This is a genomic window from Streptomyces sp. YS415 (assembly GCF_023544665.1).
In the GTDB taxonomy this organism is placed as follows: Bacteria; Actinomycetota; Actinomycetes; order Streptomycetales; family Streptomycetaceae; genus Streptomyces.
Map to the genome: position 1 here is coordinate 113,490 of NZ_JAMJFL010000011.1, position 56,990 is coordinate 170,479.

Genomic DNA, 56,990 nt, shown 5'->3' on the forward strand with positions numbered 1-56,990 from the left:
GCCGGCCTGCGTCCCGACGGCTCCGGGCGGGTGGCGTGCCCCTTCGGCTACGCCGATGTCGACAGCGCCGTACGCGGACTGCTGTCGACCGGGCTGTTCGACGCGGCGATCGCCGCGACGGACCGGGCACAGGTGGACAAGGAACTGACGGAGGCCCTCCATCCGCACCGGCGGACGGACGGCACCGTGTGGATGCCGAACGTGTTCCGGTACCTCATCGCCCGGGTGCCCTGAACGCCCCGCGCGGGCGGGCGAGTTCCTGGAAGTGCACGTGTGAATGGTGTGAAGGATGCGAAGCAAGAACCTTCTCGCTTCGCTGAACTGCGCGCCTTCCCTCTAGCCTGACGAATCGCTCGGGGGAATTACACATCCGCATACAGGAGCTGTTGTGCTGTACCGCAAGACCGCGCTGCGTCTGGCCGCGCCCGTCGCCGTCCTCGCCCTGGCGCTCACCGCCTGCTCGGGCGGGGACGACGAGGCCGACGCGAAGAGCCCGGCCACCTCGCAGGCGAAGGCCTCGCCCGCCGCCCCCGAGCCCTCCTCCGGCGGCGCGCTGAAGCCCGGCCGGAGCGCCACGGGGGTGTACGAGGAGGACCCCGGCAAGGTCACGTACGAGATCCTCGCGGAGCGGGTCGACGTGGGCACCGAGGCCGAGGCCGCGCAGGCGGTGGCCGACCCCGAGGACGCCAAGGGGCTCGTCCCGGCCGTCGCCCATGTGACGTTCACGCACAAGGGCGGCCCGGCGCTGACCGGCTCCCCCCAGGTCGGCGACGGGACCACCGTCTGGGCCGACGGACAGCGCGGCTCCATCCTCATCGGCGCCGCCGAGGACGCGGCCGGCTGCGAGGACCCCTACGACATCGAGGGCTGGAAGCAGGGCGAGAGCCACACCTTCTGCGAGACCTACCTGGTGCCCGCCGGCGCGAAGAACGTCGAGGTGCACTGGCAGGAGGCCGAGGCAGAGCCGTACACCTGGACCTTCCCGAACGGCTAGCGGGGCTCCGGCCCCGGCACGCGAGGAGGGCGCCCCCGGTGGCCGGGGGCGCCCTCCTCGTCGTACCCGGATCCGGGTGTCAGCCCATGAACTTCTTGAATTCGTCCGGCAGTTCGAAGTCCTGCGGAGCCTGCTGGCCGGGCACGCCGAAGGCGCCGCCGGCCTGGGCGGCGGCCGCGCGCCGGGCGGCCTCCTCCTGCTCCTGCTGCTTGCGCTTCATCGGGTTGCCGGAGCGCTGCTTGCCCTTGGCCTTCTTGGGCTGCTTCTTCGTCCGGCCGGGGCCGCCGCCCATGCCCGGCATCCCGGGCATCCCCGGCATGCCGCCGCCCTGGGCCATGCGGGACATCATCTTGCGGGCCTCGAAGAACCGCTCGACCAGGTTCTTCACCGCACTGACGTCGACACCGGAGCCCTTGGCGATGCGGGCGCGGCGCGAGCCGTTGATGATCGTCGGTTCCTGGCGCTCGGCCGGGGTCATCGACTTGATGATCGCGGCGGTGCGGTCGACGTCCCGCTCGTCCAGGTTGTTGATCTGGTCCTTGATCTGCCCCATGCCGGGCAGCATGCCGAGCAGCTTGGAGATCGAGCCCATCTTCCTGACCTGTTCCATCTGGGACAGGAAGTCGTCGAGGGTGAAGTCCTGGCCCTTCTTGGAGGCCAGCTTCTCCGCCATCTTCTGGGCTTCGGCCTGGTCGAAGGTCTTCTCCGCCTGCTCGATCAGGGTGAGCAGGTCACCCATGTCGAGGATGCGGGAGGCCATCCGGTCCGGGTGGAAGGCGTCGAAGTCGCCGAGCTTCTCGCCGTTCGACGCGAACATGATCGGCTTGCCGGTGATCTGCCGGATCGACAGGGCGGCACCACCGCGGGCGTCACCGTCGAGCTTGGAGAGCACCACGCCGTCGAAGCCGACGCCGTCGCGGAACGACTCGGCGGTGTTGACCGCGTCCTGGCCGATCATGGCGTCGACGACGAAGAGGATCTCGTCGGGGCTGACCGCGTCCCGGATGTCCGCGGCCTGCTGCATCATCTCCTGGTCGATGCCCAGGCGGCCGGCGGTGTCGACGATCACGATGTCGTGGACCCGGGACTTCGCGAACTCGATGGAGTCCTTGGCGACCTTGACCGGGTCACCGACGCCGTTGCCCGGCTCCGGGGCGAACACCGCGACGCCGGCGCGCTCGGCGACGACGCTGAGCTGGTTCACGGCGTTCGGCCGCTGGAGGTCACAGGCGACCAGCAGCGGGGAGTGGCCCTGCTCCTTGAGCCAGTGGCCGAGCTTGCCCGCGAGGGTGGTCTTACCGGCACCCTGCAGACCCGCCAGCATGATCACGGTGGGCGGCTGCTTGGCGAAGCGGAGACGGCGCGTCTCGCCGCCCAGGATGGTGACCAGTTCGTCGTTGACGACCTTGAGGACCTGCTGGGCGGGGTTCAGCGCCTTGGAGACCTCGGCCCCGAGCGCGCGCTCCTTGACGTTCTTGATGAACGTGCGGACGACGGGGAGGGCGACATCCGCTTCGAGGAGCGCGATGCGGATCTCGCGCGCCGTGGCGTCGATGTCCGCTTCGCTCAAGCGCCCCTTGCCGCGCAAGTTCTTGAAGGTCGCTGAAAGGCGATCGGAGAGAGTATCGAACACGGCGGCGTCGGTCCTCGGGGTCGGTGGCAGCTGGGAATCGCCCTCCAGGGTATCCCGGCGGCAGGAGTCGCCGGGATCCCCGTTCAGCCACGCAACGTCTCCTCCAGTTTCCGGGCCACCGAAGCGGCCTCCTCGCGGGGCAGCGGGGCCCCCTCGGAACCGGTGACATAGAACGCGTCGACGGCGTTCGCGCCGAGCGTGCTGACGTGCGCGCTGCGCATCCGCACCCGCGCGTCCTCCAGGGCCCGGCCGATCCGGAACAGCAGTCCCGGCGCGTCCTGGGCCCGGACCTCGATCACCGTGGCCAGCCGCGAGGCGGCCGGGTGGACGGTGACCCTCGGGGGCGGCGCCAGGACGCCCCGGCGGCGGGGGTAGGCCGCGTCCCGCTCGGCCAGGCGGCCCGCGATGTCGAGGGAGCCGTCCAGGGCCCGCACCAGGTCGGCGCGGAGCCGGGCGGCCTGGGGCAGCGAGCCGTACTCCGCGGCGACCCGCCAGTTCAGCAGCAGGACCGACCCCTCGACGCCGTCGGGGAGGTCCAGCGCGCGCAGTTCCGCCGTGCGGACGGTGAGCCGGTGCATCGCCAGGACGCCCGCCACGGCGGGCAGCACGCCCGGCTGGTCCGGTACGGCGATCAGCAGCTCCACGCCGAGCGGTTCCGGATCCCCCGTCGGCTGCTCGTCCGCCGGGGGCTCGGTCTGGGCGCGCAGGGCCAGCACCGGGCTGCCGGTGGCGACGGCCTCGATGGCCAGCCGCTCCTGCTCGGCGGTGGGCGCGGCGGCCTCCGGTTCCTCGGAGGCGTCCCCCGCGAGCACCGCGGAGACGCGTTTCACCAGGTCGGTGACGAGGGAGCCGCGCCACGACGACCAGGCGGCGGGGCCGGTGGCCAGCGCGTCCGCCTCGGTCAGCGCGTGCAGCAGCTCCAGCGTGGACTGGCTGCCGACCGCATCGGCGACCGAGCGGACCGTGGCCGGATCCTCCAGGTCACGCCGGGTGGCGGTGTCGACGAGCAGCAGGTGGTGCCGTACGAGGGTGGCGAGTACGGCGACCTCCTCGCGGTCGAAGCCGATCCGGGCGGCCACGTCACGCGCGATGATCTCGCCGGCCACGGAGTGGTCCCCGGGCCAGCCCTTGCCGATGTCGTGCAGCAGCGCGGCGACCAGGAGCAGGTCGGGGCGGTGGACGCGGCGGGTGAACTCGGAGGCGCGGACGGCGGTCTCGATGAGGTGCCGGTCCACGGTCCAGATGTGCACGGCGTTGCGCTGGGGGCGGCAGCGCACCCGCTCCCAGTCGGGCAGCAGCCGGGTGATCAGGCCCTCGGCCTCCAGCGCCTCCCAGACCTCGATGGTGGGGCGCCCGGAGCCGAGCAGGGTCACGAGCTGTTCGCGGGCCTCGGCGGGCCAGGGCGTGGGCAGCGGGCGGGTGGTGGCGGCCAGCCGCCGTACGGCGTGCAGGGAGAGCGGGAGTCCGGCCTGCGCGGCGGCGGCCGCGGCGCGCAAGGGGAGCACGGGGTCGCGTTCGGGGCGCGCGGCACGGGCGAGCACCACCTCGCCGTCCTGTTCCACGACACCCTCGGCCAGCGGCGAGCGTTCCGTCACCGGCTTGCCGCCGCCCAGCATGGCGCGCAGCCGGGGCCGCACCGCGCGGGACCGCAGGACGCGCCCCACTTCACGCCAGGTGACATCACTGGCGTACGCGATGACCCGCGCCGCCTCGTACACCTGCCGCAGCAGGGTGTCGGCGTCCAGCAGGCCCAGCTCGGCCGCGACCTGGTCCTGTTCCTGCAGTGCCAGCCGGTCGGTCGCGCGCCCGGTGGCCAGGTGGAGTGCGTCGCGTACGTCGAGCAGCCGGCGCCGGGCGTCGTCGAGGCCCTCGCGGGGGGCGTCGGCCAGCCAGGAGGCGGCGACGGCCCGCAGGATGGTGGCGTCGCGGAGGCCGCCCCGGGCCTCCTTGAGGTCGGGTTCCAGGAGGTACTGCAGCTCGCCCTGGCGCTCGGCGCGCTCGGCGGTCAGTTCCTGCAGTTCGGGCAGGCGCTTGGGGGCCTGGTTGCGCCAGTCGGCGAGGACGGCCGTGCGCAGTCCGGCGGTCAGGCCGAGGTCGCCGGCGATGTGCCGGGCGTCGAGCAGGCCCAGCTGGACCTTGAGGTCCTCCGCGGCGGTCTTGCGGGCCTCGGCGGGCGTCCGCACCGAGTGGTCCAGGGCGAGACCGAGGTCCCACACCGGGTACCAGATCCGGTCCGCAAGCGCGGCGACGGCGTCGTTGTCGCCGCCGTCGTGCAGGAGCAGCAGGTCGAGATCGCTGCGTGGGGACAGCTCGCCGCGGCCGTAGCCGCCGACCGCCACCAGGGAGACCCCGCGCAGGGACCCGGCGCCGGCGGCGAACAGGCCGGTGAGCCAGTCGTCGGTGAGTTCCGCGAGGGCTGTACGGCGCGGCGGCCCGGACCGCGCCCCCTCGGTGAGGAGGCGCAGCCGGGCCGCCGCGTAGCCGCTGGGTCCCGAGTCTTCTGCTTCCGTCGGCATGTCCGTACTCGTCACCCAGCGACTCCTGTCCGTCTTCTTCTGTTAGAGCGCGTCCGGTCCGCGCTCGCCGGTGCGGACCCGTACGGCCGTCTCGACCGGCAGGGACCAGACCTTGCCGTCACCGATCTTGCCGGTACGGGCGGCCTTGACGATGACGTCGATCAGCTGCTCGGCGTCGTCGTCCTCGGCGAGGACCTCGATGCGGATCTTCGGGACCAGGTCCACGGTGTACTCGGCACCGCGGTAGACCTCGGTGTGGCCCCGCTGACGACCGTAGCCGCTGGCCTCGGTGACCGTCAGGCCGTGCACGCCGAAGGCCTGGAGGGCTTCCTTGATCTCGTCGAGCCGGTGGGGCTTGACGACTGCGGTGATGAGCTTCATGCGTCCACCTTCTTGCTCGCGGTGTCGGCGGCCGGGGCCGGGACAGCGGTCGTACGGGCGGCGCCGCCGCCGGCCCCGCTGAAGTCGTATGCGGTCTCGGCGTGCTCGGCCTGGTCGATGCCGGCGACTTCCTCGTCCTCGGTGACCCGCATGCCCATGGTCTTGTCGAGGAGGAAGGCGAGGATCGCGGAGACCACCAGGGAGTAGGCGAGGACCGCGAAGACACCGGCGCACTGCTTCCAGAACTGGTCCAGGCCGCCGCCGTAGAAGAGGCCCTCGACGTCGGACTGGCCCTTGCCGGTGGCGAGGAAGCCGACCAGCAGCGAGCCGACGATGCCGCCGACCAGGTGAACGCCGACGACGTCGAGCGAGTCGTCGTAGCCGAGCTTGTACTTCAGGCCTACGGCCATGGCGCAGAGCAGACCGGCGACGGCACCGACGGCGATGGCACCGAGCGGGGAGACCGCGCCGCCGGCCGGGGTGATGGCGACCAGACCGGCGACTGCGCCGGAGGCGGCGCCCAGGGTGGTGAACGCGCCGTGGCGGATCTTCTCGTAGAGGAGCCAGGCCAGCATGGCGGCGGCGGTGGCGACCTGCGTGTTGACGAACATCAGCGCGCCGACGCCGTCGTCGTTGCCGAGCCACGAGCCGGCGTTGAAGCCGAACCAGCCGAACCACAGCAGGCCCGCGCCGAGCATGACCAGCGGGAGGCTGTGCGGGCGCATCGGGTCGCGCTTGAAGCCGACGCGCTTGCCGATGACGAGGATGACGCCGAGCGCCGCGGCACCGGCGTTGATGTGGACGGCCGTACCACCGGCGAAGTCGATCACACCGAGTTCGAAGGCCCAGCCGCCGGCGCCCCAGACCCAGTGCGCGACCGGGAAGTAGACGATCGTGGCCCACAGGGCGACGAACAGCGCCCAGGCGCCGAACTTCACCCGGTCGGCCAGGGCACCGCTGATCAGGGCGGGCGTGATGATCGCGAACATCAGCTGGAAGACCAGGAAGACGAAGACCGGGATCGTGTAGCCGTCCCACAGCTCCGTCAGGCCGATGTCACTGAGGCCGACCCAGTCCGAGTTCCAGCCGATGATGCTGCCGGAGTCCGTGCCGAACGCCATGGAGAAGCCGTACAGCACCCACAGGATGGTGACGATCCCCAGGCTGATGAAGCTCATCATCAGCATGTTCAGGGTGCTTTTGACACGGACCATGCCTCCGTAGAAGAAGGCCAGACCCGGTGTCATGAGCATCACCAGGGCGGAGCAGATGAGCATGAAGCCTGTGTTGGCGGCAGAGAGCTCCGTCTCTGCGGCAAGCGTGATGGCTGGTGCCATCGGCGTCTCCTCGTCGTTGGTACGGCCCCGTGCGGGCGAAGCCTGAGCGGATTGAGGGGTGGGCCGGTTATGCGCCATGAGATTGACGCAGCGCGGTTTCGGTGGAAGCCCCTCGTTGTTTCGCCGCCGTGACGAAGGCGCTGTGGGTGTTACGCGTCGGTGAACTGCCGGATGGCGGGCACCGCGATCGTTATCGTGGCGCAACCTTCGCAGGAAGGTACGGGCCGGCCGCGGACGGCCTTCCGATGACCTGGCATGGGGGAGCCGAGTCGGGCAGTTCGGGAGGGCCGGCCGCGGCCGGGGCTTGGGCGGTGGTGCGGGTGCCTCAGACCGCCTCGGCGGTCTCGGGCAGCTCCACGGCGAGCCGTTCGGTGAGGTCCACGACCTCGCGCAGATCACCGAAATCGCGTACGGCCGTGTCCACCGTTTTTCGGATACGCGTGTTGACGCGCTCGGAGCGCACCTTCTTGGCGATCGTCATGGCGTCCGTGGCGTACTGCGCGCTCCGCTCGGGCTCGCGCTGGAGCAGGTGCACGGTGGCCATGCCGATGAGATTGAGCGCGTAGGACCGCTGGTGCTCGGAGTCCGCGGCGAACAGGTTCACGGCCCGCTGCATCAGCGGCTCGGCGAGTGACGCGTAGGTCGGGCTGCGGCCGGCGACATAGGCGAGGTCGCGGTAGGAGTGGGAGTTCTCGCCGTAGAGCTCGGCCTCGGAGAAGAAGCGGATCCAGTCGGGGTCGGGCTCGTCCCATTCCTCGGCCTCGCCGAAGGTGTCCTCGGCCATCCGCACCGCCCGCTTGCACTTGCCGGGCTGGCCCATGTTGGCGTAGGCGCGGGCCTCCATCGCATACAGCATGGACTGGGTGCGCGGGCTCGCGCAGTCGCGGCTGCCGTACTGGGCGAGGTGGACCAGTTCCAGGGCGTCGTCGGGCCTGCCGAGGTGGATCATCTGACGGCTCATGCTGGAGAGGATGTACGAGCCGAGCGGCCGGTCGCCGGCCTCCTTGGCGGCGTGCAGGGCGAGCACGAAGTACTTCTGCGCGGTGGGCTGCAGCCCGACGTCGTACGACATCCAGCCGGCCAGCTCGGCGAGTTCGGCGGCGACCTTGAAGAGCTTGCGGGTGGTGGAGTCCGGCTGGGGTTCCTGGAGGAGGTCGGTCACCTCGTGCAGTTGTCCTACGACCGCCTTGCGGCGCAGGCCGCCGCCGCACTGGGCGTCCCACTGCCGGAACATCACGGTGGTGGACTCCAGCAGTTCCAGCTCGGGCCTGGAGAGCCGGCCGCGGCGGGCCTGGGCGGGGGGCTCCGGTTCGCTGCGCGGGGCGGCCGGGCCGGGGACGAGCCAGCGCTGCATGGGCTCGATGAGGGACGGGCCCGCGGACAGGGCCAGCGAGGTCCCGAGGAAGCCGCGCCGCGCCAGCATCAGGTCGCTGCGCGAGAACTCACTGAGCAGGGCGACGGTCTGCGGGCCAGTCCAGGGCAGGTCGACTCCGGAGACCGAGGGTGCCTGGCGGGCGGCGCGCAGACCGAGGTCCTCGACGGAGACGACACAGCCGAACCGCTCGGAGAACAGCTCGGACAGGATCCTCGGGATCGGTTCGCGCGGGTTCTCGCCGTCCAGCCAGCGGCGCACCCGGGAGGTGTCGGTGGAGATGTGGTTTGCGCCCAACTGGCGGGCCCGCCGGTTGACTTGGCGGGCGAGCTCGCCCTTCGACCAGCCGCTGCGCACGAACCAGGACGTGAGCAGCTCGTTCGGGCGCTTGTCAGCGTGCGTCGCGCTTCCGGCGCTCGTGTCGCTTCCGCTGTTGCCGCTCACTGGAACGCCCCCATCCCTTGGACCACTTGTCACCGAGTGCGCCAAGCCCTATCAGAATGCCGGTAAATACGGCTGCCCGTCCGGTAGTTCTCACCCTTCGAACGAGAGGCCGAGTTGCCTCCGGCATACCCGCAAGTGCATGTGCCCCCAGGACTCGTGCACTCAAAGTAATCCTACGATCACCCGTCCAGCCACGGCGATCCCGGAAACGCCACCATTCGCCACCCCTTCGAATGAACTCCCGGTCGGCTCCACACGATTCACTTGACAGAGGACGACCGGCAGTGGGCGGAGCGATGCACTCAGGGGCGCGCACCACCGGGTGCACGACCCAGGACGCTTCAAAGCGCCGCTTCGGGTGTGTGGAGCCGGGCCGGAGAAGGCACAAGGTGAATACAGAGGGTCACGTTCCGCATCCGCGTCGTAACCAGAGGCGCGCCGGACCCGTTGGAGGGGGCATGGGCTTCACGATCGCCGGCATCCGCGAGATCCGCTCCGGCACGCGCCGACGCGGCCGTTCGTCGGAGTGCACCGCCGTCGCCGAGTTCACCGGTCTGTGGGGATGGGACGTGGTGCCGGGCGCCCGTGCGGCGGCGGGCGACTGCTCCTGCGGCCGCGCCGACTGCCGTGAACCGGGCGCCCACCCGCTGCACTTCGCGCCCCGGGTCCCGGCCGGCGCCACGCTCGACGAGGTGTCCCGCATCTGGTCCGAGTGCCCGGGCGCCGCGGTGATGCTGGCCGTCGGCCGGGCATTCGACGTGATCGAGGTGGCCGAGCCCGCCGGGCGCCGCGCCCTGGCCCGCCTGGAGCGGATGGGGCTGCCCCTCGGCCCGGTCACCGCCACCCCCGACGGCCGCGCCCACTTCTTCGTCGCCCCCGGCTCCGCCGCCGAACTCCCCGCGCTCCTCTACCGCATGGGCTGGGACGACCCGGCCTCCCTCGACCTGCGCGGCCTCGGCCCCGGTACGTACATCACGGCCCCGCCCTCCGACCGCGGCGGCCTCGGCCCGGTGCGCTGGCTGCGCTCCCCCGCGCTGGACTCGGCCACCAAGCCCCCGGCGGCACGCCTGCTGCTCGGCACCCTGGCATACGTGGCACACCGCTCCCGGGCATAGCCGACGCGGGTCAGTCACGGACCGCGGGCGCGACGGCTCGCGTCACCAACGGGCCATGGACGCAATGGCTCGCGTCACCCACGAGCCCCGGGCTCAACGGCTGGCATCACGTACCGGCCCCAGACACCCTCGGGTCACCTCGCCACCGGCCCCAGACACGACCGGCTGGCGTCACCCACCAGCCTCGGGCACAACCGGCCCGACTCCACCACCGGCTTCAGGCACCCTCGGCTCGCCTCACCCACCGGCTCCAGACCCCCTCGACAGCCTCACCCACAAGCCCCGGCCCCACCCCCGCCCCCGCCCCCGCCAAAACAGAGCGCCCGCCTCCCGGAGTGACCTCCGAGGGCGGGCGCTTCTTCGGACTCGGCGGAATCACTCGCCGATAAGGGCGTCAACGAACGCCTCCGGCTCGAACGGCGCCAGATCGTCCGCGCCCTCGCCCAGACCGATCAGCTTGACCGGCACGCCCAGCTCCCGCTGAACGGCGATCACGATGCCGCCCTTGGCCGTCCCGTCCAGCTTGGTCAGGACGATGCCGGTGATGGCGACGACCTCGGCGAAGACGCGGGCCTGCACGAGGCCGTTCTGCCCGGTGGTCGCGTCCAGCACGAGCAGCACCTCGTCGAGCGGCGCGTGCTTCTCCACGACCCGCTTGACCTTGCCGAGCTCGTCCATGAGGCCGGTCTTGGTGTGCAGCCGGCCCGCGGTGTCGATGAGGACGACGTCGGAGCCCAGCTCCTTGCCCTCCTTGACCGCGTCGAAGGCAACGGAAGCGGGGTCGCCGCCCTCCGGCCCGCGCACGGTGTGGGCGCCGACCCGCTCGCCCCAGGTCTGGAGCTGATCCGCGGCGGCGGCCCGGAAGGTGTCGGCGGCACCGAGGACCACGGTGTTGCCGTCCGCGACCAGGACCCGGGCGAGCTTGCCGGTGGTCGTGGTCTTGCCGGTGCCGTTGACCCCGACGACCATCACGATGCCGGGCTTGCGGCCCTCCGGCTCCGTCTTCACGGTCCGGTCCAGATCGGTGCCGACCAGCTTCAGCAGCTCCTCGCGCAGCAGGCCGCGCAGCTCCTGGGGGGTCCGGGTGCCGAGCACCCTGACCCGCTCGCGCAGGCTTTCGACCAGCTCCTGGGTGGGCTGCACGCCGACGTCGGCGGTGATCAGGATGTCCTCGATCTCCTCCCAGGTGTCGTCGTCCAGGTGCTCGCGCGAGAGCAGCGTGAGCAGGCCCTTGCCGAGTGCGTTCTGGGAGCGGGACAGACGGGCGCGCAGCCGCACGAGGCGACCCGCGGTGGGCTCCGGGACCTCGATGACGGTCGGCGGGAGCTCTTCGATTACGGGCGGTTCCTCGACGGCGGTGGCCGGTCCGCCGGGGAGATCCACCTCCTCTATGGTCCGGCGCGGTTCGTCGCGCGGCGTCTCGGCCTCGTCGCCGACGTGCGGCTCGGCCGGAGGGGCGGTGATGTCGGGCGCTGCGGGGGGCGGCGGGGGCAGCTGCTTCTTGCGCCGGCTGCCGACCACGAGCCCGCCGAGCGTGCCGAGCAGGACCACGGCGATGACTACAGCAAGGATGACGATGTCCATAACCCGACCAGTATCAGTCATGGAGGGGGGAGACACCCCTCTGGATGTCTGACACACCGTCAGCTAACGTCCGCCTTCACAGCCGCCCGGCGAAGGGGGACCCGCATGCCCGTCACGGTCGTACGCTTCAACCTCGTCGAGCCCGACGCCACCCCCGCCTCGCTCGCCGCCCGCTACGCGGCGGCCCTGGACATGGCCCGGTACGCCGACGAGCACGGCGTCACCACGGTGCAGACCGAGGAGCACCACGGCGCCGCGAACAACTGGCTGCCCTCCCCCTTCACCTTCGCCGGCGCGGTGTTCGGCGCGACCCGGCGGATCGCCGTGACGGTCTCGGCGGTGATCGGCCCGCTGCACGAACCGCTGCGGCTCGCCGAGGACATCGCCGTACTGGACCTGATCAGCGGCGGCCGTCTGGTGACGGTCGCGGGGATCGGGTACCGGCCCGAGGAGTACGCGCTGTTCGACGTGGACTGGCAGCGGCGCGGCCGGCTCCAGGACGAGCTGCTGGAGACGCTGCTGAAGGCCTGGACCGGCGAGGAGTTCGTGTACCGGGGGCGTCCGGTACGGGTCACCCCGCGCCCCTTCACCGAGCCGCATCCCCTGCTGCTGGTCGGCGGTTCCTCGAAGGCCGCCGCGCGCCGGGCCGCCCGCCTCGGCCTGCCGTTCTTCCCCAGCGCGCACCTGCCGGAGCTGGAGGCGTACTACAAGGAGCGGCTCATCGAGTACGGCACCGAGGGCTGGACCATGATGCCGGCCGCCGAGACGCCGCTGCTGCATCTCGCCGAGGACCCGGACCGGGTCTGGGAGCGGTACGGCCGGCACTTCCTGCACGAAGCACGGACGTACGCCTCCTGGCAGTCCGGCGGCATCCGCTCGGCCGTGCGGTCGGCGGCCACGACGGTGGACGAGCTGCGCGCGGAGGGCGTGTACCGGGTGCTCACCCCCGAGCAGTGCGTGACGCAGGGCCTGGACAGCCTCGTCCTGCATCCGCTGTGCGGCGGGATGCCGCCGGAGGAGGGCCTGCGCAGTCTGCGGCTGCTGTGCGAAGACGTGCTGCCCCGGCTCAAGGACTGAGCCGGGGCAGCACGTCTTTCACGAGACGAGGAGAGGGGCAGCGGGGACTTGGCCCTTCTCCCCGGGTCCGGGGGCCGGTGTCAGCCCATGTCCTCGAGCTTCTTGCCCTTGGTCTCGGGCACGAACTTGAGGATGAAGGGGATGGAGAGGAAGGCGAACACCGCGTACATCACGTAGGTGAGCGACAGGTTCCACTCCGACAGGTCCGGGAAGGTGATCGTGATGACCCAGTTGGCGATCCACTGGGCCGAGGCGGCCACACCGAGCGCGGCGGCGCGGATCTTGTTCGGGAAGACCTCACCGAGCATGACCCACACCACGACGCCCCAGGACATGGCGAAGAAGAGCACGAACGCATTGGCGGCGATCAGCGCCACGGCACCCTGCGCGGTGGGCAGCGGGTCGTTGCCGTTCTGGTAGGAGAAGGCCCAGGCGGCCAGCGCCAGCGAGAGGCCCATGCCGACGGAGCCGATCAGGGCGAGCGGCTTGCGGCCGATCCGGTCGACGAAGATCATCGCGATGACCGTACCGATGATGTTGATGATCGAGGTCTCGAAGGAGTAGAAGAACGAGCTCGACGGGTCGACGCCGACGGACTGCCACAGCAGGTTCGAGTAGTAGAAGATGACGTTGATGCCGACCAGCTGCTGGAAGACGGACAGGCCGATGCCGATCCAGACGATCGGCAGCAGGCCGTACGTGCCGCCCAGCAGGTCCCGGAAGGTCGACTTGTGGTCGCTGCGCATGGCGTCGTCGATCTCGGTGACCCGGGCGTCGAGGTCGATGTCCCCCTCGACGTCGGAGAGCACCTTCTTGGCCTCGTCGATGCGGCCGACGCTGATCAGGAAGCGCGGGGACTCGGGGATGGCGAAGGAGAGCAGGCCGTATACGAGGGCCGGCACGAGCATCACGCCGAGCATCCACTGCCAGGACTCCAGGCCCGCGATCGTGCCGCGCTCCTCGCCGTCGGCCATGTTCAGGATGGCCCAGTTGACGAGCTGGGAGACGGCGATGCCGATCACGATGGCGGCCTGCTGGAACGAGGCGAGCCTGCCGCGGTAGGCCGGCGGGGCGACCTCGGCGATGTAGGCGGGGCCGATGACCGAGGCCATGCCGATGGCGATACCGCCGAGGACACGCCAGGCGGCGAGGTCCCACGCGGCGAAGGGAAGGCCGGAGCCGACGGCGGACACGGCGAACAGCACCGCCGCGATCTGCATGACGCGGATACGGCCGATACGGTCCGCGATCCGGCCGGCGATGGCCGCGCCGACCGCGCTGCCGAGCAGGGCGCAGGCGGCGACCGTTCCGGTGGCACCCGAGCTCAGGTCGAACCTGTCCTGGATGCCGCCGTTGGCGCCGTTGATGACAGAGCTGTCGTAGCCGAACAGGAAACCGCCCATGGCGGCTGCGGCCGTGATGAAGACGACGTGCCCGAGATGTTCGGGGTGGCTCGCCTTCGCACCCGACTGGGGTGCCTGCGCTGTGCTGGTCACGTGTAACTCCTCGGACACCGGCAACGCTGCCGGGTGGGTCAGCTCCTCCAAGTCGAGATACCTGAAGGTAAAAGCAACGTTGCCGACCCTATGCCTTCATGTATCGAAGTCAAGAGGCAATTGATGTGACCTTTGAGGGCACATTTGCAGGGTTTGTGTTCATCTCTTGAACGAAGTGAGTGGAGTCAGCGCAACCGCTGGCTGATGACCTTCGACACACCGTCGCCCTGCATGGAGACGCCGTACAGCGCGTCGGCGACCTCCATCGTCCGCTTCTGGTGCGTGATCACAATGAGCTGCGAGGCTTCCTGGAGCTCCTGCATGATGCGGATCAGCCGCTGCAGGTTGGTGTCGTCGAGGGCGGCCTCGACCTCGTCCATGACGTAGAACGGGCTGGGCCGGGCCTTGAAGATCGACACCAGCAGGGCCACGGCGGTCAGCGAGCGCTCGCCGCCCGACAGCAGCGACAGCCGCTTGACCTTCTTGCCCGGCGGACGCGCCTCGACGTCCACGCCCGTGGTCAGCATGTTCTCGGGGTCGGTCAGGATCAGCCGCCCCTCGCCGCCCGGGAACAGCCGGCTGAAGACGCCCTCGAACTCCCGGGCGGTGTCCCGGTAGGCCTCGGTGAAGACCTGCTCCACCCGCTCGTCGACCTCCTTGACGACCTGGAGCAGATCGGCGCGGGTCTTCTTCAGGTCCTCCAGCTGCTCGCTGAGGAACTGGTGGCGCTCCTCCAGCGCGGCGAACTCCTCCAGGGCGAGCGGATTGACCTTGCCGAGCTGCTGGTACGCCCGCTCGGCCGCCTTCAGCCGCTTCTCCTGCTCCCCGCGCACGAAGGGCCTCGGCCGGTTGCGCGGGTGGTCGGGATCCTCCGGCAGCTCCTCGCCCTCGGCGGGCGGCGAGGGCGGTACGGGCTGATGGGGGCCGTACTCCTCGACGAGCCCGGCGGGCTCCACGCCGAGCTCTTCCAGCGCCTTGGTCTCCAGCTGCTCGATCCGCAGCCGCTTCTCGGCGCCGAGCACCTCACCGCGGTGCACGGAGTCGGTCAGCTTGTCGAGCTCCGCCTTGAGGTCGCGGCCCGTGGTCCGGGCGGCGGTCAGTTCCTGCTCCCGCATGGCCTTGGCGGCCTCGGCCGCGGCCCGCTCCCGCTCGGCCCTGCCGAGGGAGACCTCGACATGCGCCAGCAGCTGCCGGGCACCGGAGGCGACGGCCCCGGCGACGGCGGCCTCGTGCCTGAGCCGCGCCCGCCGCTGCTCGGCACGCGCGCGTGCGTCGCGTTCCGCCCGGGCGGCCCGGTCCAGGGAGTCGGCCCGGCCGGCCAGCCCTTTGACGCGTTCCTCGTGCGTACGGACCTGGAGGCGGGCCTCCATCTCGGTCTGGCGCGCGTTGGCCCCGTCGGCGGCGAGCCGGTCCCGTACCGAGGTGTCCGGCTCTTCCTCGACCGGCATCTCCTCGGCGACGGCGAGCCGTTCCGCGAGTTCCTCGACCTCGGCGAGGGCCTTCTCCAGCGCGTCCTGCGCGCGCGCCGCGGCGGCCGTGGACCGCTCGGCCTCCCCCGCCGCACCCCGCGCCTGCCCGGCGAGCCGGCCGAGCTGCTGGGCCACGGCCGACTTCTCCCGGTCGGCGGCCCGGCGGCGCTCCCCCAGCTCCTCCACGAGGGCCGCGCACTCCGTGCGCCGCGCGCTCGCCGCGTGCTGTGCCCCGGTCAGTTCCTCGCAGCGGACGGCCAGCTCCGCCAGCTCGGCGGCCGCCTCGTCCACGGACGCCTGTACTTCGAGGAGGCTGGGCGCGCCCGCGGAGCCGCCGTGGGCGAAGTGGGCGCCCAGGAGGTCGCCTTCGGCGGTCACGGCGGTGAGGTGGGGGTGGGTGTAGATCAGGTCCTCGGCGTCCTCGAGGGTGCTGACCACGACGATGTCGCGCAGGAGGCGGTGGACGGCGGGCATCAGCTCGGACGGGCCGCGGACCAGGTTCGCCGCCCGGGGCTGCCGGGCGCCCGCGGGTTCCTCGCGGGCCGGTGCCTCCGGCGCGCCCGTCACCAGCAGGGACGCCCGTCCCCCGTCCTGCTTGCGCAGCAGCCGGATCGCGTCGGCAGCCGCGGCCGGTGAGGACACCGCCAGCGCGTCCGCCGCCGCCCCGAGCGCCGCCGCCAGGGCCACCTCGTGGCCCGGGGTGATCGTGAGGAACTCCGCGGCCGGGCCGAGCAGTCCCGTGAGCCGGTCCTTCGCCTCCAGCAGCGCACCCGTGCCGTCCTTGCGGCGCAGGCCCAGCGCCAGCGCCTCGTGGCGGGCGCGGGTGGCGGCGCGCCTGCGTTCCGCCGCCGTGGCCGCCTCCCGGGCCGCCGTCAGTGTGGCCTCCGCCTCCGCCAGGGCCGCCTTCGCCGCGTCGTGCCGGTCCGCCAGTTCCGCGTCGCCGGCGTCGAGGCCGTCGACCTCGGCCTGCAGGGCCTCGTACTCCTCCTGTGCGGCGAACGCCCGCTCCTGCGCCTCGTCGCGGGCTGCGGCGAGGCGGTCGATCTCGGCCTGCGCCGAGGCGGCACGCGAACGGGCCGCGTTGACCTGGCCGTTCAGCCGGGCCAGGCCCTCGCGCCGGTCGGCGATGGCGCGGGCGACGTCCTTCAGGCGCCGTTCCTCCAGGGCGAGCTCGCGCTCCAGGTCGGCGCGGTGCGCGACGGTGTCCTCCAGGGCGCGCTCGGCCGCCTCCAGGGCCGCCTCCAGCTCGGCCTCCTGCTCACGGATCCGGGCGGCCTCGCGCTCCATGTCCTCGGGGTCCCGGCCGCGCCGCTCCTCAAGGGGAGCGGAGGTGGCGCTCTTCACGCGCGCGTCGGCGAGCGAGACGGTGCCGCGGACCCGCTCGGCGAGCTGGGAGAGCTCGTACCAGGTCTGCTGGGCGCGCTGCAGGCGCGGGGTGAGCTGCCGTACCTCGTCCTCCAGGAGCGCCTCGCGCTGGAGCGCCTTCTTCAGCTCCAGTTCGGCGGCGTCCTTGCGTTCCTTCAGGGCGGCTTCGTCGGCGACCTCGGCGTTGAGGGCCTCGCGCAGCCGTACGAGGTCGTCGGCGAGGAGTCGGAGGCGGGCGTCGCGGAGGTCGGCCTGGATGACGGCGGCTCTGCGGGCGACGGCGGCCTGGCGGCCGAGGGGCTTGAGCTGGCGGCGCAGTTCGTCGGTCAGGTCCTGCACCCGCGCGAGGTTGGCCTTCATCGCGTCGAGCTTCCTGAGCGCCTTCTCCTTGCGCTTGCGGTGCTTCAGCACGCCCGCGGCCTCTTCGATGAAGGCCCTGCGCCCCATGGGGTCGGCGTGCAGGACCGAGTCCAGCTGGCCCTGGCCGACGATCACATGCATCTCGCGGCCGATGCCGGAGTCGGAGAGCAGCTCCTGGATGTCGAGCAGCCGGCAGGTGTCGCCGTTGATCTGGTACTCGCTGCCGCCGTTGCGGAACATGATCCGCGTGATGGTGACCTCGGCGTACTCGATGGGCAGCGCCCCGTCGGAGTTGTCGATGGTCAGCGACACCTCGGCGCGGCCGAGCGGCGGGCGCCCGGTGGTGCCGGCGAAGATGACGTCCTCCATCTTGCCGCCGCGCAGCGACTTGGCACCCTGCTCGCCCATGACCCAGCTGAGCGCGTCCACGACATTGGACTTGCCCGAGCCGTTCGGTCCGACGACGCACGTGATGCCGGGCTCGAACCGGAGCGTGGTCGCCGAGGCGAAGGACTTGAAGCCTCGGAGGGTCAGGGCCTTGAGGTGCACGCCGCCGGACTCTACCTTCCAGGGCTGTCTCACTCCATGAACCCGCGGTTTCACCCCTGTACGCGCAGGGCACACCAGACGTTGAAGAGGGTGAAAGGATGCACGGGGGCAAGAAAGAAGGGACGCCGAAGCGTCCCTTGCAATTTCTGACACAACTCAGCGGTGGATACTGGCCTGCCGACCACTGCGTTCGCCGTTGTGGAGCGGTGCAGTGATCAGGTGAGCGCAGGCTCCGCCTGGTGTGCGTCGATGCTCTCCATGATCCTGTCGTGAGAAGCGGCAGCCGCCAACGCGTCCTTCTCCGCCTGGATCCGTACGAGCTCGGATTCCAGGTCCTGTACGCGCTGCTGGAGCCGTCGCATCTCGGCGAGGAGTCGAGGGTCGGAGCCGCCGACGTAACCGAGAAGCGCCTTTGCCATGATGGATGGTCCTCCACAATGAGTGACCGACCGAAGCGGTGTGGGTCGTGAGGGATTCGCACCCGCGGTGCTTGACACTCTTGAGTTCTTGCTGCCGTTCTTACATGCCAAACAGCTAAGGTGCGCGGGGCTTTCAGCGTCTCACCAAAAAGTTTGACGGTCAACACGATCACGCCCCGTATTGGCGGGCATCCCGGGGGCGCGCGGCCGAAACGGCGGCGCTGCGACTCCTGCGGGCCCGGAGGGCGTGGCGATCATCCTGGCGCGCGGAGCGGACCGGCGCAAGCGTTTCTCGGCAACTACCTGCTCCTTTCCCCTCGGGGCGGCTTCCGGGGGCCCGGTCCTGCGGTTCCGGGGGAAGGGTCCTCGTCCGCTGATCACCGGATGGCGAAGCCGTCATACCCCCCGCGAGGTGTGTCCCAGATCTCGGTGACGCCCTCCACGCGGCCGGGCGTGTCGTCCCCCTGGAGCCAGTCGAGGAGCCCTTGACAGCCGGGGCGCGGGCCTTCTGCGACCACCTGGACGCGTCCGTCGTCCAGATTGAGAGCAAAACCACTCAGGCCGCCGATCTCGAGTGCCTTGGCACGGGTGAACCAGCGGAAACCCACACCTTGGACCCGTCCGCGCACCCAGGCAACCAGCCGTACATCCTCGCTCATAGCTGCAACCTAACCGGCCAATGTCTCACTGGGCACTTCCTCCCCCCTCGCCATGCGGTACCGTCCCGACCCAATGAATCTCATATGAAACTCACTCGATCGGGTGAGTTGGTTGATCGCAGAGGACGAGTCGACCGCACGGACGAGGAAGGCCAGAACATGGGACGCCACCGACGCTCCGCCGCCGGCCGCGCCGCCACGGGCCGCGCCACGGGGGTCAATCGCACAGAGGGTTCCTCGCAGAGGAGCCGTGACCCGCTGAACTCGTACCCGGCCTCGCACCCGGGTGAGCCGGTGGGCATCGCGCCCTACCTGCACCAGGACGCCTATGCCGGCGCCTACGCGCAGACCGAGGCGTACCTCTTCGCGGCCGAGGACGGTCGCGGTGACGGCTACGCCGAGGACTACGCCCGCGTGACGGACACCGCCGCCTTCGCGAGTGACTTCACGGGCGACTTCACGGGCGACTTCGCGAGCGACTTCGCGAGCGACGGCTTCCTGCCCGACGACGGCGCCCGGCCGGCGAGCGGCCACCGCCGCAAGAAGAAGAAGGCCGCCACCCCGGTACGCACCGGTCTGCTCGGCGTCTCCGCGGCCGTGGCCATCGGCACCGTGGCGGTCGCCACGGGCGTGCTGCCCGGCGGGGACACCTACACCCTCGGCGGGGGCAGCGGCGACAAGGTGCAGACCGCCGACTCCCCGACCGGCTCCCCGAGCGAGCAGGGCGGCACGTCCGGCAGCGTGGAGAGCCCGAGCCGCGACGCGGGTGCTCCGGTCGGCCGTGACCAGGAGCGGCCCGCCTCACCGTCGGCAGCGCCCTCGACCCCGCCCTCCTCGGCCGCGCCGACGAAGACGCCGTCGAAGGAGCCGAAGGCGACGCCGTCCAAGAAGCCGAGGACGACACCGTCGAAGGCCGCGACCAAGGCGCCGGAGAAGACCACCCCGCCGGTGACGCTCACCGAGGAGGCCGTCGCCGCGGCCGAGGTGCTGAAGCTCGTCAACGAGGAGCGGGCGAAGGCCGGCTGCAACGCCGTCGCCGCCAACAGCGCCCTCGCCGACCTCGCCGCCGCCTTCAGCGAGGACATGGACAAGCGGGGCTTCTTCGACCACACCGACCCGGACGGGGCGAGCCCCTGGGACCGCGCCGAGAAGGCGGGCATCACCGGCCTCGGCGGCGAGAACATCGCCCGGGGCCAGGCCGACGCGGCCGCGGTGATGGACGCCTGGATGAACAGCCCCGGCCACAAGGCCAACATCCTGAACTGCGACTTCAAGACGCTGGGCGTCGGCGTGCACATCGCCCCCGGCGGACCCTGGTGGACGCAGAACTTCGGGTACTGAGATAACCGCAGGTCAACGCGATCGACGGCGGCCCAGGTCCGGGTCTCACTCGACGGCATCAGGTGTGTGTACGTACGCAGCGTGAAGCCCGGGTCATGGTGGCCCAGGTACTCGCTCAACGTGCGCGGACCTGGCGGCGCTCGGACAAGGTGGTGGAGTAGGCGCGCGACTTGGTCATGAAGTGCCCGCGGAAGCCGAGCTGACAGGGGGCCCGTGGCTGACTACGCCACACACGCTCAAAACGCTCGCGAGCTGCTTGAAGCAATGGACGCCAAGTCTGCGGTCAAGAAGCGCGTTTACGACGCCGAACGTGCATGGCCATGATGGGCTGTCTGACCAGCGCGGCAGGAAGGGCGCGATCCGCCGTGTGCCGACGCGCTGTCGCCATGGCCGTCCGCCCAGCCGACCAGGACGAGGATCTCCCCACCGCGCCTGTAGGCAATCGGACCGGACACACGCCGAGGGCCTGACCACCGAGGTCAGGCCCTCCGTGCGGTACAGCAGCGACCTGTCAGTGCTTGAGGGAGCCTTTGGACCGTTCTTTCGCGCCGCGCATCATGCCCCGTGCTTCGAGAGCGGCGCCCTTTGCTTCGAGGGTTCCTTTGTGCATAGCGTGCGCCGCCTTCCGCACAGTCTTTCCGACCACCTGTTCGGCCTTCGCCTTGGCCCGTTCTCCGGCACTCATCTCAGTACCTCCGCGGAGTCTCACTGGCCGTGTGCCCTTGCAGCAGGCGGCAAAACCAGTCTGGGGATGTGCCGATCGTGGACGGCCGAGTGCACCCCCGCTCGGGCCGTCTCTGGGCCGTGCGGGGGTGACACGCAGGCGCGAGGGCTCCCATCCGGTGACCGGGTGGGAGCCCTCGCGCGTGTGGCCGTTACGCGGCCGCGGTCGCGTCGGCCCGGCCGCGCGCGAACGCCCGTGCGGCCTCGGCGACCCGGCGCCCGAGGTGCTCGGCGGTTGCCGCGTCGGCCTTGTGGACGCCGTCGGGACCCTCGTCGACGTTGGTCTGCGCCGCCGCGCCCGCGAAGACGCCGAGCCGGTTCAGGTCGTGCTCGGAGCCGTCGCTGCTGTTCCAGCCCGGGTGCAGACCGAGGTTGATCCAGTGCATGCCGTGCTGCGCCGCGAGGATCTGGAAGAACTGCAGCGTGTGCAGCTTGTCGCCGCTCTTGGAGCCGGAGTTGGTGAAACCGGCGGCCAGCTTGTCCTTCCACTCCTGGCCGAACCAGCGCTTGGAGGTGGCCTCGGCGAAGACGTGGAAGGGGCCGGAGGCGGTGCCCATGTAGGTCGGGGAGCCGAAGACGATGGCGTCCGAGCCGTCGAGGACCGTCCACTGCTCGTCGGTGATCTCGGCGACGTTGATCAGGTGCACCTCGGCACCGGCGTCGGCGGCACCGGAGCGGACGGCCTCGGCGAGGACGGCGGTGTGGCCGTAGCCGGAGTGGTAGGCGATGGAGACAACGGGGGTGGTCACGAGGGAACTCCCGGGATGGCAGGTCGCGGACGATGCGAAAATGAAAGCACTAACTTTTGGTTAGTGCAACCTGCCAGTTAGCGCTGCGCTCACGTACGCTACGGATATGGACACCACCGAGCTGCCCTACAACGTGTTCGCGAAGGCATGCCCCTCCCGCGGGACGCTGGAGCACGTCACCGGCCGCTGGGGCGCGCTCACCCTCGGAGCGCTGTACGAGGGGTCGCTGCGCTTCAACGAGCTGCGGCGGCGCGTGGACGGGGTGAGCGAGAAGATGCTGTCCCAGACCCTGCACGCGCTGGAGCGCGACGGCCTGGTGCACCGCGAGGCACAGCCGACGAACCCGCCCCGCGTGGACTACGAACTCACTCCGCTGGGACGCGGCGTCGCCGAGCGACTGCTCACCCTCATCCATTTCCTGGAAGGCCGGATGGACGACGTGCTCGACGCACGCGAGCGCTACGACGAGACCCGCGGCGCCCGCTGACACGTGGGGCAGAAGTAGCTGGACCGGTTCATCCACGGGCGCCGGCGCATCGGCGTACCGCATCGGCGGCACGGGAGGCCCTCGCGCCCGTACGCGTCCAGCGACCGGTCGAAGTAGCCCGACTCGCCGTTCACGTTGACGTACAGGGAGTCGAAGCTGGTGCCGCCCACGGCGAGGGCCGCGTTCATCACGTCCCGTACGTGGCCGAGGAGTTGGAGGCTGCGCGGCCGGGTGAAGGTGGCCGTGGGGCGGTCGTAGTGCAGGCGGGAGCGCCAAAGGGCCTCGTCCGCGTAGATGTTGCCGACTCCGCTGATCAACGACTGGTCGAGCAGGGCCCGTTTGATGGTGGTGCGCTTGCGGCGCAGCGCCTGGTGGAACGCCTCGTCGTCGAAGAGCGGATCGAGCGGATCGCGGGCGATGTGCGCGATGACGTCGGGCAGTCCGTCGGGGGTGTTCTCGTGCAACGACAGTCCGCCGAAGGTGCGTTGGTCGACGAAGCGGAGTTCGGTGCCGAGTTCGTCGGCGAACCGCACCCGGATGCGCAGATGCTTCTCTGCCGGTGCCTGGTGCGGCTGGACCAGGAGCTGGCCGCTCATGCCGAGGTGGGCCAGGACCGACTGGGTGGTGTCCTCCAGCGGCAGCCACAGGTACTTGCCGCGGCGGCTCGGGACGCCGATGCGGTGGCCCTTCAGCCGGTGGGCGAAGTCGTCGGCGCCCGCGATGTGCCGGCGCACCGCGCGCGGGTGCAGCACCTCGGCGTCGGCGACGGTCCGATGGGCGACCCACCGCTCCAGGCCGCGCCGGACGACCTCGACCTCGGGCAACTCGGGCATGGGATCCCCCGTACGGGCCGGTGTACGAGCCGAGCGCCCGCCCCGGGACGGGTGCGGGCGCTCGGGTCGCGCTGTTCTTCTCAGGCGGAGGCGGACGCCTCGTCGGCCTCCGCGGCCACGGCATGCGCGGCCTCGGCGGCGTTCTTGGCGGCGTTCTTGGCGCGCTCGTCCGCCGCGGCCCGGATGGACCGCCAGGCGGACTCGGCGGCCTGCTGCTCCGCCTCCTTCTTGCTGCGGCCGGTGCCGGTGCCGTACGAGACGCCTCCGACGCGGGCGGCAGCAGTGAAGGTCTTCTCATGGTCGGGGCCGGTCTCCGTGACCAGGTACTCGGGCACGCCGAGCCCTTCGGTCGCGGTGAGCTCCTGGAGACTGGTCTTCCAGTCCAGGCCGGCACCGAGGTTCGAGGACTTCTCGATCAGGGGGTCGAACAGGCGGTGCACGAGCTCCGCCGCAGAGTCCAGACCCTGGTCGAGATAGACCGCGCCGATCACCGCTTCCAGGGTGTCGGCGAGGATGGATGCCTTGTCCCGGCCACCCGTGCCCTCTTCACCGCGGCCGAGCCGGATGAAGGAACCCAGGTCGAGCCCACGGCCCACCTCCGCCAGCGCACGCGAGTTGACCACCGCGGCCCGCAACTTGGCCAGCTGGCCTTCGGGCAGGTCGGGGTGGGTGCGGTACAGCGTGTCGGTGACGACGAGGCCGAGCACGGAGTCCCCGAGGAACTCCAGCCGCTCGTTCGTCGGCAGACCGCCGTTCTCGTACGCGTAGGAACGGTGGGTGAGCGCACGCACCAGAAGGGCGGACTCGAGTTGGTACCCGAGCCGCCCTTCCAACAGCGTGTGGGACGAGGCCGTGGTCTCCGCAGAGGTTTTCTTCGGCGTGGACACTGTGCCTCTCACCAGCCGCTCAGACCTCGAGGACCTGGCGCTTGTTGTAGGTGCCGCAAGCCGGGCACGCGATGTGCTGCTGCTTGGGCTCGTGGCAGCGCTCGCACGCAACCAGGGTGGGGACCGCAGCCTTCCACTGCGACCGGCGGTGGCGCGTGTTGCTGCGCGACATCTTCCGCTTCGGAACAGCCACGGCTACTTCTCCTGCTTCTCGTCGACGCCCGGTTCGGCGCCGCTCATCTCGTCCTTCTCGCCGTCTTCGAGTGAACCGGCGAGTCCCTGCAGTGCCGCCCAACGGATGTCGACGGCGTCATGGTGGTGGTCCGGGTCGTCCGCGAGGCGTGCGCCGCACTCGGCGCACAGTCCCGGGCAGTCTTCCTGGCACACCGGCTGCATCGGCAGTGCGAGCACCACCGCATCGCGCAGCACGGGTTCGAGGTCGAACAGGCCGTCCTCGAGAAAGAGCCTGTCCTCGTCTTCCTCGGCGTCGTCGACGGGTTCCGCGTGGTGTGCGCGGCCCCGGTCGTCGGCGTCAGGGTACGAGAACATCTCCTGGAAGTCCGCTTCGAGATCGAGCTGAAGCGGCTCCAGACACCTTACGCACTCCCCCTCGGCCAGTGCATGGGCGGTGCCTGTGACGAGCACCCCTTCCATGACCGACTCCAGACGGAGTTCGAGCTTCACCGGGGCGCCTTCCGGCACTCCGATGACATCCTTCAGACCGAGGTCCTTGGGGGCGTCGATCGTGCGGGTCAGGCGCTGGAGCGCGCCAGGACGCCGCCCCAGCTCGTGTGTGTCGAACACGAGAGGGTTGCGGTGGTCGAGGCGGGCGTTCAGAGCCATTCCTGCTTTCGATCTTTGAGCTCAGGCCACGCTGCCCGCGGTGTCGCCGGGCAGCGCTGATCGCGGACGTAGACGCGACCGAAGAGCCAGGATACTGGACCTTTCGCCAACGGCCCAATCCGGTGGGCTCAGCCCTGGCCGCGGCCCTGCTCGTAGGCGCGCAACTGCTCCGCGCTGATCATGCCGGTGTCGAAGAGGCTGGTCTCGTCCAGGGCGTAACCCTGCTGCGCCTGCTGGGGCTGCTGGGCCTGCTGGGGGACCTGTTGCGGGTCGTACGCCTGCTGCTGGGCGTCGTAGCCCTGGTAGGCGTAGGGATCGGCCTGCTGGTAGCCGTACGGGTCCTGCTGGGCGTACGCCGGCTGCTGGTAGCCGCCGTAGGTGTCGTACGCGGGCTGCTGCGGGGCGTAGGCCGGCTGCTGCGGCTGCTGCTGGGCGGCGGAGGCATCCTGCTCGGCCAGGGCCGCGAGGTCGGCGAGGTAGTCGGCGTCGCTGGAGTGCTGGACGGTGCTGGTGTCGTCGGCGAGGGCGCCGAGGTCGTCGCTGGCGATCCGGCCGTGCAGCGTCTGGCGGCCGCGGCCGACGGCCTCCAGGGTCTTGGCGAGGACGGCCTCGAAGGCGCCGAGCTTGACGTCGACGTACTCGTCGGCCGTGCGGCGCAGGGTCTCGGGGTCGTGGCTGCGCTCGGGGGCGTCCTCGTCCTCGTAGCCCTGCTCGTCGAGGCCGGGTCCGGTGCCGAGGAGCTTCTCGCGGCCGCGGCCGACGGAGCCGAGGGTCTTGGTGAGGACGACCTCGAAGTTGGCGAGCTTGGAGTCGACGTAGTCGTCGGCCTCCGCGCGGATCTCGTCGGCCTCCCGGCGGGCCTCGGCGAGGATGCGGTCGGCCTCGGCCTGGGAGCGGCGGGCGATCTCGGTGTCGGAGATGAGGGAGCCGCGCTCGGCGTGCGCCTGCCCGATGATCCGCTCGGCCTCCTGGCGGGCCTGCTCGACCATCTGCTCGCGGTCCCCGATGACCTCCCGGGCCTGGGCGAGCGAACCGGGCAGGGCCTGGCGGACCTCTTCGAGCAGCGAGAGCAGCTCGGCGCGGTTGACCACGCACGAGGCCGACATCGGCATCGACCGGGCACTGGAGACCGCCGCGACGATCTCGTCGAGCTTCTTCTGCACGTCCACCGTGTGCTCGCCACTCTCTACAGCTGTGTTGGAGACGGACGGGACGACTGTAGCCCCATCAGTCCTTGAGCAGCCGCTCGTTCAGGGCTTCCAGCACGATGGGCGGGACCAGGTGGGAGACGTCGCCGCCCCAGGTCGCGACCTCCTTGACCAGCGAGGAGGACAGGAAGCTGTAGGTGGGGTTGGTCGGCACGAACAGGGTCTCGACGCCCGAGAGGCCGTTGTTCATCTGGGCCATCTGCAGCTCGTAGTCGAAGTCGCTGACCGCGCGCAGGCCCTTGACGATGGCCGGGATGTCGCGCTGCTTGCAGAAGTCGACGAGGAGGCCGTGGAAGGCCTCGACCCGTACGTTCCCGTACTCGGCCGTGACCCGGCGGATGAGGTCGAGTCGTTCGTCGACCTCGAACAGGCCCTTCTTGGCCTTGTTGATCATGACCGCGACGTAGACCTCGTCGTACAGCCTGGAGGCGCGGGAAATGATGTCGAGATGTCCGTTGGTGATCGGGTCGAACGACCCGGGACAGACGGCGCGGCGCACTAGTGATCCCTCGCTCTCCGGTCCGGTCATCGTGCGTTTTCGCACGTAGAGGCGGCGCGACCGTACCAAAACGTTCCCTCGCCGTAGCGACGGGACCGGAGCGCTTCGAAGCCGTCCGGCCAGTGGAATTCGCCGCCTCTGGTGCTGCGCTCCACGGTGACGAGCGCCTCCGGCGCGAGCCAGCCTTCTGAGCGGAGTGTGAGGAGAATCTCGCGAAGATCGTGATCTGTGACTCGGTAGGGCGGGTCGAGGAAGACCAGGTCGTACGGCGCTTCCGGGGATGCCCCCCGGATGACCTGTTCCGCCTTGCCGGCCCTGACCTCGGCGCCGGGCAGGCCCAGGTTCCTGACGTTCTCGCGGATGATCCTCGCGGCTCGGGCGTCCGCCTCGACCAGGAGGGTGTGGCCCGCGCCCCGGGAGAGGGCCTCCAGGCCCACCGCGCCCGAGCCGGCGTACAGGTCGAGGACCCGTTCTCCGGCCAGGGGGCCGCCCAGGAGGGACTGCCAGGTGGAGAAGAGGCCCTCGCGTGCGCGGTCGGAGGTGGGGCGGGTGCCATTGCCTGGCGGCACGGCGAGGCGACGGCCGCCGGCTGCGCCGGCGATCACGCGGGTCATCTTTGGTCCTTCATTTGATGGCGGCTTCAGGTTCAGTGTGGCTGGTCGCGCAGTTCCCCGCGCCCCTTAGGGCGTCTCCCTCACCCCTTTTCGAGGTACTGCTCCCTCTCCTCGTCCAGGAGCGCCTGCAGGGCCGTGCGCAGGCCGGGGAGGGTCTGGAGTTCCGGGTCCGCCTCCACGACCGCCGTCGCCTCCTGTCTCGCCTCGGCGATGATCTCCTCGTCCTCGATGACCGTCAGCATCCGCAGGCTGGTGCGGGCGCCGGACTGGGCCTGGCCCAGGACGTCGCCCTCGCGGCGCTGTTCGAGGTCGATGCGGGAGAGCTCGAAGCCGTCGAGGGTGGCAGCGACGGCGTTCAGCCGCTGGCGGGCGGCGCTCGCCTCGGGCATGTCGGTGACCAGGAGGCAGAGGCCGGGCGCCGAGCCCCGGCCGACCCGGCCGCGCAACTGGTGGAGCTGGGAGACGCCGAAGCGGTCGGCGTCCATGATCACCATGGCGGTGGCGTTGGGAACGTTGACGCCGACCTCGATGACGGTGGTGGCGACCAGGACGTCGGTCTCGCCCGCGGCGAAGCGGCGCATGACCGCGTCCTTGTCGTCGGGGTGCATCCGGCCGTGCAGGACCTCCACCCCGAGCCCTCCGAGGGGGCCCTTGGCGAGCTGGTCGGCGACGTCGAGGACGGCGAGCGGCGGGCGCTTGTCCGCCGTCTCCTCGGCCGCCTTCTTCTTGGGGTCGGCTTCCTCGTCGCCGATGCGGGGGCAGACGACGTAGGCCTGATGGCCGTTCTCGACCTCCTCGCGCACGCGCTCCCACGCGCGCGAGAGGAAGTGGGGCTTGTCGGCGGCCGGGACGACATGGCTGGCGATCGGGGAGCGGCCGGCCGGGAGCTGGTCGAGGACCGAGGTCTCCAGGTCACCGAAGACGGTCATCGCGACCGTGCGCGGGATGGGCGTGGCGGTCATGACGAGGAGGTGCGGAGGCTGCTTGCCCTTGCCGCGCAACGCGTCCCGCTGCTCGACGCCGAAGCGGTGCTGTTCGTCGACCACGACCAGGCCGAGGTCGTGGAACTGCACCTTGTCCTCGATCAGCGCATGGGTGCCGATGACGATGCCGGCCTCGCCGGTGACGAGGTCGAGCAGCGCCTGGCGGCGGCCCGCGGCCCCCATGGAGCCGGTGAGCAGGACCACCTTGGTGGCGTGCTCCGAGCCGCCGAGCATGCCGCCCTGTGCGAGGTCGCCCATCATCTCGACCACGGAGCGGTGGTGTTGCTGGGCGAGCACTTCGGTGGGGGCGAGCATGGCGGCCTGGCCGCCGGCGTCGACGGTGGCCAGCATGGCGCGCAGGGCCACCATCGTGTTGTGGGTGACCGTGAAGTTGTCGGTGACGTAGGCGTGGCTCGGATGGGCGACGCTGATGCACTGAACCGGCTTTCGCCCCACGTACTCGACCGCCCGGATTCCCCGCCGGAACGTGTTGTATTTCGGTCGCGGGCGGACGCGTGCCGCTTTGCGGCTGAGCCTGAAGGGGGCGACTTCGTCAGGCAGGGCAACCGAGACGTTGAAGGCAGCCTTCTTGGGCAGAACTCGGGCTCGACCACCGAGCGAGCGCACGAGCCAGGCGACATCGTCCGCGAGCCTGCGCGAGGCGGAGCACAGCGAAATGCTCATGCCATTCGCGTCGATGGTGCCGTCGGTGTCCAGGAGTCCCTGGAGCAGAGCAAGGCGGTTCTTGATCGAAGTGTTCTTGAACTCGTCGGGGATGAACTTGCCGTGGGACGTCACGCCCCAGAGGTTCAGTTCACGCAAGGTCTGGATGACTGGATTGCGGGCGCCGCCGAGGCGATGCGTCAGCTGAATCGTGAAGTCGCACCGCGATCCCCTCACCGGCACCAGCCGACATTCGGGTGCCACGGCTGTCGCCACAGCGTCACTGATCTCGTCGTCGATGGTGGACAGACGCACGTTGTGCCGGAACGAGCCGTCGCCCAGGAGAACGCCGAACAGGTAGGGATCGAGGGGCGGCCCGGAGTCACCGCCGAGGTCGACGGGGGCGGCAGCCGGCAGGTACCACTTCGAGGATCCGTTGGGTTCAAACGTGTCCCGGCGGATCTCCCCGGTCGTCATGACCTTGGGTGGCTGTCCCCGGTGCCAGCCGCAACTCGTGCCGACGATCCAGAGGTGCTCTTCGTCGCACTCGACCGAAGTGCCGTCCGACAGGACCAGTCGCCACACGTCGCGCTCTCCTTGCGGAAAGACGCCGTCGATCAAAGCGATCTCACCGTCGGGCACGACGATCTCGTCTCCCACACTCAAGTCCCCCATACGGCGATAGCCGGCGGGTGTGAGCACGAGCGATGTGAGGGGCTGAGCCTTCCCCGAGCCGACCTCTCCCTGGAGCAGGCGGTGCATCGGGTGCTCGGTGGCCAGGTCGTCGAAGATCTCCTTGGAGACGCGCTGCTGGCCCTCGGTGAGGGTGAAGGGCAGGCGGTCGTCGAAGGCCGTGAGGAGACCGTCCGGCTTGGGTGTGCGGGCCACCGCGGGGAGTTGGGCGTCGGCGTGCCGGCGGCGGGCCAGGGCGACCTGGAGGACGAACGCCTCGTCCCATTTGAGGCGGGAGCGGGCGTCCTCGACGTCGGCCTTGGTCTGCGGGCGGTGGATCTTCAGGAGCGCCTCGGGGAGCGGGACCAGGCCGCGGCCCTCGCGGAGGCTCGCCGGGAGGGGGTCGACGGCGTCCTGGGCGCTCGGCAGCACTGTCTGGAGCGCCTTGCCGATCTTCCAGGACTCCAGTTTGGCGGTGGCGGGGTAGATCGGGATCAGGGCGCCGGCCCACGTCTCGACCGTCTCCTCGCCGTCGCCGCGCAGCAGTTCGTAGGCCGGGTGGGCGAGCTGGAGGCGGCGGTTGAAGACGGAGACCTTGCCCGAGAACATCGCGCGCGTGCCCGGCAGGAGTTCCTTGTGGGGCTTGTGGACGCCGTGGCCGAAGAAGACGAGTTGGAGCCGGCCGCTGCCGTCGGTGATGGTCACCTCCAGGCGCTGGCCCTTGCCGCGCGGGGCCTTGGCGGAGGCGAAGCTGTGCAGCCGGGCGTCGGCGACCTGGGCGACCACCGTGACGTGCTCGTCCATGGGCAGGTCGGCGAGGTGGGTGAGCTGGCCGCGCTCCTCGTATCTGCGCGGGTAGTGGTGCAGGAGGTCGCCGACGGTGTGCAGGCCGAGGTGCTCGGCCATCACCTTCGCGGTGGCGGGGCCGAGCACCGACTTCAGTGGCTGCTGGAGTGGTTCTTGCAGTGCGGGCACGAGATCCATTGCACACCACGGCACTGACATTGCCGCATACCTCCCTCCGAACGGCCCGGATACGTCTGAGGAAACCCCTGGTCAGACGGGGAGTCCGGGCCTTAGGATGACGCGCCTCCGGCCATCCTTCGCGGTCATCGCCTCACACGGACCGCCCGACCCCGCGCCGAGCCTTCCCCCCACCGGCGCAGCGACGATGGACTCCCAGACCTCTCAGTCATCCCAGGCATCCCCGTCCCCTCATACCTTCCAGGTCGACCTGCGCGGCCTGGTGGACCTGCTCTCCCATCACCTGTACTCCAGTCCCAAGGTCTACCTGCGCGAGCTGCTGCAGAACGCCGTGGACGCCATCACCGCCCGGCGCGCCGAGCAGCCCGACGCCCCGGCGCGGGTGCGGCTGTCCGTCGACGCCGGCGGCGGGCTGCGGGTGGAGGACTCCGGAATCGGGCTGACCGAGTCCGACGTGCACAGCCTGCTGGCGACGATCGGCCGCAGCTCCAAGCGGGCGGACGGGCTGCAGGCCGCCCGCTCCGACTTCCTGGGCCAGTTCGGCATCGGGCTGCTGGCCTGTTTCGTGGTCGCCGAGCGGATCCGGGTGGTCAGTCGCAGCGCCCGTACGCCGGAGGCGCCACCGGTGGAGTGGACGGCGGCGGACGACGGCTCGTACACCGTGCGGACGCTGCCGGACGCCGAGCGGCCCGAACCGGGCACGACCGTGCACCTGGTGGCGCGCGCCGGTGCCGCGGAGTGGCTGGCGGAGGAACGGGTGCTCGCGCTGGCCCGCGACTTCGGCTCGCTGCTGCCGTACGACGTACGGGTGGGCGAGGAGGAGGTCACCGACCTGCCGGCGCCCTGGGACCGGGCCTACCCCTCCCCCGCGAACCGGCGGGTGGCGCTGGCCCGGCACTGTCACGAGCTGTTCGGGTTCACTCCGCTGGACTCGATCGAGCTGAACGTTCCGCTGGCGGGCATCCGCGGGGTGGCGTACGTGCTGCCGGCGGCGGTCAGCCCGGCCCAGCGCGCCGGTCATCGCGTCCACCTCAAGGGCATGCTGCTGACCGAGCGGGCCGAACAGCTGCTGCCCGACTGGGCGTTCTTCGTGCGCTGCGTCCTGGACACCGACAGCCTGCGGCCCACGGCGTCGCGCGAGTCGCTGTACGAGGACGAGACGCTGGCGGCCGTACGGGAGGCGCTCGGGGAGCGGATCCGGTCGTGGCTGACCGGGCTCGCGGCGGGCGATCCGCAACGGCTGGCGGCCTTCCTGTCGGTGCACCACCTCGGGGTGAAGTCCCTGGCGCGGCACGACAAGGAGATGCTGCGCACGATGCTGCCGTGGCTGCCCTTCGAGACCACCGACGGGCGGCTGTCCCTGGAGGAGTTCGCGCAGCGGCACCCGGTGGTGCACTTCACGCGGACCGTCGAGGAGTACCGGCAGGTCGCGCCGATCGCCTCGGCGCAGGGCGTCGGGGTGATCAACGGCGGTTACACCTACGACAGCGAGCTCGTCGAGGCGCTGCCCTCGGTGCGGCCGGGGACGGTGGTCGCCGAGCTGGACGCGGACACCGTGACCGCCCATCTGGACGCGGTCGACCCGGCCGAGGAACTGGCGCTGGCCGGCTTCCTGGCGGCCGCGCGGGCCAGGCTCGACCCCCTGGGCTGCGACGTGGTGCTGCGGGCCTTCCATCCGCTGTCCGTGCCCGCGCTGCACCTGGACGACCGGGCCTCCCGGCACGAGCAGGCGCGGGCCGAGGCCGAGGAGCAGGCCGACGACCTGTGGGCGGGCATCCTCGGCTCGCTGCGCGGCAGCGCGCCCCGCGCGCGTGTGGTGCTCAACCACCTCAACCCGCTGATCCGGCGCATCAGTTCGCTCGGCGACGCGGAGCTGATCGGCACCGCCACCGAGTCGCTGTACGGACAGGCCCTGCTGATGGCGCAGCGGCCGCTCAGGCCCGCGGACTCGGCGCTGCTGAACCGGGCCTTCATGGGCCTGCTGGAGTGGGCCACCAACGGCGAGGAGGGTCGCTGATGACCGGGATCACGGACCTGGACGCACTGCGCCGGGCGATGGCGGAGAACTCCGAGGAGCCGGAGGGGCCGGCCCGCAACGCGCGCGCGGAGCAGCTGCTCGCCGAGGCCGAGAAGCTGAACGTCCCGCTCGCCGTGATCGAGGCGCTCGGGCACCAGCTGAAGGTCTACAACTACAGCTCCGAGAAGGACAAGATGTTCGTCCCGTTCGCGCGGCTGCTGCGCATGTGGGACGAGCGGCCCGAGGACTTCGACGAGTACGAGACCCACTCCCTGCACTGGGTCTTCAAGTGGATGACGGCCGGCATGCTCGACCAGCCGCATGTCCCGCTCGCTTCCATAGAGAAGTGGCTCGGCGAGATGGAGCACCGCTACCGGCTCGCCGGCCACTCCGAACGGGCCGTGCGCAGCGCCGAGTTCAGCGTGGCCGCGCACATCGGGGACCTGGCGCGGGCCGAGCGGGCGTACGCCGCCTGGCTGGCCGCCGACCGGGACAGCATGGCGGACTGCCACGCCTGTGAGCTGCACGGGCAGGGCTGGTGGCAGGCGGAGCGGGGCCGGGACGAGCGGGCGCTGGAGCTGTGGGCCCCGGTCCTGGAGGGCGAGTACTCCTGTGCCCACGAGCCGCACACCGCGCTCGCCTCCTCGCTCGCGTCCCTGCTGCGGCTGGGCCGCGTCGACGAGGCCCGCGCCCACCACCTGCGCGGCTTCCGTCTGGTGCGGCCGATGGAGAGCATGCGCGGCGCCTACGCGGACCACGTCGAGTTCTGCGCGCTGACCGGCAACGAGGCACGCGGCCTCGAACTGCTCGCCGAGCGGCCCGCCTACTTCACCGACACCGGGCAGCCGCGCAGCAGACTGGAGTTCCTGACCGTGGTGACGCTGCTCATGGAGCGGCTGACCGGGCTGGGGCTCGGCGGGCAGCGGGTGCCCGGACCCGCGGGCCGGGTGTGGACGGCACACGAACTGGCCGCACACGCGCGTGCGGAAGCGCTGGAACTGGCCGGACGGTTCGACCGGCGCAACGGCACCGGTCATGTCAGCGAGCTGGCACGCGCGCGGATGGCGCAGGAGCCGCTGGCGGAGCGGCTGCCGCTCGGGGTGCGCTCGGCGCGTTCCACCGTGGCGTCCGCCGCTGTTCCGGTGCCGGAGGTTCCGGCGCAGGATGAGCCCGTGGAGGCGGACCTGCCGACCCTGCTGGCCGAGGCCCGGCGGCTGTCGGACACCTTGCAGCCGCGCGCCGTCGAGGCGTGGGCGGCGGTGGCGCGGGCCGCCGAGGGCGTCGAGGTGGACGTGCGCGACCTCGCGGAGATCGTCGACCACCGGGCGATGGAGCTCGGCCCCGACGGCGTCGAGCTGTTCGAGCGGGCCGCGGAGCTGTACGCCGAGGCGGGCGACGAGGGCGAATCGCTGGCGGCACGCACGCGTGCGGCGTACGTACGCGCCCTCACCGGCCATCTTGCCGAGGCGCTGACCGCGGTGGCGGAGCCCTACGACCGGGTCCTCGCGCTGTACGCCGAGGACGGCACGGGACTGCGGCAGACGGCGTCGGTGCTGATGGGACGCGCGCGGGTGCTGATGCGGCAGGTGCACGAGGCCGACGAGCCGGTGGACCCGGTGATCACGGCCACCGCCGAGGGCGCCGCGCGTGAACTACTGGCGCTGGTGGACGGGCGCACCGGGGACGACGTACGGCTCGCCTCGCGGGCCGCCGAGGCGCAGGCGATGCTCGCCGAACTGGCGCAGCTCGCCGGGGACGTGGAGGCGGCGGCGGGGCTGTTCTCGCGGGCCGCGGCGGCGTTCGTCGAGGCGGGTCTACCGTGGTTCGCGGTGGAGTACGAGGCCCGGCTCGCCGGACTCGCGCACCACCTCGGCGACACGGCGGAGGCCGAGCGGGCGCTGCGGGCGGCCCTGGAGCACGGCGGACCGCACCTGGAGGCGCCGGGCCGGGCCCAGCTGCATCTGCAGCTCGCCGAGGTCCTGGGCGGCCGGGGTCTGTCGGAGGAGGCCGCCGAGCACGCCCTGGAGGCGGCGCACTGGGCCGACGAGGCGGGCGAGGGCCGCACGCTCGGCGCCTGGGCGCGGCATCAGCTCGGCGGGTTCCTGCTGCGCCAGGGGCGCTGGGCGGAGGCCGCCGAGGTGCTGGAGTCGGCGCTGCCCGACCTGACCCCTCAGACGCACGGCGACGGCGCTCTGGTGCAGACGCAGTGGTGGCTCGGTGACTGTCTGAGCGAGCTCGGGGAGCACCGGGAGGCGGCCGAACGGCGTCTGCAGGCCGCCGAGATCGCACGGCACTGGCCCGAGCAGCACGACCACGCCACGCTCGCCCACCTCGCCGCCGAGTCGCTCGGCCAGGCGGAGCTGCACGAGGAGGCGGACCGCGCCTACACGCGCGCGGGCAACCTGTGGCGGGAGCTCGGCAACGTCCACGGCCTCGTCCGCTCCCTGCGCGCCCGCGCGTGGCTCGCGCTGCGGGCCCGGGACGGCGCGGACGGGGTGGGCACGGCACGGGAGCTGATGGCGGCCGCGGTCCAGGAGTGCGCCGAAGCGCTGGACGCGACGCCCGACGAGGAGGCGTACGCCCGGCTCACCGCCGAGCTCGGCCACACGCACCGCCAGTTCGGCGACCTGCTCGCCCGGTCCGCGGCCGAGGACGACGAGGACGACTCGATCCGGGCCGCCCTGGAGGGGGCGCTGACCCGGATGACGGAGGCCATCACGGTGTTCGCCACGCTCGGGGACGCCGGCCGGCACGCGCGGACCGGCGCCGAGCTGGCCGCGGGCTGGCTGGAGGCGGACCTGGCCCGTCCCGCCGAGGCGGCGGCACGCGCGCGTGCGGTGCTGGCGGCCTACGAGGGCGTGCCCGCGGAGGACGGGGCGGCCGGGGAGCGGCGGGCGGAGGCGGAGCAGCTGCTCCAGGTGACCGAGGAGGGGTGAGCGGGCTGACCGGGCTGCGTCCTACTCCACGCCGATCAGCAGCAGCGCCCCTTGCCGGCCGCCCCGGTACACGACCGTGTCGACGGCGAGGTAGGACTCCCGTACCCGCGCTTCGAGGTGTCCCGCGATGCCGTCGGGCGCCTCGTCGCCGAGGACGAGGGTGACCAGCTCGCCGCCGGCCGCGAGCATGCGGTCCAGGACGGTCTCGGCGGTGGCGGTGACCTCCGCGCCGATGACGGCGACGTCGCCGTCGATGAGGCCGAGCACATCGCCGGCCTGGCAGATGCCGGCCATGGTCCAGGACTGGCGTTCGGCGACGGCGACCTCGGCGTAGCGGGTGGCGCCGGCCGCCGAGGTCATCGAAACGACGTCCTCGTCGAAGCGCCGGTCGGGCTCGTGCACGGCGAGCGCGGCGATCCCCTGGACCGCGGACCGGGTGGGGATCAGCGCCACCCGGATGCCCTCGGCGCGGGCCTGCTCGGCGGCGGCCGCCGCGGTGTGCCGCAGTTCCGCGTCGTTGGGCAGCAGCACGACCTCGCGCGCGTGAGCCCGTCGTACGGCCTCCACCAGCTCCCCGCTCGCGGGCGGCTCCCCGGGGCGCGCGAGCACGGTGGTCGCGCCGGCCTCGGTGTACAGCCCGGCCAGGCCCGGCCCCGGTACGACGGCCACGACCGCGCGCTGGGCCCGCTCCCGGGGCGGCCGCTCGCCGCCGGTGGTGTGCACGTCACCGACGCCGAAGTGGGTGATCCGGATCCGGTGCGGGCGGCCCGCCTCGACGCCCGCCTCCACGGCGGCGCCCGCGTCGTCGACGTGCACATGGACGTTCCACAGCCCGTCGCCGCCGACCACGACCAGCGAGTCCCCGAGGGTGTCGAGCCGCTCCCGGAGCCGGGTGACGGCCGCGTCCTCGGCCTCCAGCAGGTAGATCACCTCGAAGGCGGGCCCGCTCTCGGGGAGGGACGCGCACTCCTCGGGACTGTCGACGGGCCCGCGCGCGTAGGTGACGGTCCCGGCCTGTCTCTCCCCGGTGAGCGTCTCCACCAGAGCCGCGAGAACGGTGACCAGGCCCCGGCCCCCGGCGTCCACCACCCCCGCGCGTTGCAGCACGGCGAGCTGGCGCGGGGTGGCGGCGAGGGCGGCGCGCGCTCCTTCGCAGGCGGCCCGGGCGACGGTCCCGCAGTCGCCCCCGGCCCCGGTGGCGGCTTCGGCGGCGGCCGAGGCGACGGTGAGGATCGTGCCCTCGACCGGGTGGGCCACGGCCTGGCGGGCGGAGTCGGCGGCATGCCGCAGGGCGAGCCGGAGCCCGCCCGCGCCGGTGTGCGCCGTGTCACCGTCGGCGGCGAGGACCTGGGCCATGCCGCGCAGCAGCTGCGCCAGGATCGTCCCGGAGTTCCCGCGCGCCCCTATGAGCGCGCCGTGGGCCATCGCGCGCACGGCCTCGGCCAGGGACGGCACGGAGCCCGCGGAGCCCGCCTCGTGCCCGATGAACACCGCGTCCACGGCGGCCGCCGCCGATTCCACCGTGAGGTAGAGGTTCGTGCCGGTGTCCCCGTCGGCCACGGGGTAGACGTTGATCGCGTCGATCTCCTCGCGCGCGCGCCCGAGCGCCTCCAGCGCGAGGCCGCACCAGGTGCGTACCGCGAGAGCATCGAAGAATGTCTGCGGCACCTGCGCCACCTGCGCCTCCTTGAGCTGCTGGACGTGGACGCAGCGTAGACCCAGGGACCGGGCCCACCGGAAGAGGGCCGGGCGCGGGGCCCTGAGCAGCCATGGTAGTTTCGTTGTACTGGCGCAGTCGTTGTATGCTGCTCCGGTTGCCCGATGCAGATCGGGCCATTCCCCCTGGCAACGCCACTCAGATCTCTGATCCTGCGATTCTGATCCCGGCCTGCCGGGTTCAACCGTACGTGCATCTGAAGTCTTTGGAGTGACCCGTGGCTGCCAACTGCGACGTCTGCGGCAAGGGGCCGGGCTTCGGCAACAACATCTCGCACTCGCACCGCCGTACGCCCCGTCGCTGGAACCCGAACATCCAGCGCGTTCGTACCGTGGTGGGCGGGACGCCGAAGCGCGTGAACGCTTGCACCTCGTGCATCAAGGCCGGCAAGGTCTCGCGCTGACGCACAGCTAAGCGCGCGGCCACTGCTGGTTCGCTGCTCTGAGCCGGTCCACCTCGAGTGGACCGGCTTTTTGCATGCCCTGGCTAGGCGCGGTACCGCCAGCCGTGATCCACCGGCCCGATCCCCCCGCCCAGCGCGAACCCGGCCGCGATGGCCCCCGTGACGTACTCCTTGGCGGCCGTCACCGCCTCCGGCACCGACTGCCCCTTCGCCAGTCCTGCGGCGATCGCGGAGGCCAGCGTGCAGCCCGTGCCGTGGGTGTGCCGGTTGTCGTGCCGCGGCGCGCGCAGCCAGTGCTCCTCGGAGCCGTCGGTGAGCAGGTCGACGGCATCCCCCGCGAGATGGCCGCCCTTGATCACCACCCAGCGCGGCCCGTACGCCAGGACAGCCGCCGCGGCCCGGCGCAGATCACCCTCGGACTCGACATGGATTCCTGTGAGTTGGGCCACTTCGTCCAGGTTCGGGGTCGCGACGGTGGCCACCGGCAGCAGCAGGGTGCGCACGGAGTCCAGCGCCGACGCGGCCAGCAGCGAGTCCCCGTGCTTGGACACCCCCACCGGGTCGACCACCGCCGGCGCGTCCGTGCCGGCCAGCAAGGCGGCCACCGCCTCGACGAGTTCGGCGGAGGCCAGCATGCCGGTCTTCACGGCCTGGACGCCGATGTCGTCGACGACACTGCGGTACTGGGCCCGCACCGCCTCCACGGGCAGCGGCCAAGCGCCCTGCACGCCCAGCGAGTTCTGCGCGGTGACCGCCGTGATCACGCTCATGCCGTGCACGCCGAGCGCCAGCATCGTCTTCAGGTCGGCCTGGATCCCCGCCCCGCCGCCGGAGTCGGAGCCCGCGACCGTCAGCACCCTCGGCGGCGCGCTCACGACTCGATGTCCCCGAAGTGGTCCCAGCCGCCCTTGCTGGTCCACGGCGCCCCGTCGACCGTCACCTGGGGCAGCGCCGAGGGGTTGAGGACCTCGCCGATCACCTTCCAGCGGGCGGGCAGCTTCACGTCCGGCGGGAAGGTCGCCACGATCGCGTGGTCCTCTCCCCCGCTGAGCACCCACTGCATGGGGTCGACGCCGACGGCCTGCCCGATGTCGTTCATCTGGGTCGGGATGTCGATCGCGCCGGAGCGGATGTCGATCCGCACCTTGCTGGCCTCGGCGATGTGCCCGAGGTCGGCGATCAGCCCGTCGCTGACGTCGCACATGGCCGTCGCCCCGAGCCCGGCCGCCGCGGGGCCCGCGTGGTACGGCGGCTCCGGGCGCCGGTGCGCCTCCACGAAGGCCCGCGGCGAGCGGAAGCCCCGGGACAGCACCGCGTACCCGGCCGCGGACCAGCCCAGCCAGCCGGTCACCGCGACGAGGTCCCCGGGCTGCGCGCCGCCCCGGGTGACGGGCTCCTGGTTGCGCAGATCGCCGAGCGCGGTGATCGACACCATGATCGTGTCACCGCGTACGACATCGCCGCCGACCACCGAGGCGCCGGCCACCTGGCACTCGTCGCGCAGGCCGTCCATCAGCTCGGTCGGCCAGGTCACCGGAAGTTCGGCGGGGACCACCAGACCGAGCAGCAGGGCGGTCGGCACGGCGCCCATGGCCGCGATGTCCGCGAGGTTCTGCGCGGCCGCCTTGCGGCCCACGTCGTAGGCGGTGGACCAGTCGCGGCGGAAGTGACGTCCCTCGAGCAGGATGTCGGTGCTCGCCACGACCCTGCGGTCGGGCGCGGCGACCACCGCGGCGTCGTCGCCGGGGCCGACCCGGACCGCCGGGGTGGTGGTGAGACGGGAGGTGAGCTCCCTGATGAGCCCGAACTCCCCGAGCTCACCAACAGTGCCCTTCATTGCCCTTACGCCCCTTCTGTCCCTGTGCGTTCCCGGTCGCGTGTCTCTACTGTCCTCGATACGGTCGAGGTGACCGTCAACAACTGTCGTGCCTGCACCCCGGCGCGGGACCCCCGGGCACCGCGGGTCTCCCCGCGACGAGCGACGACGCGATACCGTGGCGTTCCTTTTCCCCACATGATCCTCGTGGCCGCCCTGGAGGTTCCGTGGTACAGGCGTACATCCTGATCCAGACGGAGGTCGGCAAGGCGTCGACCGTCGCCGAGACGATCAGCAAGATCCCTGGAATCATCCAGGCCGAGGACGTGACAGGACCGTATGACGTGATCGTGCGAGCACAGGCCGACACCGTGGACGACCTCGGCCGCATGGTGGTCGCCAAGGTCCAGCAAGTGGACGGCATCACCCGCACCCTGACCTGCCCGGTCGTCCATCTGTAGCCCCCGTCTACCCTTGGCCGGTGAACTCTTTGCGTCACCGGCTCATCGGTCTGCCCGCGCTCGTTCTGTCGATCACCGTCGCGGGCTGCTCCTCAGCAGACGACAGCGGGTCGGCGGCGGTTCCCTCGCCGGGGGCGCGAACCACCGAGCTGTGTCAGAACCTGGACAAGGTACTGCCGTCGAAGGTGGCCGGTGAGAGCCGCCGTGACCCCGAGCCCGCCTCCGCGCTGACGGCGGGCTGGGGAAACCCGGAGATCATACTGCGCTGCGGTGTGCCCCGGCCGCCGAAGATGACCGACCCGGAGGTCGCGGAGGGGCGTGACCCCGACGCGGTGGCCGGCGGTGTGAACGGCGTGGAATGGCTGATGGAGGAGCGGGACGGCGGGGCGTACCGCTTCACCTGCGCCAATCGCAGGGCGTACGTCGAGGTGACCGTGCCGGAGGGGGTGGACAGGTCGGCCGTGCTGATCGACCTGGCGTCGGCCGTGAAAAAGGCGATCCCCGGAGGGATCGCCGACTAGCTCAGCGCAGACCCGTGGAGCGGCGCAGCGCCGCCTGGATCAGCCGGTCCACCAGCTCCGGGTACTCGACCCCGGTCGCCTGCCACATCTGCGGGTACATCGAGATCGGCGTGAAGCCGGGCATGGTGTTGATCTCGTTGATCACGAACTCGCCGTCCTCGGTGAGGAAGAAGTCCGCCCGTACGAGTCCCTCGCAGGAGGCCGCGTCGTAGGCGTCCACGGCCAGCCGCCGCACCTGGTCCGTCTCCTCGGGCGTCAGCGGCGCCGGCACGATCCCGGGGGTGGAGTCGATGTACTTGGCCTCGAAGTCGTAGTAGGCGTGGGCGTCCGGCGGCGGGATCTCCGCGGGCACCGAGGCGCGCGGGCCGTCCTCGAACTCCAGCACCCCGCACTCGATCTCCCGGCCCCGCAGCGCCGCCTCGACCAGGATCTTCGGGTCGTGCCGCTGGGCCTCCGCGATGGCCTCGTCGAGCCCCGCCAGGTCCTCGACCTTGGTGATGCCGATCGACGAACCCGCGCGCGCGGGCTTCACGAAGAGCGGCCAGCCGTGCTCGCCGGCGAAGTCGACGATCCTCCTGCGGGCGGCCGGCTCGTCGCGCTCCCACTCCCGGGGCCGGATCACCACGTACGGGCCGACCTTGAGCCCGAAGGAGGTGAACACCCGCTTCATGTACTCCTTGTCCTGGCCGACGGCCGAGGCGAGCACACCCGAGCCCACGTAGGGGACACCGGAGAGCTCCAGGAGGCCCTGGAGGGTGCCGTCCTCGCCGTAGGGGCCGTGCAGGACGGGGAAGACGACGTCGACCTCACCGAGCGCCTTGGGCACCGATCCCGGCTCGCTGTAGACGACTTCGCGGTTCGCGGGGTCGACGGGGAGCACCACGCCGCCCTCGGTCGACTCGGCGAGGTCCGCGACGCTCGGGGTGCGGCGGTCGGTGATCGCCATGCGCTCCGGCTCGTCGGCGGTGAGCGCCCAGCGGCCGTCCTGCGTGATGCCGATCGGCAGGACGTCGTACCGGGTCCGGTCGATGGCCTTCAGTACGGCGCCGGCCGTGACCACGGAGATCCCGTGCTCGGAGCTGCGGCCGCCGAACACGACGGCCACGCGCGGCTTGCGAGGCGGCTGCTGAGGGCTCTGGGGGAGGTTCTCGGTGCTCATATCGCGTTGAGAGTACCCGGTGGTAGGGGCCTGATACAGCGCCGCGCAGCCCGCGTCGCTCAGCGTCGTTCGGGCTTCGCGCTGCGCGACATCAGCTCCTTGAGAGCGACCACCGGAGCCTTGCCCTCGTGCACGATGCCGACCACGGTCTCGGTGATCGGCATGTCGACGCCGTGCCGGCGGGCCAGATCCAGCACCGACTCACAGGACTTGACGCCCTCGGCGGTCTGCTTGGTGACCGCGATGGTCTCCTGCAGCGTCATGCCCTTGCCGAGGTTGGTGCCGAAGGTGTGGTTGCGGGACAGCGGCGAGGAGCAGGTGGCCACCAGGTCGCCGAGGCCCGCGAGTCCGGCGAACGTCATCGGGTCGGCACCCAGCGCCACCCCGAGCCGCGCGGTCTCCGCGAGGCCGCGGGTGATCAGCGAGCCCTTGGCGTTGTCGCCGAGCCCCATGCCGTCCGCGATGCCGACGGCGAGCCCGATGACGTTCTTCACGGCCCCGCCCAGCTCGCAGCCGACCACGTCGGTCTCGGTGTACGGCCGGAAGTACGGCGTGTGGCAGGCGGCCTGGAGCCGCCGGGCGACGCTCTCGTCGGTGCAGGCGACCACGGCGGCGGCCGGCATCCGCGCGGCGATCTCCCGGGCCAGGTTGGGCCCGGTGACCACGGCGACCCGGTCCGGGCCCACCTCGGCGACGTCCTCGATCACCTCGCTCATCCGCATCGCGGAGCCGAGCTCGACGCCCTTCATCAGCGAGACGAGGACCGTGTGCGGGGCGAGCAGCGGGGTCCACTCGGCGAGGTTGCCGCGCAGGGTCTGCGAGGGGACCGCGAGGACGGTGAAGTCGGCGCCGTGCGCCGCCTCGGCGGCGTCGGTGGTGGCCCGCAGGTTCTCCGGGAGTTCGACGCCGGGGAGGTAGTCGGGGTTCGTCCGCGTGGAGTTGATCGCTTCGGCGAGTTCCGCGCGGCGCCCCCACAGGGTGACCTCGCATCCCGCGTCGGCGAGCACCGTACCGAAGGCGGTGCCCCACGATCCGGTGCCGAACACGGCCGCCTTGACGGGCTTGCTCACGTGCCCTGCCCTTCCTGGTCGACCTTCCGCTGCGTCTGCGCGCGGGTCCTGCGGCGCTGCTCGATCCGCTCATGACGCGGGTCGTACGGTGTCGCCGGCGCCTTCTCCCCGCGGATCTCCTCGAGCTGGGCGGTGATCGCGGCCATGATGACCTCGGTCGCCTCCTTCAGCAGCTCGGGGGTCATCTCCTTGCCGTAGAACCGCGTCAGGTCCACGGGCGGGCCCGCCAGCACGCGGTGCGTCTTGCGCGGCAGCAGGCTGGGCTTCCTGGCGTACGGCGGCAGCACTTCGTTGGCGCCCCACTGCGCGACCGGGATCACCGGGCACCGGGTCTGCAGGGCGACCCGGGCGGCGCCGGTCTTGCCGGTCATGGGCCAGCCGGCCGGGTCACGGGTGAGGGTGCCTTCGGGATAGAAGGCGACGCATTCGCCGCGCTCCACCGCGTCGATCGCGGCCCGGAAAGCGCTGAGCGCGTCGGTGCTCTCGCGGTACACGGGGATCTGTCCGGTGCCGCGCATCGCGGCCCCGACGAATCCCTTCTTGAAAAGCCCGCTCTTCGCCAGGAATCGCGGAACACGACCGGTGTTGTACTGAAAGTGCGCATAGGCGAAGGGATCGATGTGCGAATTGTGGTTCACCGCGGTGATAAATCCCCCCGCAGCCGGAATGTGCTCCATTCCGCGCCAGTCCCGCTTGATCAGAACCACCAGTGGCGGTTTGCACAGGACCGCTGCGAAGCGGTACCAGAAGCCGATTCTGCGGCGGGGCACGCGGACACCTTCCTCCAGGGCCTGGGGGGCCGCACAAGTGTCGCCCCGGGCCGACCGTCTGTCGAGAACACCGTACGCCCCACCCGACCGGCCGCCGGATGGCCCAGGGAAAAGCCGGGTGACAATGGCCGTGACAAGAGAGGTACGGACACTCGTGCAGTGGACCCTGGTCATACCCCTGAAGCCGCTGGCGCGGGCCAAGAGCAGGCTCGCGGACACCGCGGCGGACGGGCTGCGCCCGGCCCTGGCGCTGGCCTTCGCGCAGGACACCGTCGCCGCGGCGCTGGCCAGTGCCGCGGTGCGGGATGTGGCCGTCGTCACGGACGACGTCCTGGCCGGCCGGGAGCTGGCGGCGCTGGGCGCGCGGATCGTCCCGGACGAGCCGGGGGACGGCCTGAACGCCGCCGTGGCGCACGGTGAGGCGGTCGTCCGGGCTGCGCGTCCCGATTCCGCCGTGGCGGCCCTGAACGCGGACCTTCCCGCGCTGCGCCCGACGGAATTGACCCGGGTCCTGGACTCGGCGGCGCAATTCCCCCGCGCTTTCCTGCCGGACGCTGCCGCAATCGGCACGACTCTGCTGGCCGCGACTCCGGGAAGGCAATTGCACCCGGCATTCGGCCTGGATTCCCGGGCCCGCCACCGCGCCTCGGGAGGGATGGAACTGAGGCTCACCGGCGTGGATTCCGTACGCCAGGACGTCGACACCGGCGATGACCTCCGGGCGGCACTGGCGCTGGGGGTGGGGCCGCGCACCACGGCCGCGGCGGCCCGCCTGCTGATCAAGGAGCAGTAGCCGAACGCCCCATCGCGGCGCGACCGGCGCAGCGTACGCTGACGCCATGCAGGCCACCGCATACACGTACGACCCAGACACCCGCAGCGGCCAGGTACTCCTGGACGACGGCACCCCCGTCCCCTTCGACGCCGCGGCGTTCGACGCGGGCGGACTGCGCCTGCTGCGCCCCGGCCAGCGGGTGCGCATCGAGGTGGAGGGCCCGAAGGACGGGCCGCGCATCACCCTCGTCACGCTGCAGACCCTGTAGGCCCCGGAAAACGCCGCGGGCCGGACTCCCTGGGGAGTCCGGCCCGGCGCGTGAGTACCCGTGCGCCCCTACCTCTTGCGGGCGGTGGTCTTCTTGGCGGTGGTCTTGCGGGCCGTCGACTTCTTGGCCGGGGCCTTCTTGGCGGTCGCCTTCTTCGCGGGGGCCTTCTGGGCCGTCTTGGCGGTGGTGGCCTTCTTCGCGGTGGTCTTCTTGGCGGCGGCCGTGGTCTTCTTCGTGGTCGCCTTCTTCGCCGTGGCCGTGGTCTTCTTCGCGGCGGGCGTGGCCTTCTTCGTCGTCGCCTTCTTGGCGGCGGGCGTGGCCTTCTTCGCGGTGGTCTTCTTCGCCGCGGCCTTCTTGACCGTCGCGGAAGCTCCGCCGGTCAGGCTGCCCTTGGGCGCCTTCTTCACGGCCACGTCGTTCTTCGGGAGCTTCTTCGAACCGCTCACCAGGTCCTTGAAGCCCTGGCCGGCGCGGAATCGCGGCACAGAGGTCTTCTTGACCCGAACCCGCTCGCCCGTCTGGGGGTTGCGGGCGTAACGCGCCGGGCGGTCGACCTTCTCGAACGACCCGAAGCCGGTGACCGAGACCCGGTCCCCCGCGACCACCGCGCGGACGACGGCGTCCAGGACGGCGTCGACAGCATCGGCAGCCTGCTGGCGGCCGCCCATCTTGTCGGCAATCGCTTCTACGAGCTGCGCCTTGTTCACGTCTTCCCCTTCGGAGACATTGCCCGAACGAAAGTGTTCAAGCTTTTTCGCACGTTAGGCAGATATATACCGCAAATCAAACACGAAACGGGCTTATCACCCTTGTGCCGCAACGGACTCGACTGTCTTCGGGGCCTTCAACGTTCCTCGTCGGGGATTCGACCCGCCTCGAGGTCCGCCGAGAACGCCTCCAGACGCCTTGCCGCATCGGCGAGATCGTGCTTGGCCGCGGCCGTAATGACCAGCAGCTTCCGGGTCAGCGCCATCCGTACGCCCTCCGGGACTTGCAGTGCGCGCACTTGTGTGTGCGCTTCCTTGAGTTGGTCCGCGACCGCCGCATAGAGCTCGAGTTGGCCGTCGTGTTCCATGCACAGATTGTGCCATCTGGGGCGAGTTGTCGCCTGCTCAGGGTGCAACTGCCGCCTCGAACGGCCGTCCTGGCACCGGCGGAAGCCTCGGCTCTGCCATCCGGCTACCCCGGCAACAGCCTCCGTAACGTGGGCAGTTGACCCCTCCCGGCGACGCGCGCGGGGCCGTTCGGGTGCAGACATGGCCGTACCCCCGATCGGGCTGATCGGGGGTACGGCGGGGGTGTTGGGGTGGCCGAAACTCGACCTGTTCAGTTGCTCCGGAGGGCTCCCGGCGTCACGAGGGGAGCGTCTGCGGCTTGTACGACGGCCGCTTGGCCTCGTACGCGGAGATGTCCGCCTCGTTCTGGAGGGTGATGGAGATGTCGTCCAGGCCGTTCAGCAGCCGCCAGCGGGCGTTCTCGTCCAGCTCGAAGGAGGCGGTGATGCCCTCGGCGCGGACCTCGCGGTCCTCCAGGTCGACGGTGATCTCGGCCTCGGGGTCGTTCTCCGTGAGCTCCCACAGCGCGTCCACGATCTTCTGCTCCAGAACCACCGTGAGCAGGCCGTTCTTGAGTGAGTTGCCGCGGAAGATGTCGGCGAAACGGGAGGAGATCACGGTCTTGAAGCCGTAGTTCTGCAGGGCCCAGACGGCGTGCTCACGGGAGGATCCGGTGCCGAAGTCGGGTCCGGCGACCAGGACCGTGGCACCCGCGCGCTCGGGCCGGTTGAGGATGAAGTTCTCGTCCTTGCGCCAGGCCTCGAACAGCCCGTCCTCGAACCCGTCCCGGGTCACCTTCTTGAGCCAGTGAGCAGGGATGATCTGGTCGGTGTCGACGTTGGAGCGGCGCAGCGGAACGGCCCGGCCGGTGTGCTTGGTGAATGCTTCCATGACTTATCGGACTCCAGCGGGCGTACGGGTCTCGGCGTCGGACAGGTCGGCCGGTGAGGCCAGGTGGCCCAGCACGGCGGTCGCGGCGGCGACCTGCGGCGACACCAGGTGGGTGCGGCCGCCCTTGCCCTGCCTGCCCTCGAAGTTGCGGTTGGAGGTGGACGCGGAGCGCTCGCCGGGGGCCAGCTGGTCGGGGTTCATGCCCAGGCACATCGAGCAGCCCGCGTGCCGCCATTCGGCGCCGGCCTCCTTGAAGACGACGTCCAGGCCCTCGGAGACGGCCTGCAGACCGACCCGCGCGGAACCGGGGACGACCAGCATCCGTACGCCGTCGGCGACTTTGCGGCCCTTCACGAGCTCCGCGGCGGCGCGCAGGTCCTCGATGCGGCCATTGGTGCACGAGCCTACGAAGACGGTGTCCACCTTGATGGAGCGCAGCGGCTGTCCGGCCTCCAACCCCATGTACTCCAGGGCCTTTTCGGCGGCGAGGCGCTCCGAAGCGTCTTCGTACGAAGCAGGGTCGGGGACGTGCGCCGAAAGCGGTGCGCCCTGGCCGGGGTTGGTGCCCCAGGTGACGAACGGCGACAGTTCGGCGGCCTGGATGACGACCTCGGCGTCGAACTCGGCGTCGTCGTCCGTGCGCAGCGTCTTCCAGTACGCGACGGCCGCGTCCCAGTCCTCGCCCTTGGGGGCGTGCGGACGGCCCTCGAGGTAGTCGAAGGTGGTCTGGTCAGGGGCGATCATGCCCGCGCGGGCGCCGGCCTCGATCGACATGTTGCAGATGGTCATCCGGGCTTCCATCGACAGCTTCTCGATGGCGGAGCCGCGGTACTCCAGGACGTAGCCCTGGCCGCCGCCGGTGCCGATCCTCGCGATGATCGCCAGGATCAGGTCCTTGGCGGTGACGCCGTCGGGCAGCTCGCCCTCGACCGTGATGGCCATGGTCTTGGGGCGCACCAGCGGCAGCGTCTGGGTGGCCAGCACGTGCTCCACCTGGGAGGTGCCGATGCCGAAGGCCAGGCCGCCGAAGGCGCCGTGCGTGGAGGTGTGGGAGTCGCCGCAGACCACGGTCATGCCGGGCTGGGTCAGCCCCAGCTGCGGGCCGACGACGTGCACGACGCCCTGCTCGACGTCGCCCAGCGGGTGCAGCCGCACCCCGAACTCGGCGGCGTTCTTGCGCAGCGTCTCCAGCTGGATGCGGGAGACCGGGTCGGCGATGGGCTTGTCGATGTCGAGGGTCGGGGTGTTGTGGTCCTCGGTGGCGATGGTCAGGTCCAGCCGGCGGACCCGGCGACCGCTCTTGCGGAGGCCGTCGAACGCCTGCGGGCTGGTCACCTCGTGCAGCAGGTGCAGATCGATGAAGAGGAGGTCGGGCTCGCCCTCGGCGCGCCGGACGACATGGTCGTCCCAGACCTTCTCCGCGAGTGTCCTACCCATCGCTTTCCCTCCGGCCGGCAAAGGTGCGCCGACCCAACTAGAGATCTGAGGAAGCGGCGCCCGCGCCCCTGTTCCCGGGCGTCCGCCGCCGGGCCCGTGTGGTCTGCGGGCCGCTGTGCCTTCGTGACATCCAGAGTGGCGTGTTCCACGGAAAATTGAACTTGCGTTTCACAGAGTGAGACGCGAGTATCGTTGCATGGACAACAGTAGCGGCGTCGGCGTGCTGGACAAGGCAGCCCTTGTCCTGAGCGCCCTGGAGTCCGGTCCGGCCACCCTCGCGGGTCTGGTGGCGGCGACCGGGTTGGCACGACCCACGGCCCACCGGCTGGCCGTGGCGCTGGAACACCACCGCATGGTGGCGCGCGACATGCAGGGCCGTTTCATTCTGGGCCCGCGCATGGCGGAACTGGCTGCGGCCGCGGGTGAGGACCGTCTCCTCGCCACCGCGGGCCCGGTGCTCACGCACCTGCGCGACGTCACGGGCGAGAGCGCGCAGCTCTACCGGCGCCAGGGCGACATGCGCATCTGCGTCGCCGCGGCGGAGCGCCTGTCCGGACTGCGGGACACGGTCCCGGTCGGCTCGACGCTCACGATGAAGGCGGGCTCCTCCGCGCAGATCCTCATGGCCTGGGAGGAGCCGGAGCGCCTGCACCGGGGCCTTCAGGGCGCCCGCTTCACGGCGACGGCCCTGTCGGGCGTACGACGCCGCGGCTGGGCCCAGTCGATCGGCGAGCGCGAGCCGGGCGTCGCGTCCGTCTCCGCGCCCGTGCGCGGCCCCTCCAACCGCGTGGTGGCCGCCGTCTCGGTCTCCGGCCCCATCGAGCGCCTGACCCGGCACCCGGGCCGGATGCACGCCCAGGCGGTCATCGACGCCGCCGCCCGCCTCTCCGAGGCCCTGCGCCGCACCGGCTGACGTTCCCGGGCACATCAGCGAGGAGGGTCCGCCCCAACGCCGCTGCAGACCCTCCCGTAGATCCGAAACACCCGTACCCCATGCCCGGTTGGTGCCCCGGGCGGCCGAGCCGGTCATGGAGTTCATGGCACTTGGGTTTTGGCACTGCCAGGAGCACGCGAAGGGCCCTCCACCGAAGTGGAGGGCCCTTCTTTCTGTACCCCCGACCGGATTCGAACCGGCGCTACCGCCTTGAGAGGGCGGCGTGCTAGGCCGCTACACAACGGGGGCATGGATCCTGCGTTTCCGCAGGTCCGAGCTGGTCTACCTGGACTCGAACCAAGACTAACTGAACCAGAATCAGTCGTGCTGCCAATTACACCATAGACCAATGTGGTTTAGACCAGCAGTACCCCCGACCGGATTCGAACCGGCGCTACCGCCTTGAGAGGGCGGCGTGCTAGGCCGCTACACAACGGGGGCCCTAGCGATCATCTCGAAGGAGATCACCGTACCCCCGACCGGATTCGAACCGGCGCTACTGCCTTGAGAGGGCAGCGTGCTAGGCCGCTACACAACGGGGGCTTTGCAGATAAGCTCTGCGAGCTGGCCTACCTGGACTCGAACCAAGACTAACTGAACCAGAATCAGTCGTGCTGCCAATTACACCATAGGCCACTGGAACGCAAGCCCCGGAGGGGATCTTGTTCTAGCTTGCGCCTCCGGTTACCGGCCTTTCGGCCCGCTCCTCGGCGGCGCAGGAAGAACATTACCCGAAGGTGGACGGGGCTCCAAAACGGGTATCCGCGCCGAGGATCACGGGGAGTTCGGCCGGGGCGGCGACGCGGGGCGGGCCGACAGGGGCGTCGGTGCCGGTGACAGGGCCGCGACCGCGCCCCAGGGCCCCTGGCCGACACGGCGGACGCAGAGGAGGCGGCACCCGGAACCCCGGGTGCCGCCCCCTCTGCTGTGCGTCAGCTCACGCGGCGAGCTTCGCCAGCGCCGCGTCGATGCGGGCCAGCGTCTTCTCCTTGCCGAGGATCTCCAGGGACTCGAAGAGCGGCAGGCCGACGGTGCGGCCGGTGACGGCCACCCGGACCGGGGCCTGGGCCTTGCCGAGCTTGAGGCCGTGCGCCTCGCCGGCCGCCAGGACGGCCTCCTTCAGCGACTCCGGGGAGGCCCAGTCCGCCGCCTGGAGCTTCTCGCGGGCGGTGACCAGCAGGGCGTCCGAGCCCTCCTTCATCGCCTTCGTCCAGCTCGCCTCGTCGAAGACCGGCTCGGGCAGGAAGAGGAAGTCGACGTTGTCGGTGATCTCCGACAGGACCTTCAGCCGGGTCTGCGCGTGCGGGGCGACCGCCGCCCACTTGGCCTCGTCGAAGTCCTCCGGGGCCCAGGGGGCGAACGGTGCCTTCAGCCAGGGGGCGCAGCGCTCGGTGAAGTCCTTCACGTCGAGCATGCGGATGTGGTCGCCGTTGATCGACTCGCACTTCTTGAGGTCGAAGCGGGCCGGGTTGGGGTTCACGTCCGCGATCTCGAAGGCCGCGACCATCTCGTCCATCGTGAAGATGTCCTGGTCGGCGGAGAGCGACCAGCCGAGCAGCGACAGGTAGTTGAGCAGGCCTTCCGGGAGGAAGCCGCGCTCCCGGTAGAGGTTCAGCGACGACTGCGGGTCGCGCTTGGAGAGCTTCTTGTTGCCCTCGCCCATCACGTACGGCAGGTGCCCGAAGTCGGGGATCCGCTTCGCGATGCCGAGCTCCAACAGCGCCTTGTACAGGGCGATCTGACGGGGCGTCGAGGACAGCAGGTCCTCGCCGCGCAGGACGTGGGTGATCTCCATCAGGGCGTCGTCGACCGGGTTCACCAGGGTGTACAGCGGGGCGCCGTTGGCGCGGACGATGCCGTAGTCGGGGACGTTCTCCGGGGTGAAGGTCAGTTCGCCGCGGACCAGGTCGGTGAAGGTGATCGTCTCGTCGGGCATCCGGAAGCGGACGATCGGGGCGCGGCCCTGGGCCTGGTACTCGGCGACCTGCTCGGCGCTCAGCTCACGGCAGTGGCCGTCGTAGCCGGAGGGCTTGCCGGCCGCGCGGGCGGCCTCGCGGCGGCTGTCCAGCTCCTCCTGGGAGCAGTAGCAGCGGTAGGCGTGGCCGCCGTCCAGGAGCTGCTGCGCGACGTCCCGGTAGAGGTCCATGCGCTGGGACTGGCGGTACGGCGCGTGCGGGCCGCCGATCTCGGGGCCCTCGTCCCAGTCGAACCCGAGCCAGCGCATCGAGTCCAGCAGCTGGTCGTACGACTCCTCCGAGTCGCGGGCCGCGTCGGTGTCCTCGATGCGGAAGACCAGGGTGCCGCCGTGGTGCTTGGCGAACGCCCAGTTGAACAGGGCGGTGCGGACCAGGCCCACATGGGGGTTGCCGGTCGGCGACGGGCAGAAACGGACACGGACTGCTGGGGCGGATGCGCTAGCCACGCTTGACAACCTTGTTGGTGAGAGTGCCGATGCCTTCGATGCTGACGGAGACCTCGTCGCCGACAGAGAGCGGGCCGACCCCCGCGGGGGTGCCCGTGAGGATCACGTCGCCGGGGAGCAGCGTCATGGCCTCGGTGATGTTGACGATCAGATCCTCGATGGAGTGGATCATCTCGCTGGTGCGGCCGAGCTGCCGCTGCCCGCCGTTGACCGTGAGCTGGACGGTGAGGTCGGAGGGGTCCAGGTCGGTCTCGACCCAGGGGCCCAGCGGGCAGGAGGTGTCGAAGCCCTTGGCCCGGGCCCACTGCTTCTCTCGCTTCTGCACGTCACGCGCGGTGATGTCGTTGGCGCAGGTGTAGCCGAGGATCACGTCCTTGACGCGCTCGCGCGGGACCTCGCGGCACATCCGGCCGATGACCACGGCCAGCTCGGCCTCGTGGTGCAGCTCCTCCGAGAAGGAGGGGTACTGGATGGCGTCGCCGGGGCCGATCACGGAGGTCGACGGCTTGAAGAAGGCGAAGGGCGCGTCCGGGACCTCGTTGCCCAGTTCCCTCGCGTGCTCGGCGTAGTTGCGGCCGAAGGCCACGACCTTGTTGGGGAGCACCGGGGGCAGCAGCCGGACCTTGCTCAGCGGGACCTTGGTGCCGGAGAGCTCGAATTCCGCGAACGGGATGCCCTTGATGATGTCGAGGACGAGTTCGTCAGGCTTGTCGCCCTCGACCACGCCGAAGGCGACGTTCCCGTCGATGGAGAATCTGGCGATGCGCACGGGATGCTTGGCCCCTTGACTTAAGCGGCTGGAGTCTGACGCTCCAGGCTAACGTGGCCGGGGGCCGGCACCTCGCGGTATTACTCCGCGGCGGTGGCGGAGACTGGCACCACGTCCAGGACGGTGCGACGGGGGTTGGCCGTCTGGGCCGGAAGGTCGACGGAGTGCTCCGGCTGCTCCACGGTCAGCAGCTCGTCCGGGCCCGCGAGGTGGGCGAGCGTGGTGCGCCGCGGGTTGGCTATGGTGCGGATCATCGTCGTCGTCTTCACGGTTCTACGTAGCCCTGTTCGTGTGCGGTGGTCGGGGAGTCGGCAGTCGGCGCCCTTTTGTAAAGCGTCAGGCTAAACATGCGATTCCCCGGGGGAACCGTGAAGACTCCATGATCTGCGTGTGAGTTTGCTCACGGGTTCCTTCTCAAACCGGTCAAATCGGACCCGCAACTCACCCCAACGAAACGGACATTGGCCCCCTGAACCCATCATTCCGCTCCTGATCATGGCGACTGGGACACCCCCGCCCCCCTGACGACTCGCTCTTATAAGTCCGTTTTGGGGTGGATCACTTTCTACGACCGGTGACCCGGCACTCACAAGCAGTCACCTAGGTCACGGCTCGGCTCACGGCCCTTGTTGGAGATCCTGCACTGTGCTGGAATTCCACGGACCGCCGCACGATCGACCCGGCGCGCAGGGCGCTACGCAGCGCCGAGCGGCGGTGGAAGGGGGAGCGAGCGCCGGTCACTCACGACCACCAGGGGACGTAATTCAGGACGTCCCCCATGACGCCGACACCGTCCTTCCGTTCACGCGGAGGGGCGCCTGGTCCAGAGGTTGCGACGCTAGTGCAGGGACGTTTCAAGAGGGATGGCAGTGCTTCGGCGGAGCCGGAGCTGCACGGCGGGACTGGCCCCAATGCCGGCAGTCCCTCGCCCCAGCACGCCCAGAACCAGGGCCCGGCCGGTGACGGTCCGGGCCGCCCCGGCGCATCCGGCGGACCGGCTTCGTCGGGCGCCGGCACCCCGCCGGCCAAGCCGCCGAAGAGCTCGACCAACCCCGGCCCGCGAATAGCCCTGCGCAACTGGCGCATCTCCACGCGTCTGGTGTCGCTGCTCGCTCTGCCCGTGGTCGCGGCCACCTCGCTGGGCGCCCTGCGTATCAGCGACTCCATGGACGACATGCAGCAGCTCGACAACATGAAGCTGCTGACGGACATGACCAAGCAGGCCACCGAGCTGGCCGCCGCGCTCCAGGAGGAGCGCGACCAGTCCGCCGGTCCCCTGGCGCACGGCGAGAAGGCCACCGGCTACACGGTCAAGGGCTACACCGACAAGACCGACCGGCTGCGCGAGAACTTCATCGAGTCCGCCGAGGAGGTCGACACCTCCAGCGAGGACGGCACCCTCCAGGGCGTCCACGACACCCTCGTCGGCGTGGTCCGTGACCTGCGCACCCTGAGCAGCATCCGCAAGGACGCCTACCAGGCCGAGGACAACTCCACGCAGACGGTCGAGGCCTACCACCGGCTGATCGAGCACCTGCTGGACCTCTCCCAGGACATGGCCGAGGCGACCAGCAACCCCGACATGATCCAGCGCACCCGCGCGCTCGCGGCCTTCTCCTCCGCCAAGGAGTACGCCTCCATCCAGCGCGCGGTGCTCGCCGCGGCCCTGCCGGTGAACACCAAGTCCACCGGCAACCTCTCGGACAACGACCGGCTCTACGCCCAGTCGGCGCTGGCCAGCGGCACCTCCGAACTCGCCAGCTTCAAGGCGATCTACGGCGGCGAGGACGCCGCCGAGCTGCTCAAGCCGGTCGAGGCGGGCAACTCCACGATCCAGGCCACCGACACCTACGGCGACCGCGCGATCACCAGTGGTCTGGCCACGGTGGACCGGCGCTCGTACAAGGACTGGGTGGACGACAGCTCGATCAAGATCGAGCAGATGGGCAACATCGAGCGCACGCTGCTCGAGCAGATGGAGCAGAAGGCCCGCGAGCTGCGCAACGAGTCGGAGCGCGACGCGATCATCTCCGGTGCGCTGATCCTGCTGGTGCTCGGTGTGTCGCTGGTCGGCGCCTTCGTGGTGGCCCGGTCCATGATCCGCTCGCTGCGCCGGCTGGAGGAGACCGCCACCAGGGTCGCCTCGGACCGGCTGCCCGAGCTGGTCAAGCAGCTGTCCGAGTCCGACCCCCAGGACGTGGACACGTCCGTGGAGTCGGTCGGTGTGCACTCCCGGGACGAGATCGGCAAGGTGGCCGCGGCCTTCGACGACGTGCACCGCGAGGCGGTCCGCCTCGCCGCCGAGCAGGCCCTGCTGCGGGGCAACGTCAACGCGATGTTCACCAACCTCTCGCGCCGCTCCCAGGGCCTCATCCAGCGTCAGCTGTCGCTCATCTCCGAACTGGAGTCCCGCGAGGCCGACCCGGACCAGCTGTCCTCGCTGTTCAAGCTCGACCACCTCGCGACCCGCATGCGCCGTAACGGCGAGAACCTCCTCGTGCTCGCCGGTGAGGAGCCCGGCCGCCGCTGGACCCGCCCGGTCCCGCTGGTCGACGTGCTGCGCGCCGCCGCCTCCGAGGTGGAGCAGTACGAGCGCATCGAGCTGGCCTCCGTGCCCACCACCGAAGTGGCCGGCCGGGTCGTCAACGACCTCGTGCACCTGCTCGCCGAGCTGCTGGAGAACGCCACCTCCTTCTCCTCGCCGCAGACCAAGGTCAAGGTCACCGGTCACGCGCTGCCCGACGGCCGCGTACTGATCGAGATCCACGACACCGGTATCGGCCTCTCCCCCGAGGACCTCGCCGCGATCAACGAGCGGCTCGCCTCGCCGCCCACCGTGGACGTGTCGGTCTCCCGGCGCATGGGTCTGTTCGTGGTCGGCCGGCTGTCGCAGCGCCACGGCATCCGCATCCAGCTGCGCCCGTCCGACTCCGGCGGTACGACCGCGCTGGTCATGCTCCCCGTCGATGTCGCCCAGGGCGGCAGGAAGCCCGTTCCGGGCATGCCCGGCCAGGGCGCTCCCTCCGGCGGTCCCGCCGCCGCGCAGGCCGCCGCCGGTGCGGCCGCCGCACGCCGCTCGGCCGGCCAGGGCGGTGCCCTCGGCGGCGGTGGCGGTGGCGGTGCCCTCGGTGCCGGTGCTCCCTCCGGTGCCCGGCTCGGTGCCGGTCAGGGACCGCGCGCCGCGCTGCCGGGCCGTGACTCGGGCGGCCGTTCCGGTAGCCCGCGCGGACCGCAGGGCCAGGGCGCACCCCAGGCCCCGGCCGGACCCCCCAACCGCCAGGCTCCGCCGGTCCCCGCCGCCTTCGGCCAGGCGCCCGGCGCTCCGCAGGGCCTCCAGGCCCCGGGCCCCGGTGCCCCGCAGTCCCAGGACGCCTTCGGTGGCGGCCGCCCCGGCTCCGCCGCCCCGCAGCAGGCCCCGAACCCGGGCGCCGAGAAGAACGGCGGCGGCCGGCGTGGCCGTCGGCCGCAGCTTCCCGGCGGCCGTGGCGGCCCGCGGGCCGAGCTGCCCGGCGCCGGCGCCCCGCAGCCGCGCACGCCGAGCTGGAGCGACGAGAACGCCCAGCCGCCGGTGCCGCGCGCCTCGCTGGACACCCCGCGCGGACACGACGAGCAGGACCCGGCGCAGACCTCCCGGATGCCGCGGATCGACGACCGGCAGGGCCCGGGCGCGACCACGGAGATGCCGGCGATCCCGCGCGGTGACGGCCGCCAGGCCCCCGGCGGACCGGCGGACTTCGGCTCCTTCGACGCCCCGCACCACACGGGCCAGTTCCCGCGTCCCAACGCCCCGCAGGGCCAGAACACGGGCGAGTTCAATCGCCCGGACGTCTACGGCACCGGCGGCGGACAGTCCACGGGGCAGTTCCCGGCCCCGCAGGGCTACGACAACGGCTCGACCGGACAGCACCAGATGCCCGGTCGGCAGGACCCGTCCACCACGGGTCAGTACGAACGCCCCCAGCAGGGCGGCCCGGCCGACTTCGGCGCACCGCGCCCGCCGGCCCCGCAGCGTCCGCAGCAGCGGCCGAACCGTCCCGAACCCGAGGCACTGCCCCCCGCGGCCGGTCCGGGCGACGGGCGTACGCCGCTGTACGACACGCTGGAGACCAACTGGTTCCGCGGCCAGCAGGGCCAGCCGGGTCAGGGTCAGCCGGGACCGGGACAGCAGGCCAACAGCGCTGCTCCCGCCCCGGCCCAGGCGCCGCAGGCTCCGGCCCCGGCACCGCAGCGTTCCGCCAACACCGGTTCCTGGCGCAGCTCGCCGAACGACGATCTCGTACGGCAGGCAGAACGCGTCCGGCAGCCGGCTGCGGGCGGTGTCACCACCTCCGGCCTTCCGCGCCGGGTGCCCAGGGCGAACCTCGTCCCGGGCACGGCTCAGCAGCAACAGCACCAAACCGGTCCGCAGGTATCGCGTGCGCCTGATGACGTGCGCGGGCGGCTGACCAATCTCCGTCGGGGCATCGCGCAAGGTCGACAGGCCGGTACCGGCCAGACCGGCAGCTTCCCGAGCCCCACTCACCAGCAGGAGCGTTAGTTGAGCCCGATGAGCCAGGCGGCACAGAACCTCAACTGGTTGATCACCAACTTCGTTGACAACACCCCAGGGGTGTCCCACACCGTCGTCGTGTCCGCCGACGGCCTTCTGCTGGCGATGTCGGAGGGATTCCCGCGCGACCGTGCCGACCAGTTGGCGGCGGTAGCGTCCGGACTGACCTCTCTCACGGCCGGCGCCTCCCGGATCTTCGAGGGCGGCACCGTCGCGCAGACAGTCGTGGAGATGGAGAGAGGCTTTCTCTTCCTGATGTCCGTCTCCGACGGCTCGTCGCTCGCCGTACTCGCGCACCCCGAGTGCGACATCGGCCTCGTCGGCTACGAGATGGCGCTGCTGGTCGACCGTGCGGGCGCGGTGCTCACGCCCGACCTGCGTGCCGAGCTCCAAGGCAGTCTGCTCCACTGACCGATCTCGGATCCACCCGCCTCACCAAATCACCGTCAGGCCGCCACAGTCCCCCCACCGGCCCCGTCAGACGGCACGACTGACCAACTTGCTGTCCCGCCCGGAGGATTCATGACCCCGCCCAACGCCTCTCATGATCCGTACGCGGAGCCGTACGAGGATGAGGGCGACCAGCCGCTGGTACGTCCGTACGCGATGACCGGCGGCCGGACCCGGCCGCGCTACCAGTTGGCCATCGAGGCCCTGATCAGCACCACGGCCGACCCGGCAGCGCTCATGGGGCTGCTCCCGGAGCACCAGCGCATCTGCCATCTGTGCCGAGAGGTCAAGTCGGTCGCCGAAGTCTCGGCGCT

The 56,990-nt window shown here is 71.1% G+C and carries 49 protein-coding genes, 5 tRNA genes and 3 pseudogenes (2 of these 57 cut by a window edge); 17 read left to right on the forward strand and 40 right to left on the reverse strand.

The genetic code is table 11. From position 1 onward, the window contains the following. Positions 1 to 234: the end of a class I SAM-dependent methyltransferase gene (locus M8H82_RS16425; protein WP_250074593.1), read on the forward strand. The gene continues 624 nt to the left of window position 1, outside the view; 234 of the gene's 858 nt are visible here — the last part of the coding sequence; its start codon lies beyond the left edge, outside the window; its stop codon occupies positions 232 to 234. 154 nt (positions 235 to 388) lie between these two features. Next, positions 389 to 994, forward strand: a complete 606-nt coding sequence (locus M8H82_RS16430) for a hypothetical protein (protein ID WP_250074596.1) — start codon at positions 389 to 391, stop codon at positions 992 to 994. A 79-nt stretch (positions 995 to 1,073) separates the two neighbouring features. Here M8H82_RS16430 and ffh read toward each other — a convergent pair whose 3' ends face one another. The 5 genes from ffh to M8H82_RS16455 all read right to left on the reverse strand — a co-directional run bounded on the left by ffh (position 1,074) and on the right by M8H82_RS16455 (position 8,677). Then, complete coding sequence (gene ffh, locus M8H82_RS16435; RefSeq protein ID WP_250074598.1) at positions 1,074 to 2,627, reverse strand: signal recognition particle protein; 1,554 nt, start codon at positions 2,625 to 2,627, stop codon at positions 1,074 to 1,076. An 83-nt stretch (positions 2,628 to 2,710) separates the two neighbouring features. After that, positions 2,711 to 5,158, reverse strand: coding sequence for a [protein-PII] uridylyltransferase (locus tag M8H82_RS16440; RefSeq protein WP_250074600.1), 2,448 nt, complete (start codon positions 5,156 to 5,158; stop codon positions 2,711 to 2,713). Positions 5,159 to 5,185: 27 nt separating this feature from the next. Continuing rightward, the gene (locus M8H82_RS16445; RefSeq protein ID WP_003997576.1) at positions 5,186 to 5,524 is read right to left on the reverse strand and encodes a P-II family nitrogen regulator; all 339 of its coding nucleotides are present in this window, start codon (positions 5,522 to 5,524) and stop codon (positions 5,186 to 5,188) included. After that, a complete protein-coding gene (locus tag M8H82_RS16450) occupies positions 5,521 to 6,861 on the reverse strand; it encodes an ammonium transporter (RefSeq protein WP_250074602.1) in 1,341 nt (446 codons plus the stop codon). Before M8H82_RS16450 ends, M8H82_RS16445 begins: the two co-directional genes overlap by 4 nt. A gap of 325 nt (positions 6,862 to 7,186) precedes the next feature. Next, positions 7,187 to 8,677 (reverse strand): hypothetical protein, encoded by a 1,491-nt coding sequence (locus M8H82_RS16455; protein WP_250074603.1) that lies wholly within the window; start codon positions 8,675 to 8,677, stop codon positions 7,187 to 7,189. 458 nt (positions 8,678 to 9,135) lie between these two features. Here M8H82_RS16455 and M8H82_RS16460 point away from each other — a divergent pair, with 458 nt between their 5' ends. Then, positions 9,136 to 9,792, forward strand: a complete 657-nt coding sequence (locus M8H82_RS16460) for a bifunctional DNA primase/polymerase (RefSeq protein ID WP_250074605.1) — start codon at positions 9,136 to 9,138, stop codon at positions 9,790 to 9,792. Between the two features lie 375 nt (positions 9,793 to 10,167). Here the strand turns inward: M8H82_RS16460 and ftsY are convergent, their stop codons facing one another. Next, the gene (gene ftsY, locus M8H82_RS16465) at positions 10,168 to 11,376 is read right to left on the reverse strand and encodes a signal recognition particle-docking protein FtsY (RefSeq protein ID WP_250074607.1); all 1,209 of its coding nucleotides are present in this window, start codon (positions 11,374 to 11,376) and stop codon (positions 10,168 to 10,170) included. Between the two features lie 105 nt (positions 11,377 to 11,481). On the opposite strand from ftsY, the gene M8H82_RS16470 reads away from it, so the two are divergent. Beyond that, on the forward strand, positions 11,482 to 12,453 hold the full coding sequence (locus M8H82_RS16470) for an LLM class flavin-dependent oxidoreductase (protein ID WP_250074609.1): 972 nt from the start codon (positions 11,482 to 11,484) through the stop codon (positions 12,451 to 12,453). A gap of 80 nt (positions 12,454 to 12,533) precedes the next feature. Here the strand turns inward: M8H82_RS16470 and M8H82_RS16475 are convergent, their stop codons facing one another. From M8H82_RS16475 to M8H82_RS16490, 4 genes are all read right to left on the reverse strand, one after another. Beyond that, complete coding sequence (locus M8H82_RS16475) at positions 12,534 to 13,949, reverse strand: sugar porter family MFS transporter (RefSeq protein WP_250074611.1); 1,416 nt, start codon at positions 13,947 to 13,949, stop codon at positions 12,534 to 12,536. Between the two features lie 185 nt (positions 13,950 to 14,134). After that, positions 14,135 to 17,692, reverse strand: a complete 3,558-nt coding sequence (smc, locus tag M8H82_RS16480; RefSeq protein ID WP_250074613.1) for a chromosome segregation protein SMC — start codon at positions 17,690 to 17,692, stop codon at positions 14,135 to 14,137. A 215-nt stretch (positions 17,693 to 17,907) separates the two neighbouring features. Further along, positions 17,908 to 18,111: a hypothetical protein gene (locus M8H82_RS16485; protein ID WP_250074615.1), complete on the reverse strand. Its 204-nt coding sequence runs from the start codon at positions 18,109 to 18,111 to the stop codon at positions 17,908 to 17,910. A 377-nt stretch (positions 18,112 to 18,488) separates the two neighbouring features. Continuing rightward, positions 18,489 to 18,770 carry an acylphosphatase gene (locus M8H82_RS16490; RefSeq protein ID WP_250074617.1) on the reverse strand — a complete coding sequence of 94 codons (282 nt, stop codon included), beginning with the start codon at positions 18,768 to 18,770 and terminating at the stop codon, positions 18,489 to 18,491. 159 nt (positions 18,771 to 18,929) lie between these two features. Here M8H82_RS16490 and M8H82_RS16495 point away from each other — a divergent pair, with 159 nt between their 5' ends. Further along, positions 18,930 to 20,111, forward strand: coding sequence for a CAP domain-containing protein (locus tag M8H82_RS16495; protein WP_250074620.1), 1,182 nt, complete (start codon positions 18,930 to 18,932; stop codon positions 20,109 to 20,111). A gap of 14 nt (positions 20,112 to 20,125) precedes the next feature. Here the strand turns inward: M8H82_RS16495 and M8H82_RS16500 are convergent. The 3 genes and pseudogenes from M8H82_RS16500 to M8H82_RS16505 form a co-directional block, all read right to left on the reverse strand. After that, a pseudogene (locus M8H82_RS16500) lies at positions 20,126 to 20,233 on the reverse strand (integrase); the annotation flags it as partial. Then, positions 20,233 to 20,310 (reverse strand): annotated as a pseudogene (locus M8H82_RS36775) (replication initiator); the annotation flags it as partial. The pseudogenes M8H82_RS16500 and M8H82_RS36775, both read right to left, overlap by 1 nt. Before the next feature lie 676 nt (positions 20,311 to 20,986). Further along, a complete protein-coding gene (locus tag M8H82_RS16505) occupies positions 20,987 to 21,583 on the reverse strand; it encodes a flavodoxin family protein (protein ID WP_250074622.1) in 597 nt (198 codons plus the stop codon). A 106-nt stretch (positions 21,584 to 21,689) separates the two neighbouring features. Here M8H82_RS16505 and M8H82_RS16510 point away from each other — a divergent pair, with 106 nt between their 5' ends. Beyond that, positions 21,690 to 22,070, forward strand: coding sequence for a helix-turn-helix domain-containing protein (locus M8H82_RS16510; protein ID WP_250074624.1), 381 nt, complete (start codon positions 21,690 to 21,692; stop codon positions 22,068 to 22,070). On the opposite strand, the gene mutM is transcribed toward M8H82_RS16510, so the two are convergent. From mutM to M8H82_RS16550, 8 genes are all read right to left on the reverse strand, one after another. After that, a complete protein-coding gene (gene mutM / locus M8H82_RS16515; RefSeq protein ID WP_250074626.1) occupies positions 22,043 to 22,903 on the reverse strand; it encodes a bifunctional DNA-formamidopyrimidine glycosylase/DNA-(apurinic or apyrimidinic site) lyase in 861 nt (286 codons plus the stop codon). The genes M8H82_RS16510 and mutM overlap by 28 nt on opposite strands. 80 nt (positions 22,904 to 22,983) lie before the next feature. Beyond that, on the reverse strand, positions 22,984 to 23,802 hold the full coding sequence (gene rnc / locus M8H82_RS16520; protein WP_374211666.1) for a ribonuclease III: 819 nt from the start codon (positions 23,800 to 23,802) through the stop codon (positions 22,984 to 22,986). Between the two features lie 7 nt (positions 23,803 to 23,809). Then, on the reverse strand, positions 23,810 to 23,983 hold the full coding sequence (gene rpmF, locus M8H82_RS16525; RefSeq protein ID WP_028802425.1) for a 50S ribosomal protein L32: 174 nt from the start codon (positions 23,981 to 23,983) through the stop codon (positions 23,810 to 23,812). Between the two features lie 2 nt (positions 23,984 to 23,985). Next, a complete protein-coding gene (locus tag M8H82_RS16530; protein WP_250074630.1) occupies positions 23,986 to 24,633 on the reverse strand; it encodes a DUF177 domain-containing protein in 648 nt (215 codons plus the stop codon). A gap of 128 nt (positions 24,634 to 24,761) precedes the next feature. Next, positions 24,762 to 25,802, reverse strand: a complete 1,041-nt coding sequence (locus M8H82_RS16535) for an ATP synthase F0 subunit B (RefSeq protein ID WP_250074631.1) — start codon at positions 25,800 to 25,802, stop codon at positions 24,762 to 24,764. A 58-nt stretch (positions 25,803 to 25,860) separates the two neighbouring features. After that, positions 25,861 to 26,340, reverse strand: a complete 480-nt coding sequence (gene coaD / locus M8H82_RS16540) for a pantetheine-phosphate adenylyltransferase (RefSeq protein WP_250074635.1) — start codon at positions 26,338 to 26,340, stop codon at positions 25,861 to 25,863. A gap of 26 nt (positions 26,341 to 26,366) precedes the next feature. Next, positions 26,367 to 26,954, reverse strand: coding sequence for a 16S rRNA (guanine(966)-N(2))-methyltransferase RsmD (gene rsmD, locus M8H82_RS16545; RefSeq protein ID WP_250074637.1), 588 nt, complete (start codon positions 26,952 to 26,954; stop codon positions 26,367 to 26,369). An 80-nt stretch (positions 26,955 to 27,034) separates the two neighbouring features. Beyond that, positions 27,035 to 30,256 (reverse strand): helicase-related protein, encoded by a 3,222-nt coding sequence (locus M8H82_RS16550; RefSeq protein WP_250074640.1) that lies wholly within the window; start codon positions 30,254 to 30,256, stop codon positions 27,035 to 27,037. Positions 30,257 to 30,443: 187 nt separating this feature from the next. Between M8H82_RS16550 and M8H82_RS16555 the strand changes: the two genes are divergently transcribed. After that, positions 30,444 to 32,273, forward strand: coding sequence for an HSP90 family protein (locus M8H82_RS16555; protein WP_250074642.1), 1,830 nt, complete (start codon positions 30,444 to 30,446; stop codon positions 32,271 to 32,273). Next, the gene (locus tag M8H82_RS16560) at positions 32,273 to 35,209 is read left to right on the forward strand and encodes a tetratricopeptide repeat protein (protein WP_250074643.1); all 2,937 of its coding nucleotides are present in this window, start codon (positions 32,273 to 32,275) and stop codon (positions 35,207 to 35,209) included. Before M8H82_RS16555 ends, M8H82_RS16560 begins: the two co-directional genes overlap by 1 nt. Before the next feature lie 21 nt (positions 35,210 to 35,230). Here M8H82_RS16560 and M8H82_RS16565 read toward each other — a convergent pair whose 3' ends face one another. Continuing rightward, on the reverse strand, positions 35,231 to 36,886 hold the full coding sequence (locus tag M8H82_RS16565; protein WP_250074645.1) for a DAK2 domain-containing protein: 1,656 nt from the start codon (positions 36,884 to 36,886) through the stop codon (positions 35,231 to 35,233). 257 nt (positions 36,887 to 37,143) lie between these two features. On the opposite strand from M8H82_RS16565, the gene rpmB reads away from it, so the two are divergent. Then, complete coding sequence (rpmB, locus tag M8H82_RS16570; protein WP_004924906.1) at positions 37,144 to 37,329, forward strand: 50S ribosomal protein L28; 186 nt, start codon at positions 37,144 to 37,146, stop codon at positions 37,327 to 37,329. An 83-nt stretch (positions 37,330 to 37,412) separates the two neighbouring features. Here rpmB and thiD read toward each other — a convergent pair whose 3' ends face one another. Continuing rightward, a complete protein-coding gene (thiD, locus tag M8H82_RS16575; protein ID WP_250074646.1) occupies positions 37,413 to 38,204 on the reverse strand; it encodes a bifunctional hydroxymethylpyrimidine kinase/phosphomethylpyrimidine kinase in 792 nt (263 codons plus the stop codon). Beyond that, on the reverse strand, positions 38,201 to 39,166 hold the full coding sequence (locus M8H82_RS16580; protein WP_250074647.1) for a thiamine-phosphate kinase: 966 nt from the start codon (positions 39,164 to 39,166) through the stop codon (positions 38,201 to 38,203). Before M8H82_RS16580 ends, thiD begins: the two co-directional genes overlap by 4 nt. A 206-nt stretch (positions 39,167 to 39,372) precedes the next feature. Here M8H82_RS16580 and M8H82_RS16585 point away from each other — a divergent pair, with 206 nt between their 5' ends. Both M8H82_RS16585 and M8H82_RS16590 read left to right on the forward strand, forming a co-directional pair. Then, a complete protein-coding gene (locus tag M8H82_RS16585; RefSeq protein ID WP_020138723.1) occupies positions 39,373 to 39,606 on the forward strand; it encodes an Lrp/AsnC family transcriptional regulator in 234 nt (77 codons plus the stop codon). A 20-nt stretch (positions 39,607 to 39,626) separates the two neighbouring features. Continuing rightward, positions 39,627 to 40,127: a DUF3515 domain-containing protein gene (locus M8H82_RS16590; protein WP_250074650.1), complete on the forward strand. Its 501-nt coding sequence runs from the start codon at positions 39,627 to 39,629 to the stop codon at positions 40,125 to 40,127. Between the two features lies 1 nt (position 40,128). Here M8H82_RS16590 and M8H82_RS16595 read toward each other — a convergent pair whose 3' ends face one another. Genes M8H82_RS16595 through M8H82_RS16605 form a run of 3 tightly spaced genes read right to left on the reverse strand, consistent with a single transcriptional unit; the run spans position 40,129 to position 43,126 of the window. Then, positions 40,129 to 41,286: a D-alanine--D-alanine ligase family protein gene (locus tag M8H82_RS16595; protein ID WP_250074651.1), complete on the reverse strand. Its 1,158-nt coding sequence runs from the start codon at positions 41,284 to 41,286 to the stop codon at positions 40,129 to 40,131. Between the two features lie 59 nt (positions 41,287 to 41,345). Next, entirely contained in the window at positions 41,346 to 42,356 is a 1,011-nt protein-coding gene (locus M8H82_RS16600; RefSeq protein ID WP_250074653.1) for an NAD(P)H-dependent glycerol-3-phosphate dehydrogenase, read from the reverse strand. After that, entirely contained in the window at positions 42,353 to 43,126 is a 774-nt protein-coding gene (locus M8H82_RS16605; RefSeq protein ID WP_250074655.1) for a lysophospholipid acyltransferase family protein, read from the reverse strand. Before M8H82_RS16605 ends, M8H82_RS16600 begins: the two co-directional genes overlap by 4 nt. A 154-nt stretch (positions 43,127 to 43,280) precedes the next feature. On the opposite strand from M8H82_RS16605, the gene cofC reads away from it, so the two are divergent. Beyond that, positions 43,281 to 43,919, forward strand: a complete 639-nt coding sequence (gene cofC, locus M8H82_RS16610; protein WP_250074828.1) for a 2-phospho-L-lactate guanylyltransferase — start codon at positions 43,281 to 43,283, stop codon at positions 43,917 to 43,919. A gap of 46 nt (positions 43,920 to 43,965) precedes the next feature. After that, the gene (locus M8H82_RS16615) at positions 43,966 to 44,169 is read left to right on the forward strand and encodes a cold-shock protein (RefSeq protein WP_186282898.1); all 204 of its coding nucleotides are present in this window, start codon (positions 43,966 to 43,968) and stop codon (positions 44,167 to 44,169) included. A 68-nt stretch (positions 44,170 to 44,237) separates the two neighbouring features. Here the strand turns inward: M8H82_RS16615 and M8H82_RS16620 are convergent, their stop codons facing one another. The 4 genes from M8H82_RS16620 to leuC form a co-directional block, all read right to left on the reverse strand. Then, complete coding sequence (locus tag M8H82_RS16620) at positions 44,238 to 44,876, reverse strand: HU family DNA-binding protein (protein WP_250074657.1); 639 nt, start codon at positions 44,874 to 44,876, stop codon at positions 44,238 to 44,240. A gap of 137 nt (positions 44,877 to 45,013) precedes the next feature. Further along, positions 45,014 to 45,244, reverse strand: a complete 231-nt coding sequence (locus M8H82_RS16625) for a hypothetical protein (RefSeq protein ID WP_250074660.1) — start codon at positions 45,242 to 45,244, stop codon at positions 45,014 to 45,016. 277 nt (positions 45,245 to 45,521) lie between these two features. Then, positions 45,522 to 46,115 carry a 3-isopropylmalate dehydratase small subunit gene (gene leuD / locus M8H82_RS16630; protein WP_250074663.1) on the reverse strand — a complete coding sequence of 198 codons (594 nt, stop codon included), beginning with the start codon at positions 46,113 to 46,115 and terminating at the stop codon, positions 45,522 to 45,524. A 3-nt stretch (positions 46,116 to 46,118) separates the two neighbouring features. Beyond that, a complete protein-coding gene (leuC, locus tag M8H82_RS16635) occupies positions 46,119 to 47,552 on the reverse strand; it encodes a 3-isopropylmalate dehydratase large subunit (protein ID WP_250074665.1) in 1,434 nt (477 codons plus the stop codon). A gap of 196 nt (positions 47,553 to 47,748) precedes the next feature. On the opposite strand from leuC, the gene ndgR reads away from it, so the two are divergent. Continuing rightward, positions 47,749 to 48,465 carry an IclR family transcriptional regulator NdgR gene (gene ndgR / locus M8H82_RS16640; RefSeq protein WP_250074667.1) on the forward strand — a complete coding sequence of 239 codons (717 nt, stop codon included), beginning with the start codon at positions 47,749 to 47,751 and terminating at the stop codon, positions 48,463 to 48,465. Between the two features lie 197 nt (positions 48,466 to 48,662). Here the strand turns inward: ndgR and M8H82_RS16645 are convergent. The 9 genes and pseudogenes from M8H82_RS16645 to M8H82_RS16685 form a co-directional block, all read right to left on the reverse strand. After that, a tRNA-Glu gene (locus M8H82_RS16645) sits at positions 48,663 to 48,735 on the reverse strand. Between the two features lie 28 nt (positions 48,736 to 48,763). Further along, a tRNA-Gln gene (locus M8H82_RS16650) sits at positions 48,764 to 48,835 on the reverse strand. Positions 48,836 to 48,854: 19 nt separating this feature from the next. Next, positions 48,855 to 48,927, reverse strand: a tRNA-Glu gene (locus tag M8H82_RS16655). 29 nt (positions 48,928 to 48,956) lie between these two features. Continuing rightward, positions 48,957 to 49,029, reverse strand: a tRNA-Glu gene (locus tag M8H82_RS16660). 21 nt (positions 49,030 to 49,050) lie between these two features. Continuing rightward, a tRNA-Gln gene (locus tag M8H82_RS16665) sits at positions 49,051 to 49,122 on the reverse strand. A 91-nt stretch (positions 49,123 to 49,213) separates the two neighbouring features. Then, positions 49,214 to 49,312: pseudogene (locus M8H82_RS16670) on the reverse strand (HAD family hydrolase); the annotation flags it as partial. Positions 49,313 to 49,423: 111 nt separating this feature from the next. Then, on the reverse strand, positions 49,424 to 50,908 hold the full coding sequence (gene gltX / locus M8H82_RS16675) for a glutamate--tRNA ligase (RefSeq protein ID WP_250074669.1): 1,485 nt from the start codon (positions 50,906 to 50,908) through the stop codon (positions 49,424 to 49,426). After that, complete coding sequence (locus M8H82_RS16680; RefSeq protein ID WP_250074671.1) at positions 50,901 to 51,677, reverse strand: fumarylacetoacetate hydrolase family protein; 777 nt, start codon at positions 51,675 to 51,677, stop codon at positions 50,901 to 50,903. The genes gltX and M8H82_RS16680 overlap by 8 nt, the downstream gene beginning before the upstream one ends. Positions 51,678 to 51,757: 80 nt before the next feature. Further along, entirely contained in the window at positions 51,758 to 51,946 is a 189-nt protein-coding gene (locus M8H82_RS16685) for a hypothetical protein (protein ID WP_250074674.1), read from the reverse strand. 572 nt (positions 51,947 to 52,518) lie between these two features. Here M8H82_RS16685 and M8H82_RS16690 point away from each other — a divergent pair. From M8H82_RS16690 to M8H82_RS16700, 3 genes are all read left to right on the forward strand, one after another. Beyond that, positions 52,519 to 56,214, forward strand: coding sequence for a nitrate- and nitrite sensing domain-containing protein (locus M8H82_RS16690; RefSeq protein ID WP_250074676.1), 3,696 nt, complete (start codon positions 52,519 to 52,521; stop codon positions 56,212 to 56,214). Positions 56,215 to 56,223: 9 nt separating this feature from the next. Further along, positions 56,224 to 56,637: a roadblock/LC7 domain-containing protein gene (locus M8H82_RS16695; RefSeq protein WP_023546525.1), complete on the forward strand. Its 414-nt coding sequence runs from the start codon at positions 56,224 to 56,226 to the stop codon at positions 56,635 to 56,637. Between the two features lie 111 nt (positions 56,638 to 56,748). Next, a protein-coding gene (locus tag M8H82_RS16700; RefSeq protein WP_015657618.1) for a DUF742 domain-containing protein crosses the window boundary here: on the forward strand, positions 56,749 to 56,990 show its 5' portion. 157 nt of this gene lie beyond the right edge of the window; the window shows 242 of its 399 coding nt (coding positions 1-242); it begins with the start codon at positions 56,749 to 56,751; the stop codon falls past the right edge of the window.

Excerpts from the sequence above, each read along its gene's own strand:
- M8H82_RS16445 (WP_003997576.1), bottom strand. The coding sequence starts at position 5,524 with ATGAAGCTCATCACCGCAGTCGTCAAGCCCCACCGGCTCGACGAGATC.
- M8H82_RS16450 (WP_250074602.1), bottom strand. The coding sequence starts at position 6,861 with ATGGCACCAGCCATCACGCTTGCCGCAGAGACGGAGCTCTCTGCCGCC.
- M8H82_RS16460 (WP_250074605.1), top strand. The coding sequence starts at position 9,136 with ATGGGCTTCACGATCGCCGGCATCCGCGAGATCCGCTCCGGCACGCGC.
- ftsY (WP_250074607.1), bottom strand. The coding sequence starts at position 11,376 with ATGGACATCGTCATCCTTGCTGTAGTCATCGCCGTGGTCCTGCTCGGC.
- M8H82_RS16470 (WP_250074609.1), top strand. The coding sequence starts at position 11,482 with ATGCCCGTCACGGTCGTACGCTTCAACCTCGTCGAGCCCGACGCCACC.
- M8H82_RS16485 (WP_250074615.1), bottom strand. The coding sequence starts at position 18,111 with ATGGCAAAGGCGCTTCTCGGTTACGTCGGCGGCTCCGACCCTCGACTC.
- M8H82_RS16490 (WP_250074617.1), bottom strand. The coding sequence starts at position 18,770 with ATGAGCGAGGATGTACGGCTGGTTGCCTGGGTGCGCGGACGGGTCCAA.
- M8H82_RS16495 (WP_250074620.1), top strand. The coding sequence starts at position 18,930 with ATGGGACGCCACCGACGCTCCGCCGCCGGCCGCGCCGCCACGGGCCGC.
- M8H82_RS16510 (WP_250074624.1), top strand. The coding sequence starts at position 21,690 with ATGGACACCACCGAGCTGCCCTACAACGTGTTCGCGAAGGCATGCCCC.
- mutM (WP_250074626.1), bottom strand. The coding sequence starts at position 22,903 with ATGCCCGAGTTGCCCGAGGTCGAGGTCGTCCGGCGCGGCCTGGAGCGG.
- M8H82_RS16530 (WP_250074630.1), bottom strand. The coding sequence starts at position 24,633 with ATGGCTCTGAACGCCCGCCTCGACCACCGCAACCCTCTCGTGTTCGAC.
- rsmD (WP_250074637.1), bottom strand. The coding sequence starts at position 26,954 with ATGACCCGCGTGATCGCCGGCGCAGCCGGCGGCCGTCGCCTCGCCGTG.
- M8H82_RS16550 (WP_250074640.1), bottom strand. The coding sequence starts at position 30,256 with ATGGATCTCGTGCCCGCACTGCAAGAACCACTCCAGCAGCCACTGAAG.
- M8H82_RS16555 (WP_250074642.1), top strand. The coding sequence starts at position 30,444 with ATGGACTCCCAGACCTCTCAGTCATCCCAGGCATCCCCGTCCCCTCAT.
- M8H82_RS16560 (WP_250074643.1), top strand. The coding sequence starts at position 32,273 with ATGACCGGGATCACGGACCTGGACGCACTGCGCCGGGCGATGGCGGAG.
- M8H82_RS16580 (WP_250074647.1), bottom strand. The coding sequence starts at position 39,166 with ATGAAGGGCACTGTTGGTGAGCTCGGGGAGTTCGGGCTCATCAGGGAG.
- M8H82_RS16595 (WP_250074651.1), bottom strand. The coding sequence starts at position 41,286 with ATGAGCACCGAGAACCTCCCCCAGAGCCCTCAGCAGCCGCCTCGCAAG.
- M8H82_RS16615 (WP_186282898.1), top strand. The coding sequence starts at position 43,966 with ATGCAGGCCACCGCATACACGTACGACCCAGACACCCGCAGCGGCCAG.
- M8H82_RS16625 (WP_250074660.1), bottom strand. The coding sequence starts at position 45,244 with ATGGAACACGACGGCCAACTCGAGCTCTATGCGGCGGTCGCGGACCAA.
- leuD (WP_250074663.1), bottom strand. The coding sequence starts at position 46,115 with ATGGAAGCATTCACCAAGCACACCGGCCGGGCCGTTCCGCTGCGCCGC.
- leuC (WP_250074665.1), bottom strand. The coding sequence starts at position 47,552 with ATGGGTAGGACACTCGCGGAGAAGGTCTGGGACGACCATGTCGTCCGG.
- ndgR (WP_250074667.1), top strand. The coding sequence starts at position 47,749 with ATGGACAACAGTAGCGGCGTCGGCGTGCTGGACAAGGCAGCCCTTGTC.
- M8H82_RS16695 (WP_023546525.1), top strand. The coding sequence starts at position 56,224 with ATGAGCCAGGCGGCACAGAACCTCAACTGGTTGATCACCAACTTCGTT.